Origin of the sequence: Streptomyces sp. NPDC002055 (assembly GCF_040296705.1) — a bacterium.
Classification (GTDB): domain Bacteria; phylum Actinomycetota; class Actinomycetes; order Streptomycetales; family Streptomycetaceae; genus Streptomyces.
In genome coordinates this window covers 1-53,966 of sequence record NZ_JBEOXS010000049.1, presented here as the reverse complement: position 1 = coordinate 53,966, position 53,966 = coordinate 1, and the positions used below count along the sequence as shown (strand labels likewise).

Sequence of the window (53,966 nt, the reverse complement as noted above, 5' to 3'; positions counted from 1 at the left end):
GTGAACCGGTGCACCTGGAAGCCGCGGTGGTGCTCCAGGTCGACGAGCCCCTGCACGGAGAGGTCGACGAGCGCCCCGCGCCCCGGGCCCGCGCGCGGGGCGGCGGGGCGCTCCCGGCCGCTGAGCGCCGGGCGTTGCTCGGCGGCGGGCGTCTCCGGCGGTGGACACCGGTGCTGAGCCCGCGCAGCGCAGCGGCCCGTACGGGGAGGGCGCAGGCGGATGCCCGAGGGTGAGTTCCGTCCGGTGTACCACCCGGCCGGCCACGACACCGCGCTCCGGGTCGCCATGGACGACCTCCGCGCCGGGCGCTGGCTGTCGATGCGGAATCTGCTGGCCGACACGCCCACCTGGGCCCTGTGGACGCAGCGGACCCAGATCCTGGCCGCCGGAGCCGCCGGGTCCGATGTGGTGCAGGCGTGGCGCTCGGAGGAACCGCGCAGCGTCGCCGCGGCGGTGATGGCCACCCGGGTGGCGGTGGAACGGACGCTCCGCGCCCACCGGGAGGGCCATCCGCGCACCGGCGAGCTGTGGCGGGAGGCCTGGGAGAGCTGCCGGGTGACGGCGCACACCGCGCCGGAGGACCCGGTGCCCTGGGTGTGCCTGCTGGCCCTGGCGCGGCTCGATCCGGAGCAGCAGTCGCCGGAGCACCGGGTTCCGCCGCCGGGTCCGATGCTCTTCCCGGGCCCCTGGGGGCTGTTGGCGGAGGCCGGCCGGCGCGACCCGGGCAACCGCGAGGCCCACCACCGGATGCTGCAGTTCTACTGCGTGCGGCAGGCGCACCGTTCGCTGTCGGAGGCGGTCGCGTTCGGCCAGTGGGCGGCCTCCTCCGCTCCCGGGGGATCGCCGTTGCTGGCGCTGCCGCTGTACGTCCGGGTCGAGCGCTACCGGATGGAACAGGGCCACGAGAAGGCGCTCGATCTCCACTGGGTCGCGGAGGACGCCACCCGGGACGCCCGCCGGGCCCTGCACGGCTGGTTCGACCGGACCACGCCGGAAGCCTGCTCACTGCTGGATCTCAACCACCTCGCCCACGCCCTGTGGGGCGCCCTGCAATTCGGTGACGCGGCACGGGTGTTCCACGCGCTGGGGCCCTACTGCACCGCTCTGCCCTGGGCGTACCGCACCCCGGAGCCGGGCGGCAGCGAGGCCGCTCAGGAGCTGTTCCTCCGGGCCCGCGCCCGCTGCCTCGCCGCCGGGGGCGCCCCGGATCCGCACCGATGAACCGCCGTCCCGCCCCCGGCGGCCGACCCCCGGGCGGCGGACTCCCCGACGGCCCCGCGCTCCCGCCGAGTTCGCCGGCCCGGCCCCCTTCCCACCGATTCCCACCGACCCACGGAGGTGCACCGATGCCGCGCACGGCATGGTCAGACACGGACCAGGCCCCGCAGCGGGACGAGGAACAACGGCTGCGGGAGCTCGGCTACCAGCCGGTTCTCGCCCGCCGCATGGGAAGCTTCGGCAATTTCGCCATCAGCTTCTCCGTCATCTCGATCCTGTCCGGCTGCATGACGCTCTACGGCTTCGGGCTGAACACCGGCGGCCCGGCGGTGATGCTGTGGGGCTGGGCGGGCGTCGGGGTGTTCGTCCTGTTCGTGGGCCTGGCGCTGGCCGAGGTGACCAGCGCGTACCCGACGTCCGGCGCCCTCTACTACATGGCGGACCGGCTCGGCGGCCGCACCTGGGGCTGGTACACCGGCTGGCTCAACCTGCTCGGGCTGCTGGGCGCGATCGCCGCGATCGACTACGGCGCGGCGCTGTTCACCGGCGCGTTGCTGAACCTCCAATGGGGCTTCGATCCCACCCCGGGGTCGACCATGGTCGTCTTCATCTGCATCCTGCTGCTGCACGCCGTGCTGAACCTCTTCGGGGTGCGGCTGGTCAGCGTGCTGAACTCGATCAGCGTGTGGTGGCACCTGGCCGGTGTCGCCGTGATCGTCGGCGCGCTGGTGATCGTGCCGTCGCACCACCGGTCGCCGGAGTTCGTGTTCACGGAGTTCGTCAACGACACGGGCTGGTCCAACCCGGTCTACGTCGCGGCGATCGGGCTGCTCCTGGCGCAGTACACCTTCTCCGGCTACGACGCGTCGGCGCACCTGTCGGAGGAGACGTCCAACGCGTCGGTCTCCGCCGCCCGCGGCATCGTGCGTGCCATCTGGGTGTCATGGATCGCCGGGTTCGTGCTGCTGGCCGGGCTGACGTTCGCCATCCAGGACTACGCCGGGACGCAGAACAGCGAGACCGGCGTGCCGCCCGCGCAGATCCTGCTCGACGCCCTCGGCACCGGCGGCGCCACCGCCCTGCTGCTGCTCGTCATCGTGGCGCAGTTGTTCTGCGGCAACGCGGAGGTGGCGGCGGCCAGCCGGATGGTGTTCGCCTTCAGCCGGGACAACGCGCTGCCGGGCTCGGCCCTCTGGCGGCGGGTCAGCGGACGTACCCAGACCCCGGTCCTCGCGGTGTGGCTGTCGGTCTCGGTGGCCTGCCTGCTCGCCCTGCCGTCGCTGTACTCGGCCACCGCCTACGGCGCCGTGACGGCGATCAACGTCATCGGCATCACCCCGGCCTATGCGATCCCCATCTTCCTGAGGCTGCGCGCCGGGGACCGGTTCGTGCCGGGGCCCTGGCACCTGGGCCGGTGGAGCAGGCCGGTCGGCTGGGTGGCCGTGGTGTGGGTGGCGTTCGTGACGGTGCTGTTCTGTCTGCCGCAGTCCGCGCCGGTGACGGTCGCGTCCATGAACTACGCCTCGATCGCGCTGGCCGTGGTGCTGGTGCTCGCCACCGTGTGGTGGTTCCTGGCACGCCGCTCGTACGGCACCCCGGCCGCCTACGGAACCAGCCGCGAGCAGGCGGAGATCGCGGAGGGCATCGTCTGAGCCGTTCGGCAGCGGAGACGGGGCCGGGGTGTCACCGGCGCCCCTCTCCCCCGTCTCCGCTGCCGGAGCCCGGACGTGCTCCGTCACGGCGTCGGCATATGGCCGCCGGCTGGGTCGCTCGGGGCGCACTCATTCACGGCTCCGTAGTCGTTCATGGCTCCGTAGTCGGGCAGGTCGAGGGAGCTGACCCGCTTCCCCTGCCGCAGCATCCAGTTCAGGACGGAGCGCCGGCTCAGCAGGGTGTTGCGCAGCCGGATGCCGGTCGCGGTCCGGGGCGCTAGGGCGTGTTTCGAAAGTCCCGCCTGGCCGGAGGTGTCCGGCACGCACGCTCGCTGCGTTGTCGGTCGTCGGCGCAGCCCGCTGCGCTCTCCTCCCTCCGCCTTGCGATCGCACGCACCGGACACCTCCGGCCCCGCCCTCCGGGCGGACAACGCTACTTTCGAAACACGCCCTAGCGAAGGAGTTCCTGTGGCGATCCGCGTCCTACTGGTCGACGACCAGCCGCTGCTGCGCACCGGTTTCCGGATGATCCTCGAGGCCGAGCAGGATCTCGCCGTGGTGGGCGAAGCGGGCGACGGGCTGCAGGCGCTCGACCAGGTGCGCGCGCTCCAGCCCGATGTGGTGCTCATGGACATCCGGATGCCCAGGATGGACGGCGTCGAGGCGACCCGGCAGATCACCGGTCCGGGCCGGGACGGGCCCGCCAAGGTGCTGGTGCTGACCACCTTCGACCTGGACGAGTACGTGGTGGAGGCCCTCCGGGCGGGGGCCAGCGGCTTCCTGCTGAAGGACGCGCCCGCGCACGAGCTCGTCCAGGCGATCCGGGTGGTCGCGGCGGGTGAGGCGATGCTGGCTCCGAGCATCACCCGGCGGCTGCTCGACAAGTACGCGGAGAAGCTGCCGTCCGGGGAGGACCCGGTTCCCGACACCCTGCACACGCTGACCGACCGCGAGGTCGAGGTGCTCAAGCTGGTCGCCCGCGGGCTGTCGAACGCCGAGATCGCCGCGGACCTGTTCGTGAGCGAGACGACGGTCAAGACGCACGTCGGGCATGTGCTGACCAAGCTGGGCCTGCGGGACCGGGTGCAGGCCGCGGTCTACGCCTACGAGAGCGGACTGGTGCGGCCCGGCGCGCAGTGAGGGCGCGCCGGGCCGGTGCCGCTGGGGTTCCGGGCGGTGCCGGTGTCCCGTGCGGGTCCCCGGCGCGGCCGGGGACCCGGGGGCGGACTACTCGTCGGTGCCCTTGCTGATCTCCCAGAAGCGGAACACCGTCGAGGGGTCGAGAGTCCACTCCAGGCCGGAGACGTTGTTCCGGGCGACCGCGTACTGCTTGCCCTGCCACAGCGGCAGCACCGGCAGCTCGTCGGCCACGATGTCCTGCATCTCCTTGAAGCTGCTCTCCGTCGCCGCCCGGTTGGCCTCGGCCGCGGTCGTCGGTATCAGCTGATCGGCGATGCGCTCGGAGTTGTAGTTGTTCGCCAGCACGTTGCCCTCGCCGAAGAACGGGGCGGTGAAGTTGTCCGGGTCCGGGTAGTCCGGCACCCAGCCCTTGACGTAGGCGCCGTACTTCCCGCTCTCCACGCCCTTCTCGAACGTGTCGATCGGGACGCTCTTGACCCGGGCCTCGAAGAGCCCGCTGGCGTTCAGCTGCCGGGCGAGCTGCTGGAACCCGGGCACCGTGCCGGGGCCGTACCGGGACGGAGTGGCCCAGAGCGTCAGCTTCACCTTGCCGTCGAGGCTGGCGGAGCGGAGCGCGGCGGCGGCCTTGGCGGTCTGCGGCCGGTCCCCGTAGTTGTCGAAGAACGCGGTGTTGTGGCCGGTGATCCCGGCCGGGACGATCGAGTACAGCGGCTTGGCGGTCCGCATGTAGACGTCCCGCACGAGCGCGCCGCGGTCCACCAGGTACGCGATGGCCTTGCGCACCTGGGGCTTGCCGAGCACCGGGTCGTCGACGTTGAAGACCAGGTGCTGGACCTCGGCGCTGGTGCCCTCGACGACCTCGACGCCCCCGGAGCCGCCGTCCGTGGAGGTGGCCAGTCCGGCGATGTCCTTCATGGCGAGGCCGCGGTAGGCGAGGTCGACGTCGCCCTTCTGGACGGCGTTCTTCAGGGCCGTCTGGTCGTCCTGGAAGAACTTCATCGTCATACCGGAGTTCTTGACCTCGGCCGGCCCCTTGTAGCCGGGGTTGACCGAGAACTTCGCCTCCTTCTTCCGGTCGAAGGAGTCCATCCGGTAGACGCCGGAGCCCACGGCCCGGCCGTCGGTGCGCAGCGCGTCCGGCTTGTACTCGCGGTGGTCCACGATCGAGCCCGCGCCCGAGGCGATCTTCATGGGGAAGGTCGCGTCGGAGCGCCTGAGGTCGAACACCACCGTCTTGTCGTCCGGCGTCTTGATGTTCTTGATCGAGGACAGCATGACGGCGGGGCCGTCCTTGTCCTTGATCCGCAGGGTGCGGCGGAAGGAGAAGGCCACGTCCTCGGAGGTGAGGCTGTTGCCGTTGCTGAACTTCAGGCCGTCCTTGAGGACGCACCGGTAGACCTTGCTGTGGCTGTCGTCGAAGCCGCAGCGCTCGGCCGCCTCGGGCTCCGGCTCGGTGCCGCCCCGGGGGAAGCTCATCAACGACTGGAAGACGTTGTTGAACATGACCCAGGACGCCGGGTCGTAGCCGGAGGCCGGGTCGGTGGACACGACCTCGTCCGTCATTCCCATAACGATCGGCTCCCCCGTACCGGCCGTCTCCGCGTCATCCGATCCGCATCCGGAGAGCAGGCCGGCGGCGAGCCCAGCCCCGAGCGGGGCGGCGAGCCACTGATGACGTTTCCTCACGCGCACGTTCCTCACACTTTTCTCTGATGTCGTTGTGCGGATTCCGCCGGGGCCGACGGAGGTCAGCCGGAGGTTTCCCGGCCCAGCTCCCAGAGCTGCAGTACGGAGGAGGAGCTGAGCGCCCACTCCGCACCGGTCACGTCGTCGCGGGTCGCGACGTACTGCTTGCCCTGCCACAGCGGCAGGACCGGCACCTCGTCCGCGACGATGTCCTGGGCCTGCTCGAACCCCGCAGCGGCGGCGCTGCGCTCGGTCTGCCGCCGGGTCTGCGGGATGAGCCGGTCGCGGATGGTGTCGTTGCGGTACGGCGTGTTGAGGAAGTTGTTCTTGGCGAAGAACGGGTCCATGAAGTTGTCGGCGTCCGGGAAGTCCGGGAACCAGCCCATGCCGTAGACCTGGTACTCGCCGTCGGACTGGGCCGGGCGGAAGGTCTTCCACGGCACGCCCTTGACCGACACGTCGAACAGGCCGCTCGCCTCGAGCTGCCGGCGGAGCGTGCGGAACTCCTTGGCGGTGGCCGCCCCGTAGTGGTCGGTGGTGTACGTGAGCCGGAGCTTCACCGGGGTGTCGATGCCGGCCGCGCGCAGTGTCCTGCGGGCCTTCTCCGGGCTCGGGTCGCCGTACTTGTTGAAGAACGAGTTGACGTGGGAGCCGACGCTGGACGGGACGATCGAGTACAGCGGCTGGGCGGTGCGGTCGTAGACGTCGCGCACCAGCGCCTGCCGGTCCACGACCTCGGCCATGGCCTGCCGCACCGCCTTGCGGCCCGCCGTGCCGTCGTCGGTGTCGAAGCCGAGGTAGCGGATCTCCTGGCCCGGGGCCTCGACGACGTCGACGCCCTCGGTGTCGCCACGCTCCAGCCGGCCGATCTGCTCGGGCGACATGGAGCGGGTCATCAGGTCGATGTCGCCCTTCTTCAGGGCGTCTTCCATGGCGTCCGCGTTCTTCAGGAAGCGCATCTCGACCTGGTCGTTCTTCAGCTTGAGCCCGCCCTTGTAGTGCGGGTTCCGGCTGAAGACGGCGGAGACGACCTGGCCGCCCCGCTCCTCGGTCCGCAGGGTGTACGGGCCGGAGCCGTCGACCGCGAAGCCGTTCCGGAGCTTCGCGCCGTGGTACACCTGCGCGTCGACGATGGCCGCGGCCGGGGTCGCGAGCTTGTACGGGAAGGTCGCGTCGGGGGACTTGAGGTGGAAGACGATCTGCCGGTCGTTCGGCGCCTCGACCGCGTCGACGCCCGAGAGCAACGACACGGGGCCGTTGGGGTCCTTGATCTTCAGCGTCCGGTCGACGGAGAACTTCACGTCGTCGGCGGTGAGTGGGTGACCGTTGGCGAACTTCATCCCGCTGCGCAGCGTGCAGCGGTACTGCTCGTTGTTCTGGTCCGAGAAGCCGCACCGGGAGGCCGCCTCCGGCACCGGCTCGCCACCGGAGCGGGGCAGCGCCATCAGTGTCTGGAAGGTGTTCCGCAGGATGTTCCAGGACGCGGCCTCGTACGCCAGCGCGGGGTCGAACGGGGCCGGGAAGGCCTTGGTGGTGACGAAGGTGTCGGTGGTGCCGACGACGATCGGCTCCCCTCCGTCACCCGCCTCGTCCGAGGCGCCGCAGCCGGCGAGAACAGGAGCCAGCAGACCCACTACGGCCGGTAGCACCAAGGTCTTGCGATTCATCGTCGGCGGTCTCCTGCTGGGCGGGTCGAACCCGGGGACCATACCGAGGACGGGTGAACTGGTCGCGGGGTTGCGGCAAAAACGTCTCGCGTCGAGATTAGTAGCCGCGGCCAGGCGGGCCGGAACGGGCCGAAGTTGAGGCAATATCACGCCCCGGCAGCACCTGACTACTGTCCAGCATCCGGACGTTGGAACGATAGCCACGACGAAGCATCAATACGGACAGAAAGGTGCCGCTCCACCCCCGCCAACCCCCCTTCCAGCAGACCCTCGTGAACCTGTCGAGACCCCGGTGGGTGACAAACGTCACTGCTTCAACTGTCCCCGGAGGGCAAGTGAATTCGGCCGGTACACGAACCGGGGGCCGGAGCCGGGTGTACAGGAGACGGATATACAGGAGCCGGACGTACGCGAGCCGGACGTACGGGACGCGGACGTACGGGACGCCCCCCGGCAGTCGCTCCGGAACCCCTCCGGAGAGGGCAGGAGCACCCGCCGGATCCGCCTCACGGCGTCCCGGTGACGATGCTCCGCAGGAACGGAAGGTCCACGTCCTCCAACGAGCGGACGACCGTGCGGCCCGCGGCGGGCTCGATGGGCACCACCGAGGGAACGGCCACCACCCGGCAGCCCGCGGCCTCGGCCGCGGCCACTCCGGTCGCGGTGTCCTCCACGACCGCGCAGCGGGCCGGGTCGGCGCCCAGTCCGGCGGCTGCCAGCAGGTACGGGTCGGGGTGCGGCTTGGTGCGCTCCACCTCGTCCCCGGCAATCGTCAGGGCGAAGTGCTCCTGGCCGATCGACGTCAGCACCCGGTCGATGATGCGCCGGTGCGAGGCGGAGACCAGGGCGGTGGGGACCCGGTGGGCGGCGAGCTCCAGGAGGAGCCGGGAGGCGCCGGGCATCAGCGGGACATGGCCGTCCACCAGCTCCTCGAACCGGTTGTTCAGCCGCAGGGACAGCTCGGGGAGGGTGATGTCGGCCCCGGTGGCCTGGATCAGATAGGAGGCGCTGCGGGTCATGGGCCCGCCGATCACCACTTCGCGGTGCTCCTCGCCGAGCACATGCCCCAGCTCGGCGAAGACCCCGACCTCCGCCTGCCACCAGAAGCCCTCGGTGTCCACGAGCGTGCCGTCCATGTCGAGGAGCACGGCTTGCAGGGCGGAGCCCTCGGCCGTACGGGTGTCGAGTGCGGGGACGATGCTGGTCATCCGTGCTCCTCTCGTCTGGCTGTCCCAGAGGGACAAAGGGGCCGGCCGCTGCCCCGGGCGGGGCGGCGACCGGCCTTCACCGGACCGACCATTGTACGACGATCCCGGTTACCGAGCGTTGTTCCGCACGCTCCGGGCCGGCCGGAGCGGCCGGCCCGGAGGGGCGGTGCGGAGCGTCAGCCCTGATCAGCGGGCGTTGAAGTACTTCGCCTCCGGGTGGTGGATCACGATGGCGTCGGTGGACTGCTCCGGGTGGAGCTGGAACTCCTCGGAGAGCTGGACGCCGATCCGCTCCGGCTGGAGCAGGTCGGCGATCTTCGCCCGGTCCTCCAGGTCGGGGCAGGCCCCGTACCCCAGCGAGAAGCGCGCGCCCCGGTACTTCAGGGCGAACATGTCCTCCACGTCCGCCGGGTCCTCGCCCGCGAAGCCCAGCTCGGCGCGGACCCGCGCGTGCCAGTACTCGGCGAGGGCCTCGGCGAGCTGCACGGACAGCCCGTGCAGCTCCAGGTAGTCGCGGTAGGCGTTGTCGGCGAACAGCTCGGCGGTGGCCTCGCCGATCCGGGAGCCCACCGTCACCACCTGCAGGCCCACGACGTCGGTCTCGCCGGACTCCTCCGGGCGGAAGAAGTCCGCCAGGCAGAGCCGGCGGCCGCGGCGCTGGCGCGGGAAGGAGAAGCGGGTGCGCTCGCTGCCGTCGTCGTTGAGCAGGATCAGGTCGTCGCCCTTGGACACACACGGGAAGTAGCCGTAGACCACCGCGGCCTCCAGCAGGTTCTCGGTGTGCAGCTTGTCCAGCCAGCCGCGCAGCCGCGGGCGCCCCTCGCTCTCCACGAGCTCCTGGTAGCTGGGGCCGTCGCCCTTCCGGGCCTCCTTGAGGCCCCACTGGCCCTTGAACAGCGCGCCCTCGTCCAGCCACGAGGCGTAGTCGCCGAGCTGGATGCCCTTGACCACCCGGGTGCCCCGGAAGGGCGGGGTGGGGACCGGGTTGTCGGTGGCGACGTCGGAGCGCACCGTGCCCTCGTCCTCGGGCAGCTCCGCGGCCGCCGCGGGACGGGCCGGGACGCGGCGCTGCTTGAGCTCGGGCAGGGTCGCGCCGGGCACGCCCCGCTTGACCGCGATGAGGGCGTCCATCAGACGCAGCCCCTCGAAGGCGTCCCGGGCGTACCGGACCTCGCCCTCGTAGATCTCATGGAGGTCCTGCTCGACGTACGCCCTGGTCAGGGCCGCGCCGCCCAGAATGACCGGGAAGTCCGCGGCCAGCTTGCGCTGGTTGAGCTCCTCCAGGTTCTCCTTCATGATCACGGTGGACTTGACCAGCAGGCCGGACATGCCGATCACATCGGCCTTGTGCTCCTCGGCCGCCTCCAGGATCGCGGAGACCGGCTGCTTGATGCCGAGGTTCACGACGTTGTAGCCGTTGTTGGACAGGATGATGTCCACGAGGTTCTTGCCGATGTCGTGGACGTCGCCGCGGACGGTGGCGAGCACGATGGTGCCCTTGCCCTCCGAGTCCGACTTCTCCATGTGCGGCTCGAGGTGGGCCACCGCGGTCTTCATCACCTCGGCGGACTGGAGGACGAACGGCAGCTGCATCTGGCCGGAGCCGAAGAGCTCGCCGACGACCTTCATACCCTCCAGCAGGGTGTCGTTGACGATCTCCAGGGCGGGCCGCTCGCCGAGCGCCTCGTCGAGGTCGGCCTCCAGGCCGTTGCGCTCGCCGTCGATGATGCGGCGGCGCAGCCGCTCCTCCAGCGGCAGGGCGAGCAGTTCCTCGGCCTTGCCCGCCTTCATCGACTTGGTGTCCACGCCCTCGAAGAGTTCGAGGAAGCGCTGCAGCGGGTCGTAGCCCTCACGGCGCCGGTCGTACACCAGGTCGAGCGCGACCTGTCGCTGCTCCTCCTCGATCCGGGCGATGGGCAGGATCTTCGAGGCGTGGACGATGGCCGAGTCCAGCCCGGCCTCGACGCACTCGTTGAGGAAGACGGAGTTCAGCACCATCCGGGCGGCCGGGTTGAGGCCGAAGGAGATGTTGGACAGGCCGAGCGTCGTCTGCACGTCCGGGTGTCGCCGCTTGAGTTCGCGGATCGCCTCGATGGTGGCGATGCCGTCCTTGCGGGACTCCTCCTGGCCGGTGGCGATGGTGAAGGTCAGACAGTCGACGATGATGTCCGACTCGAGGACGCCCCAGTTGGTGGTGAGGTCCTCGATGAGGCGCTCGGCGACGGCCACCTTGTGCTCGGGGCTGCGGGCCTGTCCGTCCTCGTCGATGGTCAGCGCGATCAGCGCGGCGCCGTGCTCCACGGCCAGCCGGGTGATCCTGGCGAACCGGGAGTCCGGGCCGTCCCCGTCCTCGTAGTTGACGGAGTTGATCACGGCGCGGCCGCCGAGCTTCTCCAGTCCGGCCTGGATGACGGCGGGCTCGGTGGAGTCCAGCACGATCGGCAGGGTGGAGGCGGTGGCGAACCGTCCGGCGATCTCGGCCATGTCGGCGACGCCGTCCCGGCCCACGTAGTCGACGCACAGGTCGAGCAGGTGGGCGCCCTCGCGGATCTGGTCGCGGGCCATCTCCACGCAGTCGTCCCAGCGGGCCTCCAGCATGGCCTCGCGGAACTTCTTCGAGCCGTTGGCGTTGGTCCGCTCACCGATGGCGAGGTAGGAGGTGTCCTGCCGGAACGGCACGGTCTGGTAGAGCGAGGCGGCGCCGGGCTCGGGCCGCGGCCGGCGCTCGGTGGGCGTCATGTCGCGCACCCGCTCCACGACCTGGCGCAGGTGCTCCGGGGTGGTGCCGCAGCAGCCGCCGACGAGGGAGAGGCCGTACTCGCGGACGAAGACCTCGTGCGCGTCGGCCAGCTCCTCCGGGGTGAGCGGGTAGTGGGCACCGTTCTTGCCCAGGACCGGCAGACCGGCGTTGGGCATGGCGGAGACCCGGGTCCGGGAGTGCCGGGCGAGGTAGCGCAGGTGCTCGCTCATCTCGGCCGGGCCGGTGGCGCAGTTCAGGCCGATCATGTCGATGCCGAGCGGCTCCAGCGCGGTGAGCGCGGCGCCGATCTCGGAGCCCAGCAGCATGGTGCCGGTGGTCTCGACGGTCACCTGGACCAGCAGCGGCAGGTCGGCCCCGGTCGCCTCCAGGGCCCGCCGGGCGCCGATCACCGAGGACTTGGTCTGCAGCAGGTCCTGGGTGGTCTCCACCAGCAGCGCGTCCGCGCCGCCCGCGATCAGACCCTCGGCGTTCTGCTGGTAGGCGTCGCGCAGTGCGGGGTACGGGGCGTGGCCCAGCGTGGGGAGCTTGGTCCCCGGGCCGATCGAGCCGAGCACCCAGCGGTGCCGGCCGTCGACGGAGAACTCGTCGGCGACCTCGCGGGCGATCCGGGCACCGGCCTCGGACAGCTCGAAGATCCGGTCGGCGATGTCGTACTCCCCCAGCGCGGCGAAGTTCGCACCGAAGGTGTTGGTCTCCACGCAGTCCACGCCGACCGCGAAGTACTCCTGGTGAACGGAGCGGACAATGTCCGGCCGGGTGACGTTGAGGATCTCGTTGCAGCCCTCGAGCTGCTCGAAGTCCTCCATCGTCGGTTCCTGAGCCTGGAGCATCGTGCCCATGGCCCCGTCGGCCACCACCACTCGGGTGGCGAGTGCCTCGCGCAGTGCGGAGGCTCGGTCGGCTGCGGCGGACGATGGCGCTTTCGAGGCCATGGATCAGCTCCCTGGGATGCGACGGCTGTCGGCTTTGCGCCCGTCCGGGGACGGCGCACGCGGCAAGCCTAACCTTCGGGGCCGTCGGCGACTCGGGCGTCCCAGCGGGCGGACAGCCGGGACGTACCGGGGGGTGGGCGCGGGACCGGTTTCGGAGGCAGACTCTGTGTCGCTACCACGGGGTCGACATCAGCCGATAGTGTTCGGCATTGTCGAATCCGTAGTTGGAGGAGGTTGCCCGATGGCGCGGACGATCCAGTCGCTCGAGCGAGCGGCTGCGATGCTGCGGCTGCTGGCCGGTGGCGAACGGCGGCTCGGCCTGTCGGAGGTGTCCGATGCGCTGGGGCTCGCCAAGGGCACGGCACACGGAATTCTGCGCACCCTCCAGCAGGAGGGCTTCGTCGAGCAGGACCCCGCGTCCGGGCGCTACCAGCTGGGCGCGGAGCTGCTCCGGCTGGGCAACAGCTATCTGGACGTGCACGAGCTGCGGGCCCGGGCCCTGGTGTGGACGGACGACCTGGCGCGGTCCAGCGGCGAGAGCGTCTACCTCGGCGTCCTGCACCAGCAGGGCGTCCTCATCGTCCACCACGTCTTCCGGCCGGACGACAGCCGGCAGGTCCTCGAGGTGGGGGCGATGCATCCGCTGCACAGTACGGCCCTGGGCAAGGTGCTGGCGGCGTACGACCCGGTGGCGCACAGCGAGGCGGCGGAGGGCGACCGGAAGGCGTTCACCGGCCGGACCGTGACCGACCTGACCGCCTTCGAGGGAGTGCTCGATCTGACCCGGGCGCGCGGCTGGGCCGCCGATGTGGAGGAGACCTGGGACGGCGTCGCCTCGGTGGCCGCCCCCATCCACAATCGCCGCCGGATGCCGGTGGGCGCGGTGGGGATCACCGGCGCCGTGGAGCGGGTCTGCCAGGACGGCGAGCTCCGCCCGCAGGTGGTGGCCGCGGTGCGGGACTGCGCCCGCGCGGTCTCCCGGGACCTGGGGGCGGGGCGCTTTTGACAGCGCCGCGGCGCCCGCCCCACGGGTCGGCCGCACTCTCCGCGTCACGCTTGGACAACGGAACGAGTTCGAGGTCCCGGCCCTATTGACGCGGTCCGACCCGTGGAGAAAACTGCCGTTCGCCGGTCGGCATTGTCGAACACCTGACGACAATATTCGCTATGGTGGGGCTCGCTGCGGACCGGCCACCGCCCTCACCGAGGGCGCGGGCCAACGGGAGGGACCCCGTGGCCCGCCTTCCCCTGGACGAAGGACAAGGAGTCGCGGGTGTCCAGCTCCGACATCTTCATCGGCGAGACCATAGGTACCGCCGTACTCATCCTGCTCGGCGGCGGTGTCTGCGCCGCCGTCACGCTGAAGCGCTCGAAGGCCCAGAACGCCGGCTGGCTGGCCATCACCTTCGGGTGGGGTTTCGCCGTGCTCGCCGGCGCCTATATCTCCACCAGCCTGTCGAAGGCCCAGCTCAACCCGGCGGTCACCGTCGGTCTGGCCGTCAACAGCGGCGAGTGGGGCGATGTGCCGTTCTACCTCGCCGGTCAGATGCTCGGCGCGATGATCGGTGCCACATTGGTCTGGTTGGCGTACTACGGCCAGTTCCAGGCCCACCTCACCGACCCGGAGATCGTCTCGAAGACCTCCGGCGAGGAGGGCATGGTCGACCAGGGCGCAGCTCCCGCGGCCGGCCCGGTGCTCGGTATCTTCTCCACCGGCCCGGAAGTCCGGAACCCGGTGCAGAACCTCATGACGGAGATCATCGGCACCGCGGTGCTGGTCCTGGCGATCCTCGCCCTGGGCCTCCAGAAGGGCCTCGGCGAGAGCGGTCTGGGGACCCTGATGGTCGCGCTGGTCGTCGTCGGCATCGGCCTCTCGCTCGGTGGCCCGACGGGCTACGCCATCAACCCGGCCCGTGACCTCGGACCGCGTATCGTGCACGCTCTGCTGCCCCTGCCGAACAAGGGCGGCTCGGACTGGGGCTACGCATGGGTCCCGGTCGTCGGCCCGCTGATCGGTGGCGCGCTCGGCGCCGTCATCTTCCAGCTCGCCTTCTGAGCCCCTCCCCGACTCTTCAGACCACAGGAGCAACCGTGACCGACGCACACACCGCCGGCCCCTTCATCGCGGCGATCGACCAGGGGACGACCTCCAGCCGCTGCATCGTGTTCGACAAGGACGGCCGGATCGTCTCGGTCGACCAGAAGGAGCACGAGCAGATCTTCCCGAAGCCGGGCTGGGTCGAGCACAACGGCGCCGAGATCTGGGCCAACGTCCAGGAGGTCGTCGCCGGCGCCCTCGACAAGGCGGGCATCACCCGCGAGGACATCAAGGCGATCGGCATCACCAACCAGCGTGAGACCACGCTGCTCTGGGACAAGAACACCGGCGAGCCGGTGTACAACGCCATCGTCTGGCAGGACACCCGCACCGACGGCCTGTGCAAGGAGCTCGGCCGCAACGTCGGCCAGGACCGCTTCCGCCGTGAGACCGGCCTCCCGCTGGCCTCGTACTTCGCCGGTCCGAAGATCCGCTGGCTGCTCGACAACGTCGAGGGACTGCGCGAGCGCGCGGAGGCCGGCGACATCCTCTTCGGCACCATGGACTCCTGGGTCATCTGGAACCTCACCGGTGGCACCGAGGGCGGCGTGCACGTGACGGACGTCACCAACGCCTCCCGCACCATGCTGATGAACCTGCACACCATGCAGTGGGACGAGAAGATCCTGACCTCGATGGAGGTCCCGGCCGCGGTGCTGCCGGAGATCCGCTCCTCCGCCGAGGTGTACGGCACCGCCAAGGGCGTCCTGGAGGGCGTGCCGGTCGCCTCCGCGCTCGGTGACCAGCAGGCCGCGCTGTTCGGCCAGACCTGTTTCGCCGAGGGCGAGGCGAAGTCGACCTACGGCACCGGCACCTTCCTGCTGATGAACACCGGCGACAAGGCCATCAACTCCTACAGCGGTCTGCTGACCACCGTCGGGTACCAGATCGGCGACGAGCCCGTGGTGTACGCGCTCGAGGGCTCCATCGCCGTCACCGGCTCCCTGGTGCAGTGGATGCGCGACCAGATGGGCCTGATCAACAGCGCCGCGGAGATCGAGACCCTGGCGAGCTCGGTCGAGGACAACGGCGGCGCGTACTTCGTGCCGGCCTTCTCCGGCCTGTTCGCCCCGTACTGGCGCTCCGACGCCCGCGGTGTCATCGCGGGCCTCACCCGGTACGTCACCAAGGCGCACATCGCGCGCGCCGTGCTCGAGGCCACCGCCTGGCAGACCCGCGAGATCGTCGACGCGATGAGCAAGGACTCCGAGGTCGAGCTCAGCGCGCTCAAGGTCGACGGCGGCATGACCTCCAACAACCTGCTGATGCAGACGCTCTCGGACTTCCTGGACGCGCCCGTGGTGCGCCCGATGGTCGCCGAGACCACCTGCCTCGGCGCGGCCTACGCCGCCGGTCTGGCCGTCGGCTTCTGGCCCGACACCGACGCCCTGCGCGCCAACTGGCGGCGGGCGGCGGAATGGACCCCCCGGATGGACGCGGCCGTTCGCGACCGCGAGTACAAGAGCTGGCTCAAGGCCGTCGAGCGGACCATGGGCTGGATCGAAGACGAGGAGTAATCATGAGCACCCTGCAGAGCGTCCCGACTCTCGGGACGCACCCGGCTGCCGGTTCGACCCCGAGCCGCGCCGAGACCCGGGAACGGCTCTCGAAGGCCACGTACGACCTCCTGGTGATCGGCGGCGGCATTCTGGGCACCTCGGTGGCCTGGCACGCCGCGCAGTCCGGGCTGCGGGTGGCAATGGTGGACGCCGGCGACTTCGCCGGCGCCACCTCCTCCGCCTCCTCCAAGCTCGTCCACGGCGGCCTGCGCTACCTGCAGACCGGCGCGGTCAAGCTGGTGGCGGAGAACCACCACGAGCGGCGCGTGCTGGCCAAGGACGTGGCCCCGCACCTGGTCAACCCGCTCACCTTCTACCTGCCGGTCTACAAGGGCGGCCCGGTCGGCGCCGCCAAGCTGGGCGCCGGTGTGTTCGCCTACTCCGCGCTGTCCGCCTTCGGCGACGGCGTCGGCAAGGTCATATCCCCGGCCAAGGCCGTCGCCGGGAACCCGGGCCTGCGCACGGACAACCTGAAGGCCGTCGCGGTCTACTACGACCACCAGATGAACGACTCGCGGGTGGCCGTCATGACCGTCCGCGCGGCCGCCGAGTCCGGTGCCGTGGTGCTCAACCACGCCGAGGTCACCGGGCTCCGCTTCACCCACGGCCGCGTCAGCGGCGCCGAGCTCAAGGACCGCCGCGACGGCACCGAGTTCGGTGTGAACGCCCGCGTGGTACTCAACGCCACCGGCCCCTGGGTGGACCACCTGCGCACGATGGAGGACAAGGGCGCCGCGCCCAGCATCCGGCTGTCGAAGGGCGCGCACATCGTGCTCAAGCGCAAGGCGCCGTGGAAGGCCGCGATGGCCACCCCGATCGACAAGTACCGCATCACCTTCGCCCTGCCGTGGGAGGACCAGCTGCTGCTGGGCACCACCGACGAGGCGTACGAGGGCGACCCGGCGGACGTCCGCGCCACCGAGTCCGACATCCAGCAGATCCTGGACGAGGCGGCGTTCTCGGTCAAGGACGAGCACCTCGACCGGGACCTGATGACCTACGCGTTCGCCGGTCTGCGGGTGCTGCCCGGCGGCCCCGGCGGCGTGGAGTCCGCGAAGCGGGAGACCGTGGTCTCCGAGGGCCGCGGCGGGATGCTGTCGGTCGCGGGCGGCAAGTGGACCACCTACCGGCACATCGGCCGCACGGTGATGAACAAGCTGGCGCAGCTGCCCGGCAGCCCGCTGAACGAGGACATGGAGCCGGTCTCCAGCCTCGTCCGCCGGGTTCCGCTGCCCGGCATCGCCAACCCGAACGCGGTGGCGCACCGGCTGCTGGTCGACCGTGAGCCCGGCGTCCGGATGGACCCGCTGACCGCCCGTCAGCTCGCCACCCATTACGGCTCGCTCTCCTTCGACATCGCCCGCCTGGTCAACGAGGACCCGTCGCTGGGCGAGCGCATCCACCCGGACGGTCCGGAGATCTGGGCGCAGGTCGCCTACGCCCGGGACCACGAGTGGGCGGAGACCGTCGACGACGTGCTGCGCCGCCGGACGACGCTGACCATCCGCGGCCTGGACACCGACGACGTCCGCGCCCGGGTCGAGGAGATGCTGGCCGACAAGGCCTGAGCACGCCCGCGCCGCACGGCGGAAAGGGGGAGAGGCCACGGGGCCTCTCCCCCTTCGGCGTACGCTCACCGCACCGGCCCCCGTACCGCACGGGGCCCGGTTCCCGCCGTATGACGTCACGCTTCGGACGGGGCGTCCCTCGCAGGGCATAGGGTGCCCGGCAGACATCGGAGGTCTGCCGTCCTCGGTACCGGCCCCGGACGAGGAGCGCTGATGGCCGTCACGGACGAGGCGATCGAGAAGATCAAGGCGATGATCGTCTCGGGCGCGCTGCGCCCCGGTGACCGGCTGCCCCGGGAGAGCGAACTCGCCGCGGAACTGGGGCTGTCCCGGAACTCCCTGCGCGAGGCGGTGCGCGCCCTCGCCCTGATGCGGGTCCTCGACGTACGGCAGGGCGACGGCACCTATGTGACCGGCCTCGATCCGCAACTGCTGCTGGAGGCCCTGGCGTTCGTGGTGGACTTCCACCGCGACGACACCGTGGCGGACTTCCTGGCCGTCCGCCGGCTGCTGGAGCCCGCGGCGACGGCCCTGGCCGCCGCACGGATCGACACCGCGACGATCGAGGCGCTCGGCGACCGGCTGGACGCGCTCGGGCCGCACCCGTCGGTGGAGGAACTGATCGCCGCGGACGAGGAGTTCCACCGGGCCGTCGTGCGGGCCGGCGGCAACGCGGTGCTGTGCTCCCTGCTGGACGGACTGGCCGGCCCGGCCTCCCGGGCGCTGGCCGGGTACGCCCTGACGGAGGACGCCGTGAGCCGCATGCTGCACGAGCACCGGGCGATCCTGACCGCCCTGCGCGACCGCGACGCGGAAGCGGCCCGGTCCTGGGCGACGGTGCACATCGCGGGTGTGGAGCAGTGGCTGCGCTCGGCCGACTGACCGCCTGGTGCCCCGTCATCCACCTGCGTCACCTGCCATCCACCCGCATCAATGGCCGGATCTGCACGCTCTCGGCGTAAGTGCATCCGATCTTGTTCGGAGATCCGATGTATCGGCCCCGGGGAGGCGGCTCCCGGGACGTTCCCTGGGCGTTCTCCCGGGACAGCTCGGATGAATCTTCAGCCGACTCCGGCCGGGGGCTGCGGACCCACCGGCCCGACGCCGTAGGCTGGGGGCGCACGTATTCGGTACGCAGAGGAATGGCAGCCGGGGCGGTCCCACACCACGCTCCCGGTCGGAAGGAGGCGCTGGGTGATCGAGCTCGAGGGGGTTCCCGAGCTGATCGACCCGGTCATGGTGGCCGCGTTCGAAGGCTGGAACGACGCCGGCGACGCCGCCTCCACCGCGGTCGCGCATCTGGACCGGGAATGGAAGGGCGAGGTCTTCGCGGCGCTGGACGCCGAGGACTACTACGACTTCCAGGTCAACCGGCCGAACGTCTTCGTGGAGGGCGGGGTCAGGAAGATCACCTGGCCCACCACCCGGCTCTCGGTGGTCCGGATCACCGGCCCCAAGCCCCGCGACCTGGTCCTGGTGCGCGGCATGGAACCGAGCATGCGCTGGCGCTCGTTCTGCAATGAAATCCTGGGCTTCGCCCATGAGTTGGGCGTGGAGATGGTGGTGATCCTGGGCGCGCTGCTCGGCGACACCCCGCACACCCGGCCGGTCCCGGTCAGCGGGGTCACCTCCGACCCCGACCTGGCCCGCACGATGGACCTGGAGGAGACCCGGTACGAGGGGCCCACCGGCATCGTCGGCATTCTGCAGGAGGCCTGCACCCACGCGGGCGTACCGGCCGTCAGCCTCTGGGCCGCGGTGCCGCACTACGTCTCCCAGCCGCCGAACCCCAAGGCGACCCTGGCCCTGCTCAACCGGCTGGAGGACCTGCTCGGACTGCGCATCCCGCTGGGTGAGCTGCCCGAGGACGCACGGGCGTGGCAGGTGGGGGTGGACCAGCTGGCCGCGGAGGACAGCGAGGTCGCCGAGTACGTCCAGTCGCTGGAGGAGGCGCGGGACACCGCCGAGCTCCCGGAGGCGTCCGGGGAGGCCATCGCGCGGGAGTTCGAGCGCTATCTGCGGCGGCGGGACGGCCAGCCGGGGCCGGGACAGCCCGGCGGGCACGCGACCGAGGGCGGGTCCACGGCGGACGGCCGGGAGAGCGGTCCGTTCCTGCGGGACGGCTCGGGCGGACGGAGCCGTCCGTCGAAGCCGGCCCGGTCCGACGCGGACGACACCGGGTCCGGCACCGGCACGGAGCCCGACGCCGGTACGGACGCGGGGGCCGGGACGGACTCCGGTCCGGAATCCGCCTCCGACCCGGGCGGTCCGGAGTCGGGTACGGGGACCGGCACCGGAGACGAGTAGCGCGGGGGCGGCACGCCGCTCACCGCCGCCCCGCTGCCCCTTCCTGCTGCGCCCTTGCGCTTCTGCCGGCCGGTTGCCCGCTCGGCCCCGGTCTCACCCTGCCGGGGCGAGCACGGCGGGCCGGCGCACCTCAGGCCCTTCGAAGCCGAAGGCCGAGCCCACGCCCGGCTCCCGCGCACCGAGTCCGGTCACCTGACCGGCGCTCCCCCGCTGCGGATCCTCCCCGACAACGCGACGGGGGCGCCTCCCGCAACGGGAAGCGCCCCCAACAGCCCGGCCACCGTGGGACGGTGGGTCAGAGTGCGACGCCGAGCAGGGCGTCGACGGCGCGCGACACCAGGCCGGGCGCCCCCTCGTCGGTACCGCCCTCGGCGCGCTGAACGGCTGCCCAGCGGTCCACGGCGGCGAGCGCCGCGGGTGCGTCGAGGTCGTCCGCGAGCGCCGCGCGGATCTCTTCGACCAGGGCGTCGGCCGACGGCCCGTCGGGCCGGGAGACCGCGGCCCGCCAGCGGCCGAGGCGCTCGACCGCCTCGTCGAGCACGGCGTCCGTCCACTCCCAGTCCGACCGGTAGTGGTGTGCCAGCAGTGCCAGCCGTATCGCCGCCGGGTCCACCCCGTCCCGCCGGAGCGCGGACACGAAGACCAGGTTGCCCTTGGACTTGGACATCTTCTTGCCGTGCAGCGCGACCATCCCGGCGTGCACATAGGCCTTCGCGAAGGGGTGCTCGCCGGTGAGCGCCTGGGCGTGCGAGGCGCCCATCTCGTGGTGCGGGAAGGCGAGGTCGGAGCCACCGCCCTGGACGTCGAAGCCCATCCCGAGGTGGTCCAGCGCGATGGCGACGCACTCGATGTGCCAGCCGGGGCGGCCCCGGCCGAGGCTGCCGCCGTCCCAGCTGGGCTCGCCCTCCCGGGCGGCCATCCACAGCATCGGGTCCAGCGGGCTCTTCTTGCCCGGCCGCTCCGGGTCGCCACCGCGCTCGGCGGACAGCAGCCGCATCGCCTCGGCGTCCAGACCGGAGACCGAGCCGAAGGCGGGGTCGGACTCCACGGAGAAGTAGACGTCCCCGTCGAGCTCGTAGGCCGCCCCCATGTCGCGGAGCCGCTCCACGAGCGGCACGATGCCGGGTATGGCCTCGACGGCGCCGATGTACTCGCGCGGCGGCAGCATCCGCAGCGCCGTCATGTCCTCGCGGAACAGCGCGGTTTCGCGCTCGGCCAGCTCGGCCCAGTCCGTTCCGGTGGCCACGGCCCGCTCCAGGAGGGGGTCGTCCACATCGGTGACGTTCTGGACGTAGTGAACCTGTCGCTTCGTGTCCAGCCAGACGCGCTGGACGAGGTCGAACGTGTTGTAGGTCGCCGCGTGCCCCAGGTGAGTGGCGTCGTACGGAGTGATGCCGCAAACGTAGATGCGGGCGACGGGACCGGGGTCGAGGGTGATCGGGCCCCCGGTCGCTGTGTCGTGAATCCGGAGGTCGCGGCCACTGCCGGGCAGGGCGGGAACCTCAGAAGCGGGCCAGGCATACATGCCTTGAGCCTAACCGGATGTACGTTCCCCCAACGAACCGGACCGCGGGGTTGGCCGGATCAGCCCTCTTGCGCAAACGCCTCTCACCTGCTCCGATCCCGCCGCGCCGCCCGGCGGCCCGCCCCGGGGCCGTCCGGGGCGGGAACCGGGCCCGGGGCGGGCCGCCCGGGACCGCTCCGTCCCGAGGAAGCGCGAGGTCAGACCGGCGGCCAGGGGATGGCCGGCCACTGCCCGCCCGGCTCGGGATGCCGTCCGGACCGCAGCAGCGCCTCGACCCGGTCCCGTACGGCAGCGGTCTCGGCCGCGGTCACCAGCTCCGCGAGGCGGCCCGCCAGGCCGCCGCCGTGGGCCAGATCCGCTCCGAGCCGGCGCAGCACCGTCAGCGCCTCACCGGTGAGCGGCTCACCGGCCCAGCCCCAGAGCAGCGTCCGCAGCTTGTCCTCGGCGTTGAAGGTCACGCCGTGATCGATCGCGTAGAGCTCGCCGCCGGGTGTGCTCAGCAGGTGGCCGCCCTTGCGGTCGCCGTTGTTGATGACCGCGTCGAGGACGGCCAGCCGGCGCAGCCGCGGGTCGTCGGCGTGCACCAGGAGCGCCGTGCGGCCCTCCCCGACCTCGGCGAAGCAGATGCCCTTCCAGCCGGGTCCGGGCTCCTCGTCCTCGACGAGGGCCAGCAGCTCGGCCTCGGGGTCGGACTCGACCCAGAGCTGGCACATCCCCTCGCCGTAGGGGCCGTCCCGCAGCACGGTGGGCGGTACCAGGTCCCATCCGGTGGCCCGGGAGAGCTCGTAGGCCGCCGCCTCGCGCCGGGCGAGGTTGCCGTCGGGGAAGTCCCACAGCGGGCGCTCCCCGGCGACCGGCTTGTAGACGCAGTCGGCCCGCCGGCCGTCGTGTTCCACGGTGCACAGGAGCACCGCGTTCGACGCCTCCCGGACCCGGCCGCGGACCGTGAGCTCACCGTGCGCCAGCAGGTCGAGCGCCGCCGCGGCGTCCGCCCCGGCCCGCTCCGCACCGCTGCCGTCGGCCTCGGCGCAGGAGCCGGTCACTCCTCCCCGCGGCGGTATCCGTTCTGGCGCGGACATACGTGTCCTTCCGGGTCGAGTGGCAGGCTGCACAGCGGGCACGGCGGGCGGCCGGCGTTGACCACCTCGAGCGCCCGCTTGGCGAACGCCCGGGCCATCTCCCCGGTGATCCGCACCCGCAGCATCGGCGGGCCGTTCTCCTCGTCCTGGAGGAGCCGCTCCTCGGCCTCGGCCAGGTCCTCGTCGGTCTCGGCCTCGAGCTCGACCAGCGCCTGGGCCTCGACGATCATGCGCTGTTCCTCGCCGTCCCAGGCCAGCGCCATGGTGCCGACCCGGAACTCCTCCTCGATGGGGGCGTCCAGCGGCGCGGTGTCGGAGAGGTCGGTCGGTGCCATGGCCGGCACCGGGGCGTTGCCGCCGGTGCGGCGCACCACCTCGTCCAGCAGCTCGTCGATCCGCTCGGCGAGCGCCGCCACCTGTGTCTTCTCGAGAGCGACGCTGGTCGTCCGCCCGGCCGCGGTCGCCTGGAGGAAGAAGGTCCGGCGGCCAGGCAGCCCGACCGTACCGGCGACAAAGCGGTCCGGAGGGTCGTAGAGGAACACCTGACGGGACACGTCCTGCTCCTTGGAATCGGGGGTCGGAAGGGGAAAGCCCGCCTGGTCGGGTGCCCGGGCCGCGGCCCGTCCACCCTACTGCGCACAGCGATCACGCTGCTCCCGCGGCACCGCCCACGGCTGCGTCGCCGTCGTCGCCCGCGGAGCCGGCCTCCTCGGGGACCAGTCCGCGGAAGTTGCCGGTGTCCCCGAGCCGCAGCACGAACGGGCGCAGCGGGGTGTAGCGGATCGCGGTGACCGAGCAGGGCTCGACGGAGATGCGCTGGAAGTGGTCCAAGTGCAGGCCCAGGGCGTCGGCCACGAGGGACTTGATGATGTCGCCGTGCGAGCACATCGCGTACACCGCGTCGGCGCCGTGGGCCGCCTCGATCCGGGCGTTCCAGTCCCGGACGGCGTCGACCGCGCGGGCCTGCATGGCCCGGACGGACTCGCCCTCCGGCCCCGGGAACTCGGCGGCGGAGGGGTGCCGCTGGACGGTGGTCCACAGCGGCTCGTCCGCCAGCTCCGCGAGCTTGCGGCCGGTCCAGTCGCCGTAGTGGCACTCGCCGATCCGGTCGTCGGTGTGCAGCGGCAGGCCGGGCCGGGCGGCGAGCAGCGGGGCCAGCGTCTCGCGGCAGCGCTGGAGCGGGCTGGTGACGGCGGCGGCGAGCGGCAGCCCGGCCAGCCGCCCGGGCAGCGCGGCGGCCTGCGCGGCACCGAGCTCGTCGAGGGCGACACCGGGGGTCCACCCCGCGAGCACCTTGGCGGTGTTGGCGGTCGAGCGGCCGTGCCGGACAAGGATCAGCGTGGGCATGTACGCCACCCTACGGGTCCGAGCAAGCCGCGGCCCGGCTTCCCCGGGTGCGTACGGTGGCCACCGGTGAATGCCCGCAGCAGCAGAGGGGAGAATGGCCGACGTGATCGTGGACTGTGCCATCTACCGCGACGGGCGCCGCACCGAGGGCCCCGCCGACTTCTCCGACGCGCTCGACGAGGCCCGCGCCACCGGGAACGCCTTCCTGTGGATCGGGCTGCACGAGCCGACGGAGAAGGAGTTCGACCTCGTGACCAGCGAGTTCGGGCTGCACCCGCTGGCCGTGGAGGACGCCCTCTCCGCCCACCAGCGGCCGAAGCTGGAGGTCTACGACGACTCCCTCTTCCTGGTCCTCAAGCCGGTGCTGTACGACGACTCGGTCGACACGGTCACCACGGGCGAGCTGATGGTCTTCGTCGGCGACTCGTTCGTGGTGACGGTCCGGCACGGGGAGGGCGCCCCGCTCGCCGAGGTGCGGCGGCGTCTGGAGGAGACTCCGGAGCTACTCAAGCACGGCCCGACGGCGGTGATGTACGCGGTGAGCGACGCCGTGGTGGACCACTATCTGGATGTGGCGACGGAGCTCCAGGTGGACCTGGAGGAGCTGGAGTCGGAGGTGTTCGCCCCGGTCGGCCGGGACACCCGGCCCACCGCGGCGCGGATCTACTCGTTCAAGCGGCAGGTCGTCGAGTTCCGCCGGGCCACCGGGCCGCTCGCCGAGCCCATGAGCCGGCTGGCGGGGGCGGGCGTGCCGTTCGTGCACGAGCACTCCCAGCCGTTCTTCCGCGATGTGAGCGACCACCTGACCCGGGCGAACGAGTACGTCGAGGGGTTCGACCGGCTGCTCTCCGACATCCTGGGCGCGCATCTGGCGCAGATGGGCGTCCGGCAGAACAACGACATGCGGAAGATCTCGGCGTGGGCGGCGATGGCCGCGGTGCCGACGATGATCGCCGGGGTGTACGGCATGAACTTCAAGTACATGCCGGAGCTGGAGTCGGTCTGGGGCTACCCGGCGGTGCTGGCCGTGATGGCGGGCGCGGTGATGTGGCTGTACCGCACGTTCAAGCGGCGGGGCTGGCTGTGACCGCCGGCCGGTGACCGCGCCCGGACCGGAAGCGCGGCGGACCCGGGCGGCGCGGCGGGGCGTTCTCCACCGCGGGCCGTTTCTCCGGTGGGGCCGAACAGCCTGCGGGGGCCGGTCAGGCGAATTCGGGGGCGGCCGAAGCCGGTCCGCTGAGGGCGTCCCGGCGCTCGGGCATCCGGAGGCTGACCATCCGGTGCCAGCCGCCCAGCCGCTCGTAGAGGTAGACGGCGTGGATGCCGGCCGCGAGCGCCGCGGACCTGGCCCGGGACCAGCCCAGGATCCGTCCCATGTGGTCCATCACGGCGAGGCTGACGTCGCGGTACACCTTGATCTCGGCGAGCGCGCTCTCCCGGAGGATCCGCTGGATCGTCCGGCCGTGCCCCGCGGCCGCGAGGCGCAGCAGCTCCTCGTGGCAGTAGGCGAGGTGGTTGTCCTCGTCCTGGGAGATCATCCGGACCGCCTTGCCGATGTCCGGGTGGTCGGCGAAGTGCTTGCGCAGCAGCTGCATCTGCTCGGAGGCGCGCTGTTCGGTGACCCTGCTGTGGGCGAGGTAGGCGACGATGTCCCGCTCGGAGAGCGGCTGGTCGGCGCGGAGCTTCTCGTGGGCGAGCCCGATCCCCCGCACCTCCAGGAGCATGGTGTAGTCGGTGTCGCCGGGGACGTCGACCGGGTCCAGGCCCCGCTTGCGGAGCAGGGCGTTGAAGATCCGGCCGTGCTTGTCCTCGTCGGCGCCGTGCCGGACGATCTTGGGGCTCAGTCCGCGCTGGGACTCCGGGACGAGGGCGGCGATCCGGGCGTTCTCCCAGCCTCCCTGCGCCTCGCCGCTGGCCGCGATGGAGCAGAACAACCGGAACGACGCGTCGTTGTCGAAGATCTCCTGGAACAGACCTCTGGCCGAGAGCACCACTGCCACCTCCGTACGCGCGTCCGCCCAGAAAGAGTCAAATGCGGTCGAAGGGGGTCGGCAACAGGGGCACGGGGAAACACCGCCGAACGGAGGAGCCGGCCGGCGGCGTCCGTCCCACTCCCGGGTCCGTCCGTCCGGGCCCCCGGGCTCCGACGTCGGAATTCCGGGGGCATTGGGGGCCGTGACGGGCGTAACCCGCGGGAGGCGGACGCGTTGTGCTGGGGGACGGCCGTGGCGGGGTCGACCCCCGAGCCCCCACCACGGCCGCGGAACCTCTCGGCCGATCCCGTCGGTGCCCCTGGGTAGGGTTATTTCCGAGCCTGTGCCTGGAGGGGGTTGTGAGACGGGTGGGCAAGTTCAGCAGGGCAGCACGGAGCCGTCCGACGCCCCGTCGGCTGGGGCCGGCGGGATCCGACTGGTCTCCCCACGAGCGTCTGGACGACGCCGCGCGCGCCTATTTCCTGCACGCGGAGGTCGCGCTGGAGGCCATCACCGGGGTGCTCGGGCGGCACCGGGTGCGGGGATTCACCCTGGAGCGGGTGGTGGACCTGACCGAGGCGGGCGCGTCGGTGTGGCAGGAGGCCGCGGTCTGCGACGGACGGCGGCTCGTGCTGTGGCACAGCGAGGAGCTGGCGGACGGCACCGACCCGGGCGGCACCGTGCTGGACTCGTCCGTGCAGGTGCTGCCGCTCGCCTCGATCCGCCATGTGGGGATGCGCACGCTGGTGGGACGGGACGCGGCGGGCCGCCGGATCGACCGGGGCGTGCATCTCGTCCTGGCGACGGGCATGCCGCACGAGCTGAACCAGCTGCCGGGGAGCGACCCGGAGGCACCGGTGACGGCCGCCCGGATCCGTCCGGAGGCGTTCCGGTTCAGCAAGTCCCTGGACGACGGCGGGCCGGGGCAGATCGCCCGGCTGATCGCCTTCGGGCGGCTGCTGGGGCGGCTGGTTCCGGGCTGACGTCCCGTCCCCCGCCGCCCCGTGCCGTGCACCGGTGCCGGCTGTCCGGCGGTGCGGCGCGTGGGGTCAGGCGAGACCCGCGCGCTCCAGGGCCTCGACGCCGGCGCGCAGCGAGGTGAGGCGCTCGTCGAGGGTGAAGCCCGCCGGGGCGAGGGAGAGCGTGGTGACCCCCGCGGCGGCGTACGCCTGCATGCGCTCGGCGATGCGGTCCACCGAGCCGAGCAGCGTGGTGGAGTCGATCAGCTGGTGCGGAACGGCCGCCGCCGCGCCCTGCTTGTCGCCGGAGAGGTACTTCTCCTGGATCTCGGCGGCTTCCTTCTCGTAACCCATGCGCCCGGCGAGCTTGTTGTAGAAGTTCTGCTTGGCGCTGCCCATGCCGCCGACGTACAGCGCGGTGTACGGGCGGAACTGGTCGGCGAGGGCCTGGACGTCGTCCCCGAGGGCCAGCGGGACGGTGGGCACCACGTCGAAGCCGTCCATGGTCTTCCCGGCCTTCTCCCGGCCGGCCCGCAGCGAGCCGAGCGTGGTCTCCTCGGCGTGCTCGGGGGCGAAGAAGATGACCAGCGCGCCGTCGGCGATCTCGCCGGTCTGCTCCAGGTTCTTCGGGCCGATGGCGGCGATGTAGAGCGGGATCTCGTCGCGGACCGGGTGCACCGTCAGCTTGATGGGCTTGCCGGGGCCGCCGGGCAGCGGCAGGGTCCAGTGCTCGCCCTCGTGGGTCAGCCGCTCGCGGGACATCGCCTTGCGGACGATCTCGACGTACTCGCGGGTGCGCGCGAGGGGCTTGTCGAACTTGACGCCGTACCAGCCCTCGGACACCTGGGGGCCGGACACGCCCAGGCCGAGGCGGAAGCGGCCACCGGACAGGGAGTCGAGCGTGGCGGCCGTCATCGCCGTCATGGCGGGGGTCCGGGCCGGGATCTGGAAGATGGCCGAGCCGACGTCGATGCGCTCGGTCTGGGCCGCGACCCAGGAGAGCACGGTGGGGGCGTCGGAGCCGTATGCCTCCGCCGCCCAGCAGACGGAATAGCCCAGCTTGTCGGCCTCACGGGCGACCGCGAGGTTGTCCGCGTCCATTCCGGCACCCCAGTAACCGAGGTTGATCCCGAGCCGCATGCCGCTCTCCTTACCCATCAGTAACGTCGCTGTTCGGGGGACTCTAGCGTGCGGTGGCCGGATCCGTCAGGGCCGGGTTGTCCACAGGCCGCCGCATGCGGCCGCGCGCGGACAGTAATCTCGACGCCCATGGAGCTAAGGCACCTCGGCAGGACGGGCCTCCGGGTCTCGCGGCTCGGGCTCGGCACCCTCACCTGGGCGCGGGACACCGACGAGCACGACGCGGCCGACCAGCTCAAGGCCTTCTGGGAGGCGGGCGGCACCCTGGTCGACACGGCGGACGTCTACGCGGACGGCGGTGCGGAGTACCTCCTGGGCCGGCTCATGGAGGATCTGGTGCCGCGGTCCGATCTGGTCGTCGCGACCAAGGCGGGCAGCGTGCCGGACCGCGACCGCCGGTTCGACGGCTCGCGCGGCCATCTGCTCGCGGCGCTCGACGCCTCGCTGGAGCGGCTCGGCACGGACCATGTCGACCTGTGGCAGGTGCACGCCTTCGACGCGGGGACGCCGCTGGAGGAGACGCTGCAGGCCCTCGACATCGCGGTGAGCAGCGGCCGGGCACGCTATGTGGGGGTCTCCAACTTCTGCGGCTGGCAGCTCGCCAAGGCCGCCACCTGGCAGCTCGGCGCGCCGGGGACGCGCACCCGGCTGGCGAGTACCCAGATGGAGTACTCGCTGCTGCAGCGCGGTGTGGAGCGGGAGGTGCTGCCGGCCGCTCTGGACCTCGGGGTGGGGCTGCTGCCGTCGTCCCCGCTCGGCCGGGGCGTGCTGACCGGCAAGTACCGGAACAACGCGACACCGAGCGACTCCCGGGGAGCGTCACCGCAGCTGTCGGCCTTCGTGGCCCCGTATCTGGACGAGACCGCGGGCCGGATCGTGGACGCCGTCTCCACGGCCGCGGACGGGCTGGCCGCCACACCGCTTCAGGTGGCTCTCGCCTGGGTACGCGACAGGCCCGGAGTGGCGGCGCCGATCGTCGGCGCCCGCACCGCACAGCAGCTCACGGCGGTGCTGTCAGTGGAGGAGCTTAGTCTTCCGGACGAGATCTGCCGGGCGCTGGACGACGTCTCCGCTCCCGTGCATCACTACCCCGACCAGGACTGGAGCACCCTGTGACCACGGACCGCCCCGCCGGCGAGACCGCTGCCGCGCGGACACCCGACGACGCACCGGACCCCGGCGGCCCGGCCACTTCGGGAGCGCCGGACGGGACCGCGCGGGCGCCCCGTCCGGACAGCGGTGCGCCGGAGGAGGGTCCGGGCGGGGCACCGGACGGCGATTCCGCGGCCGGCGGTTCCGCAGTGGGCGATTCCGCGGCCGGGGAGTCCTCTGCCGGCGACTTCCCGGCAGACGGCTCTCCGGTCGGCGACTCCCCGGCCGACGGCTCTCCGGTCGGCGACTCCCCGGCCGCGGACTCTCCGGCCGGCGGCGCGTCCGGGGAGCCCGCCGCGGGAGGCGAACGGGCCGCGGCCGACGGGCCGTCGAAGCCAGCGGGCACCGCGGCCTCCCCGCCGTCGGGCACCGCCGGGGACCGGCACTCCTCCGGCCCGGGCGCTCCCCCGGCCGACGGGGGCGGCACCGGACGTACCCCGGCCGCCGAGGCGCTCGCCGCGGCGGTGCGGGCGGTGGAGAGCGGCGAGCGGTCCGCCGCCTCGTTCTTCACCGAGCAGAACCGCCCGGCTCCGCCGCGCCCCGCTCGGAGCGAGCCCCACGCGGCACCCTCCCCCGCCCCTGCCCCTGCCCCTGCCCCTGCCCCGACTGCGGCTCCGGCTCCGGCTCCGCAGAGCGGACGGGCCGCTGCTCCGCCCCGTCCGGTGCGCACCGGACCGCCTCCCGCCGAGCGCATGGCCCGAGCGGCGACCCTGCGGGAGGTACTGGTGGCCGGCGGAGCGCCCGAGGAGCTCTCCGAGGCGGTGTTCGGCGCGCTCGGCGAGCGGGCCGCCGAGACCCTGCGGGCCGACCCCTGGCAACTGCTCGCCGTACCGGGTGTGCGCCCGGAGCAGGCCGACGCCTTCGCCCGGGCCCTCATCGGCGGGGAGTGCGGGCCGGACGACGAGCGCCGGGCCCAGGCCCTCATCGGCTGGCTGTTGGAGCGCGCCGCGCTCGAGGGCCACACGGCACTGGAGCCCTCGGCGGTGAGCTCCGCGCTCGCCCGGCGTTCCGTTCCGGACCCGGAGGAAGCCCTGCACACCGCAATCGCGGACGGCGGTGTGCTGGTCTTCCAGGACGCCCTCGACTCCCCCGGCGCCCAGCGGTCGGGCTCCGCCGGCCCGCGCGCGGCGGCCGGGGGCGACGGCGGGGACGCCGAGGGCGAGGGCGAGGAGCGGCCGGTGCGGGTCCTGCTCGGCCTCGACCGGTACGCGCTCGCCGAGGAGAGCCTGGCCGACGGCCTCGCCCGGCTGGTCAACACCTTCGCCCCGCGCGGCGGCCCGGCTTCCGCCGACGATCCGGCCGCGGCACCGGAGGCACCCGCACCCGACGCCGACACGCCTCCCGGCGGATCGCCGGAGGCCGAACCCTCCGCGGGCCACGCGGACTCCGCAGGCGCCTGGCAGGCCGCCGCGGACGCCGCCGCGTCCCCGTCCGCCGCCGAGCTCATCCGGGCCGCGGCCGACAGCGGCCTGGTGGTCCACACCGGCGGTGAGGCCGCCCGTGCCGAGCCCGCGGCCGTGGTGACCGCGGCCCGCGCGCTCGGTCTGCGGGCCTTCGCCGCGGCGCACAGCGAGGACGGCCGCCGCCGGCTGGCCGGACTCCTCGGCACCGGTGCCACTGCCCCGGAGCGGAGTGGGACGGGGCAGGAGGCCCACCGGCCGGAGCACGCCCACGAGGGCGCGGAGGCGGCCGTCACGGTGGCGGGCCTCCTGTCGGGTGCCGAGGGGCCCGGCCGGGACGGGGACGGCGCCTTCGCCCTCGATGTGCTCGTGGTGCTGGACGCCCCCCAGTTGGACGTGGAGTCGGCCGCGATGCTGGTGGAGTCGCTGCCCGACGGCGCCAGACTGGTGCTGAGCGGCGACCCGGTTGTGCTGTGGTCGGCCGGCCCCGGACGGGTCTTCGCCGATCTCCTCGCCGCCCGCACCTGCCCCCAGGTGGCCTCCCGTACGCCCGACCCGGGGCCCATCGGCGAGCTCGTGTCGGGCATCGGCGTGGGCGAGCTGGGCGAGGTGGCGGCGCCCGGCAAGGAGGTCGTGATCGTCCCGGTGCGGGATGCCGGTGAGGCGGTGCACCGCACCGTCCAGCTGGTCGCGGACTCGGTGCCCCGGGCGATCGGTATCCCCTCCGACCACGTCCAGGTCATCACCCCCGGGCACGGCGGCGCGGCCGGTACGCGTGCGCTCAACGCGGCCCTGAAGGAGCGGCTCAACCCGGGACCCGGCCGCTTCGGCGGCTTCGACCCCGGGGACCGGGTCGCCCACGTCCCGGCGCCGGGCCGGACCCTGCCGGGAACGGTGGTGTCGGCGGACGCCGAGGGGCTGCATCTGGACTGCGCGGGCGAGCCCGTCGTGGTGCCGCGGGAGCTGGTCGGCGACACCGTCCGCCACGGCTGGGCCCTCACCGCCCACCAGGCGGCCGGGACGCGCTGGCCCGCAGCGGTCGTGGTGCTGCCCGGCGACGCCACCGCGGCACTGACCCGGTCCTGGGTCTACACCGCCTTCAGCCGGGCGGAGCAGCAGCTGTCGGTGGTGCACGGCGTGGAACAGGCGCTGCCGCGCGCGGTGTCGGAGGTGCCGGTGAAGGAGCGCACGACCCGGCTGCGGGCCCTACTGAACGCCCAGGAACCGCCCGCCGGGTAGGAGGCGCCGGTGTCCGGCCGCCTGCGGGGGCGGGAGGGCGGGCACCCGCCCCCGAACCACGGGCCCGGCCCGCCCTGCGCGGGCGGGCCCCCTCAGTGGTCACGGACGCGGCACAGCCGCCGCCGAGAGCGCACTATCGGCGGCGGCGAGCGGACATCGGCTCCACTGCGTCGGTGCGGGCCGCGCGGAGCCGAACGGGCGGGGTCCCGGTTCAGCGCTCCGAGTCGAGCGTCTCCCGGCTCTCCTCGTCGTCCAGCTCCTCGTCGAACACCGCGCTGACGTCGAACCGGCACACCACCCGCTCCGGGTCCGCCTCGTCGAACGGGCTGTTCAGCCACTCCCCCGGTTCGGCCGCCTCGTCCGCGGCGGCGACCCAGAGGGTGGAGTCACCCTCCTCCAGCCCGAACTCCTTGTGGCGGGAGGCGATCTCGTCCGGTTCGAACTCGCCGAAGAGCACGCCCAGGGCCGCGTGCACGCTGCTGCCGGCGTGCCCCGCGGCGCCGTTCTGCCCGTCGGCCGCCGGATCGGCGTCCGGGTCGAGATCGGCGACCCGCTGTGCCTGGGAGAGCAGCCGGTGCGGTTCGTCGACCGTGTAGTCCCGGCGGATCAGCACACTGATGGCGCTGGGCTCGTCGGGCCCGGTGTAGACGGGCAGCGAGCCGTCCCCGGGGATCTCGAACGGGGTGACCTCGTCGTACGCGTCGTACAGCAGCTCGTCGTAGTCCTCAGCCGCCGCTGCCAGCGCGTTGAACGCGGCGTAGACGGCCGGATCGTCCTCCCCGGACCGCCGCTCGACCGCGTCGAGGTGGCGGTCCAGCGCGGCTTTGACCGCCTCGGCGGCGGCGCGTACCTCGGCAGCGGTGGGCTGAGCAGCATCAGACATAGTGCAGACGCTATCCGTACCAGGGCACTGCCCGCACAATAGATGCGATGCCGGAATATGAATTTCGCGATGTGTATGTGCCGCGGGGTGTCTCCCGTAAAGCCACCACACGTCTCCTCACCGAACACGCCGAGTACGGACACTGGGAGTTGGACCGCCTGCGGCTGAATCCCGACGGCAGCCGCAGGGTGCGGCTGCGCCGCCGGATCATTCGCCAGCTCCACGCAACCTGGTGACACCGGGCGCCGGGCCCCGCCGACCGGGCCCGGCGCCGGCGAGTGCTGCCGTCGGCCGCCCCATGGATCCTGCCTGCCCCGCGCACCTCATCGGCCCCACGCCTCACCGGCCCCGCCGCCCGCTCTCGCCCCACTCGCCCGGAGCACGCCGCCGCCCCGTAGGCCACACGACGGCCCTTTCCGTGGAAGGGGAACCCCGGAGGCGCTGCTCGGACCGCGCCCCGGTGTGAAGGCGCGCCAGGTTCCCCACCGGAGTCTTAGCGCGTCGGAGAGGGGATGCCCCCGCCCGAGGAAGACCGGCCCGCGCTCGGGCGGACCGCGTCCACCCATTCGCGAGCCGACGGTCCGTCCCGGTCGGGCGGCGTGACGCCGGCGCCGCGGCGACGCCGGGAACAACGCGAGGAGCGGGCCCCACAACCGCGGAACCCGCTCCCTGACGCACGGTCTGCACCGTGCGGCGTCTGCTTACCTCTGCGCCGCCTTGGCGCGCCGGTAGAGCACCGCTCCACCGAGCAGCATCGCGGCACTCGCCGGCAGCATGATGCCCAGGGTCTCGGCGGCACCGGTCTGGGCGAGCTGAGCCTGCCCCTCGTGCTGCGCGGCGGGCTTGTTGCGGTGGCCCGACGTGCCCTGGACCTCGTTCGGCTCCTCCGACTCCCCGTCGTTACCGGGAGTGTCCGGGGTGTCCGGGGTGTCGGGGGTGTCCGGCGTGTCCGGGGTATCGGGCGTATCCGGGGTGTCGGGGGTGTTCTGGTTCCCGCCGGACTGGTTGACGCAGCCGTTGCCGAGGGCCGGGTTCAGCGCGCCGCCCACCGAAGCGGTGTTGCCGCAGGCGTTCACCGGCAGGTTGATCGGCGCCTGGATGTTGTTGCCCGAGCCGATGCCGGGCGAGTTGGCGGCACCGCCGCGGGCCTCGGAACCGGAGCCCGAGCCGTTCGTGCCGCTCGCGCTGCTGCCCGAGCCGTTGCCGCACTTGTTGCCCGTAGCCGAGTTGAGCAGCCCGATCGCGGTGACGGTGTTGCCGCAGATGTTGACCGGAGCATGCACCGGCGCCTGAATCGAGTTGCCGGACAAGACGCCCGGAGAGTTACGCGCCACGGCCTCCGCGTTGGCGTCCGCGTGGGCGTAGCCACCGGTCACGGCGAGGACACCGCTCGCAGCCGCAACCGTGATCAGGCTCTTTCTCGCGACCTGTCGCATGAGTTCGCTCCCCTACTGCCTTTACCTGTTGCCTTCGGAAGGCTTGCGGGCGAATTCCCGCTCGCCAGGCCCCTGCGCCCCGGAGTGCATGGCGTGCGCTCCGGACCCACGGGGGTCACACCCTCATGGGTTGCGAACAACCTCAGTGTCGGATGCAGGTGTTGCCGAAGACGGGTCCAGACCGCCAGTGGCAGCCGCAACAGCGGCAACCTTCTGGATCATTCGTCCTCCTGTTGGCAATGCGGCCTCAGCGAGACCGCACAGCCTGTAACGAGAAGGGGGGAACCGAGCTACGGGACCGTCCGTGCGTTCACTCTTTCTGACCAAGGGCACCCGAATACGGAGCCTGTGGAGGCACCGCCCCGCACGCCCCGGGGAGCGTGCGGGCGGGCCGGTGGCCGGGCCGGCCCCGCGGCGGGAGTCAGCTCCGGTCCGGGACCGGAGTCAGCTCTGCTCCAGGAAGCGGTCGAGCACCCGGACGCCGAACTTCAGCCCGTCCACCGGGACTCGCTCGTCGATGCCGTGGAACATGCCCGCGAAGTCCAGCTCGGGCGGCAGCTTCAGCGGCGCGAACCCGAAGCAGCGGATGCCGAGGTCGTCGAAGGACTTGGCGTCGGTCCCGCCGGACAGCATGTACGGCACGGCGCGGGCGATCGGGTCCTCGGCCTTGAGCGCCGACTGCATGGCGTCGACCAGCGCTCCGTCGAAGGTCGTCTCCAGCGCCCGGTCGGCGTGCACGTCCTCGCGCCGCACCCGCGGGCCGAGGATCCGGTCCAGGTCCGCGAGGAACTCGTCCTCATGGCCCGGCAGGAAGCGGCCGTCGACGTGGGCGGTCGCCTGGCCCGGGATCACATTGACCTTGTAGCCGGCGCCGAGCATGGTCGGCGCGGCGGTGTTGTTCAGCGTGGCGCCGATGAGCTTGGCGATCCCGCCGAGCTTGGCCAGGGTGGCCTCCATGTCCTCCGGGTCCAGCGGGGTGCCGAGCGCGTCGGACAGTTCGTCGAGGAAGGACCGCACGGTCTTGGTGACGCGGACCGGGAACTTGTGACGGCCCAGCCGTCCGACGGCCTCGCACAGCTCCGTGATGGCGTTGTCCCGGTTGACCATCGAACCGTGGCCGGCGGTGCCGTCCACGGTGAGGCGCATCCAGTGCATGCCCTTCTGCGCGGTCTCCACCAGGTAGAGGCGGAGGTTCTCGTTGACCGTGAAGGAGAAGCCGCCGACCTCGCCGATCGCCTCGCTCACCCCCTCGAAGAGCTCCGGGTGCCGGTCGACCAGGTGCCGGGCGCCGTAGATGCCGCCGGCCTCCTCGTCGGCCAGGAAGGCGAGCACGACGTCGCGCGGGGGCTTGCGGCCACTGCGCATCCGCTCCCGCACCACGGCGAGGGTCATGGCGTCCATGTCCTTCATGTCGACCGCGCCGCGGCCCCAGACACAGCCGTCGGCGATCTCGCCGGAGAAGGGGTGGTGGGTCCAGTCGTCGGCGTTGGCCGGGACGACGTCGGTGTGGCCGTGGATCAGCAGAGCGGGCCGGGACGGATCCTCCCCCTCGATCCGCACGACCGTCGAGGCCCGGCCCGGGTGCGACTCGAAGATCTTGGGCTCGAGCCCCACCTCGGCGAGCTTCTCGGCGACGTACTCGGCGGCGGCGCGCTCACCGGGACCCGAGTGGTCGCCGTAGTTGCTCGTGTCGATCCGGATCAGATCCCGGCAGAGGTCGACGACCTCGTCCTCGCCGGTGACGGTGCTGCTCGCCGCGGCCGAATTCGACTCGCTCACGCTGCCTCCTCGTGTTCGCGCCGCGGACGCGCCCCCGGCGGAGCGCCGCACACGGCTTCGGTCCAGGCCATCCTCCCGCGCCGGGCGCCCCAGCCCAAGGCCACCGGGCCGCCGTCATCCGCCCGTCACAGTCCGCCGCCCGGGGTGCGGAGGCGATCGGGCGGGTGATCGAGCAGCTCCGGATGTTTGCTATGGTTTTCCACGTCGGAACGGCCGCGGGCCTCCGGCAGACACCTTGTCCGGGTGGCGGAATGGCAGACGCGCTAGCTTGAGGTGCTAGTGCCCTTTATCGGGCGTGGGGGTTCAAGTCCCCCCTCGGACACCAGCTGAGACCCCACTTCGTGTGGGGTTTTCTGCTTTTCCGGGCTGTGGCGCGCAGCGGCGTGACCAAGAGCCCAACGAATCCCCAGGTCGGACCAGGGATGACAGGCCAGTCGGCCCGCACCGGAGGCGGTGAGCTTCCGCGCCCCGCCTTCGCGCCGATCCGTGGGCAGGGCGGCCGGGGCCCGGCAGGCTCCGGGGCGCAGGCCGAACACGGCCACCGAACGGGGCGGGGTTTCCTTGACTGCCCCCCTTGTGGAAATCCCCCTACGCTCGCCGGCCATGGATCAGCAGGGTGCCGATCCGGCGCTTCCCATCGGCGGGGGCCGGGAGCACGGTGGCAGCCACGTCCGCGAAGCCGTATTCCTTGAGCAGCATGGCCCAGGTTTCCGGTTCGTAGTCCCACCGCCTCACCACGGCAGGGTCCTCCTCAGGACCTCGGGGGATGTAGGACGCCTGGCATCCGTAGCAACCCTCCACGGCCGGATGCTGGGACATGGCGAACACCCCGCCGGGGGCGAGTGCGCCATGTGCGGCGGGCAGCATGAGCCCGGGATCGGTGAAGTAGGCGGCGCCGAACACGGAGTAGATCGCGTCGAAGGGAGTCTGCGCGGTCTCCATGAAGGCAAGCGCCTCGCCCTGGTGCAACTCCAGGCCGTCCACCTCCGGCCAGCGCTCACAGGCCTTGGAGAGCTGTGCGCGCGACAGGTCCACGCCTACGGCCTTCATGCCGAGGGTGGCCAGGTGGGCAAGGTTCCCTCCCGCCCCGCACCCGAGGTCCAGCACGGTCCCACCTGGCCGCAACGCGAGTACCTCTACCCCGGGGCCGTGGTCCGGGTGCTGGGTCCAGTTGAACCATGTGGTCTCGCCCTTGGCGTTCGTAGTCCGCCGCTGGGGCTTGGTCTTCGAGTAGGCGTCCCAAGCAGCACTACGGGTGTCTGACACTTTCCGTCCCTTTACTGAAGGCGTGCAGCCGCCCGGCGGGTGACCGGGCGGCTGATGGTTCACGGGGTACTTGCTTGCCCTAGCTGACCGGGCTGTCGGTGCACCCAGCGTGGCACTGCGAGCAGTCCGCCGCGCCCTCGTTGGGCCAGAACTCGGGGTCGATGGTGAACCCGGCCGCGCGGATCGTGGCCTTCGTCACGTCCATGGCGGCCCGACCCGCCTCGGGGTCCGAACCGGTCTCGGTGTCGTCCGGGACGTGGTGGATGTACTCGGCACCGAGCGCCATGGAGAACGCGACGTAGGGCACGCTCCGCTGAAGGAACGCGTGCCAGAAGAGGTCCACCCGAAGCGACGGGGTGAGCGGCTCGTCAGAGCGCGTCGAGGCGACCAGGAAGGCCACCATCTGGTTCACGCCGCGCTCGCCCATCTCGTCGGACAGCTCTGGCCAGGTCTTGCGTACGTCCTGGATGAGGCTGCCCCGAAGGTCGCGGCTGATGAGGTCCGAGACCTCGGTCGACTGCTGTGTGATCGTCACGTCTGTGCCTTCCTCGTCATAGGACGACCTGGGGTCGGTCCCTGCGGATGGTGCGTGATCGTGGGTGGCATGGTGGGCACTCACACGGGCCATCTGGCCGACGCTGCCGGAGTCAGCGGCTTCTCGCTTCGGTCAGTCGGATACACGGGCTTGTCCGCCGTACCGGGATACCCACTGGGTCATGGTCATGAGGCGTGGTGCCGGTGGTTGCGGAGCTTCACGTTCGCGTCAGACGCAGCGGACTTGTCTCCGCGCGCCCATGCCGCCTCCCGTTCCTGCGCAACCGCCGCGCAGATCCCGCAGCCTTCGACGGGCGTCGGCTGCAAGGGCGGGAGTGAGAGGGTGATCGGTCCTCCGGGGCTGCCTCCGGGAAGCCCCTGGTTCCTGAACTCCTTGGCCATTCGCTCACCCTCCCGATGCGGCTGCGTCCACGACGCCTCGATGTTGCTCCCGCACGTCAGGGCAGAGCGACGACGGAGCGGGTGTCGGGTGGGCGTCCCTCGAACGGGCGTCAATGACGCCTTGAGGGCGTCAAACCGGTGTCATTGAGCGGCACTTCGGCCTAGTTTTGACGCCATGACGACGACCGTCGCAGTGCCGAATGATGTGTTGCGGGCCGTACGTATCGGCCTGCGTATGAGCCAAGACGACTTCGCCAAGGCCATCCGTCGGGCAGGCCTAGAACTCGGAGAGCCCAACGAGGCATCGAAGCGTCTGGTGCAGCGCTGGGAGTCAGGGACGAGTAAGACGCCCCCGGGGCGTGTACGCAAGGGCGTTAGAGCGGGTCACGGGCCGTCCAGTGGAAGCCCTGGGTTTCACCCTGCCAGTACCGATGGCGAGGGTCCACGCAGACGGCAAAGGAGGGCATGACATGGACGCAGGAGCAGACGGAGTCACCTCCGCTGCTGCAACCCCTCAGACAATCCAGGCGACCGCCGAGACCTACTCGGGGGTATGGCTCAGCCGCTACGAGTTCTTCTCGTCGAGTCGGGATGAGACCTACGAGGGCAAGCACTACGTAGTGATCGTCCAGCATGGAAACCGGCTGACGGCTCAGAGCCTGCCGGATGCGTCCTCGAACCCGGACAGCCCTCTCACCCTGGACCTGACCGTGGATCGCAACGTGGTCACTGGCTCGTGGGTGGAGCAGACCGCTTCGGACGGTTACTACAACGGCGCTCGCTACCACGGTGCGGTCCAATTGCTTGTGGAGCCGACCGGCCGACGCATGGCGGGAAAGTGGGTCGGGTTCGGCAAGGACTTCGATGTGAACACGGGGCCGTGGGAGCTGCGGCTGGTGGACCGGTCCACATCGAAGGCTGCGCTGGAGCAGTACAGTCGACCGCCGGAGTAGAAAGCCGCTGCTAGTACTCCAGTGCGGTTTCGTGATCTATCCAGCAGGTTCATCGGCGGATCGTCGTCGGTAGTGGCTGTGTCGGGCTATTGCCTGGTGGCGTCTGCGCCAGATTGACCAGTTGCAGCAGCCTGGCAGCAGTCAGGGCCGGCTGGCCGAAGACTGCGGTAAGCAGGTGGCGGATCTCCGGGACGGTCAAGGAGATCGGTTCGCTGCTGCGAGCTGGGCGGTGCGGATCGTTGGGTCGCTTCGGTGCCGCGTCGGCGGCAACGGCGGCCAGGAGGACCAGAGCAAGCATGGCGAGCGTTATGTGCCGGTGCCATGAAGTCCAGTGCCTGACCTGGTAGTGGTCGAGTCCAACTTCGCTCTTCGCAGCCTGGAAGCACTCCTCGACGCTCCACCGGACACCGGCCACGCGCACCAGCTTCGGAAGGGCCACCGTGATGGGTGACCAGCACAGGTAGAAGGCCAGTTCACCACTGGTGCGGTTGCGGCGGGTGAGCAGGTGGCGGTGTTCGGCGGCGCCGATGTGGATCCAGGCCCAGTCGTAGTAGCGCGGGCCCTTCGCCCCAGGGCCTGCACTCTGCCGCTGCCAGGCGGTGGCGGGCAGGCGGTCGGCGACGGGGTCCGCGCGGACGGGGGTGCGGCGCTGGTTGATCCACACCCGCGTTGAGCAGGCGACGGCCATCACGTAGCCGGTCCCGCGTGCCTCCAGACTGGCACGGAGCTGTGGGTCCTGCCCGTAGGCTTCGTCGCCGGCCACCCACAGTGCCTCCACTCCGGCGTCCAGCGCGGCGGTGATCATCTCCCAGGCCAGACGGGGCTTGGTCGCGAACCGCACCGTCCCAGGTATCCCGGCCGCCTGGCGGCGTTCGGGATCGGTGCACCAGGATGCTCGGGCAGGTAGAGCCGGCGGTCGATCAGTGCCCGTCCCCGGCTGGTGGCATAGGCGAGGAAGACGCCGACCTGGGAGTTCTCGATGCGCCCGGCGGCGCCGGTGTACTGCCGCTGGACGCCTGCCGAGGCCCGGCCCTTCTTCACGAAGCCGGTCTCGTCCACGATCAGCACGCCGCCATCGGCGCCGAGGTGTTCGACGGCGTACATGCGGATGTCGTCCCGGACGGCATCGGCGTCCCAGCGGGCGTAGCGCAGCAGCCGCTGCATCGGCCCCGGTCGGACGTGACCAGCCTGCTCGGCCAGCCGCCAGCAGTTCTTCCGCTCCACTTGCGACAGCAGCTCGAGCAGATAGGCACGGGCACACGCCCTCGGCTCAACTCAACCGAAGCGGCCCGCGATCCGGGCCACGACCTGGTCGAACATCATCCGCCAGCGGGCAGGTCTACGCTGTGGCTCACGGCCACCGAACAATCTTCGTTTGTCCACACACCAACCGATGATCACGCGGTGGCCGTACCCGTTCCCAGCTGGGTCCGTTACGAGGTTGGAAGATCATGACGGATTACCAGGAGTCCCGTCGCCCTCGACATTGGCCACCATCTTGCGTAGCACCTTGAGTGCGGCCATGTACTCTTCGTCGCTGATGCCCTGGTGGACCACGGCGCGTACCTCGGTCACCAGATCACGGAGCCGCGCTCTGGCAGTCTCCCCGGCATCCGTGAGGTGCAGGCGCTGCCCGTCGTCGATTCGCAGCCATTCGCGGTGGAGTAACTGGTCGATGACCCTGGCGATTTCGTGCGGCCCGTCGGCAAGGTGCGTCAGCTGCGCGATGGTCTCCTCGCGACTCGGCGCCGTGGGACCGCCGTTCACGCGGTTGAGTACCCAGTACTGCGGCTGCGTGACGTCGACCTTGGCCATCGCGTCACGCAGATGCCGGGTGACGGTCGTATGGGTCAGGCCGCACCAATAACCGACCGGCTGAGTTGCCAGCATGTCATCGGTGGCGGCAGGGTTTGCCGGCGCCTGATCGGTGGTGGTTCCGGTGAGTGCTTCCATGATCGCGACGCTACGTACCCCCGGCGCACGGAACAATCGGAATGCGGTATTCGCTGCAACTCGACCTGGGGGCACGTCGGAAGCGCGACCACCGTCATCCTTCGAGCCGTCGCAGCCCGCGCCGTCACGCCGAAGCCCACCGCGGCCTGTGCCGACGATGGCTCACCCATGCAGCCAGCGGGTACATCACGAAACCGCACTGGAGTACCAGGCGGGTTGGTCACGCGACCAACTCATAACCAACAGCGGTCCGAAACAACGAGAAACAGCAGGTGAGGGTGACCATCCGTGGCAGGCTCCGGATGGTCACCACCGGGGTGTTCGCGCAGGTCAGCGAAGTAACAAGCTGGTGCCCGAGTGGGAGTTCAAGCCCCCCTCGGACACCACAGGAATCGCACCGATGGTGCCGGTCACTGCGACCGGCACCATCGGTCTTTTGTCGCCGCCGGCCAGGTGTCATGGCGTTGGCGCCGGGTCGGCCGGTCGGCCGGGGACGGAACCGGCCGGTCCGGGGCCGGGAGCGCCACCGAGGCGGGGCCGGCTCACCTTCTCCGCGGGGGGCCTCCCACGCGCCGTCGCACGCCGCCGACCAGGTGTGGTGCGGTGAAGCCGGCGCCGTAGACGAAGCGCATGGCGGGGCCGAAGGACGGGGCGGCCAGCAGTCCGGCGAAGAAGAGGCCGCGGTGCGAGGACTCGAAGCGGCCGTTCAGCTGTGGACCCCGGCCGCCGGCGACCCGGCGCAGCCCGGCGCGCAGCCCCGGGTCCAGCATCTGCAGCCGGGCGAGATCGGTCGTGAAGCCGGTGGCGGCGATCACGTGCTCGGTCTCGACGGTGCGCCGTGAGCCGTCCGCGGTGGTGAATTCGAGCCGGACGCCGTCGCCCCGCGCGGCCGCGGTCCGCAGCCGGTGTCCGAGGACGACCGGGACGCCGCTCTCGACGCGTTCCCGCAGCCACCACGCCCCGGCGGGGCCCAGCGCGGTGGACGCGATGCGCACCCGGGCGGCCGCCGGCAGCCGCCGTACCGCCCACGGGGTCTCGGCGAAGACCCAGCTGGGCCATCCCGTGCCCAGGCCGCAGTGCGGGTCGCGCAGGGAGCGGGCGAGGCTGCGGTGGAGGGGCTGCGGCGTGCTGTTCCAGGCGATCCGGCCGGCGCGGGCGACGACCTGCGCGGTGGCCCCTTCCTCCGACAGCAGCGCCGCGGTCTCCAGGGCCGCCTGCCCGGCGCCGATCACGGTGACGTGCCTGCCCTTGAACCGGGACAGGTCGTTGTGGTGGCTGCTGTGCGAGGCCAGGTCCGGCGGGAGTCCCATGAGCGTCCGCGGGACGTGGACCAGCGGCATCACCCCGACCGCCAGGGCCACCGTGCGGGCCGGGATCGACTCTCCTTCCCGGGTGCCGACGAGGAAGCCCGCCCCGCGCGGCCGTACGGCGGTGACGGTCCGCTCCTCGACCTCCGGCACGGCCTGCTCGGCGAACCACATCCCGTAGTCGGTGAAGGTGCCGATGGACATCGGGCTGCCGTGCTCGGCGGGCAGGCCGCGGGAGGCGCAGTACGCGGACAGGGTGCGGTCGCCGGTGGGGTCGGACAGGTTCGAGGACCAGGGCTCCGACTTCAGGAACATGCCGGTCGGCATGTGGTCCCGCCACGAGGCCATCGGACGGCCGAGCACGCGCAGCCGCAGTCCGGCCGCGGCCGCGTGGGCGGCGATGGACAGTCCGTAGGGGCCCGCGCCGACGACTACCAGGTCGTACATGGGTGCTTTCCACTCTCTCGTCGTGGGGAACGTGCGGTGGTTCGGAGGGAGTCAGGGGCGGTGGGCACGGTGGCCGGGCCGTCGGCCGGACGGTGCGTCAGGGGGCCAGGGCCGCCCGGGGGCGGGGGCGCAGCCGCCGCAGGCCCTTCCGGCCGCCGCGGCCCAGCCAGCCGGCGGCCATCGCGGCGAACGGCGCGGGGTCGTCGGCGGCGAACCAGGCGGTCTCCCCGGTCCGGCGCCGGGTGCCCCGGCCGGGGCCGCGTCCGGTGTCGCGCCGCAGCCGTGCCGTGGCGGCGGTCGCGAGGCCGGACAGCAGGGCGTAGTTCTCGGCCACGAAGACCCGGCCGGGGACGGGGTCCGCGGCGATGACGGGCCGGCCGGTGAGATCGAGGTGCAGGGCGCGGACGACGTCCTGTCCGGCCCGGTCGGTGAAGAGCCGGAACTGCGCGCCGGGGCGGGGGTTGAAGTCGAGCAGGTGGTACCGGCCGGTGGTGGTGTCGCGCCGGAAGTCGAGGTCGAGGATCCCGCGGTAGCCCAGCCGCTGGGCGAGTCCGAGCGCGGCGCGTTCCACGTCGAGGTTGGGGAACCAGGTGCCGACGGCGGTCAGTCCGGTGCGCACCGGCCAGGCGAGTTCCTTGCGGCCGGTGCCGCCGACGAGGCAGACGGACTCCGCGCCGAAGCAGCCGTGGAAGAACCAGTCGGTGCCGCGGCCGCCGGGGATGTGCTGCTGGAGCAGCAGCGGGCTGCCGGCGTGTGCGCTGTGCTCGTAGAGCGTGCGGGCCTGGTCGGGGGTGTGGACGAGCGTGGTGCTGCGCAGCCCCGTCGTCCGGGACAGCAGCCAGGGCCGGCTCCACTTCGCCACCACGGGCAGGCCGAGGTCCCGGGCGAAGCCGGCCGCCTCCCGGCCGCTCCCGGGGACGACGGTGAGCGGGTGGCAGATTCCGGCGGTCCGGCACAGTTCGGCGAGTTGCGCCTTGTCGGCCACCCGCTCGGAGAGTCCGGTGGGTTGATGGACCATCAGGTAGCTGTCGTCGAGGTGGGGGGCGATCCGGTCGGCGGCGATCGCGCTGATGTCGTCCATGGGGATCAGCACCGCGGGGCGGCCGATGTGCCGGGCGATGCGGCGGAGCGCGGGGTAGAGCCGCTCGAGGGAGGGGCCGCCGCCGGGCCAGTGGTGGGCCCGGTGCAGAAAGCGGGACCGGTTGACCGGGCTGCCGGGCGATTCGACGAGGGTGTGCACCTCGATTCCCGCCCGGCCGAGCGATCTGACGGCACCCAGCGTTCCGTGGTGAAAGGGGTTGTCGTCGAGGCGGAGCAGCAGTGCCGGCACACCGGTGTCGAACGTCGGGCGCGGAGCCGGGTGAGCCGCGGAGTCGTGGTGCACTGCTCCCCTTCGGGTCGATGGGCCGTGCGGGCGATGAATTCTCGAACGGGCTATCAGAATCCATTCAATGAGACTGTGCGAAATACGTCCCATTTACTGTCAGGGGGTATGCAGCCCGTCCGAGTTGCACGCCGGAAGGAGTAGCCATGTCCCACCCGTCCCGGCGGCTTTTGTCCATGTGCCTCGGCGTGCTCGCCGTGGTCGTGATCCTCACGGGTGCGGCCATGGCGACGGCCGGGCCGCTGCGGGGCGGGTCGCGCTCCTGGCGCCCGGAGCCGGCGGGGGTTCCGTGGGGAGCGTTCCTCGGCTCCGGTGCCGAGGGCGTGCGGGACATGACGAGAATGCAGCAGTGGCTCGGTGGCACGGAGTTGCGCGTCGGGCACACCTATCTGCCGGGGAACCACTGGACCGACATCGAGGGTGACCGGGGGCTGCTGGGGGCGTGGGCGCGGTGGCGGAACGCGGACCCGGACCGGCTGTTCGTGCTGAACGTGCCGATGCTGGACCGCAACGAGGCCCGGGTGCCGGACCGCGAGGTGGCGGGTCTCCTGGAGCGCGGGGCCCAGGGCGAGTTCGACGAGCACTACCGGACGCTGGCCGCGCGGCTGGTCGAACTGGGCCTGCCGGACACGGTGATCGTGCCGGGCTGGGAGATGAACGGCACCACCTACACCGGGCGTTGCGCCCCGAACCCGGAGGCCTGGAAGGCGTACTGGATGGGGATCGTGATGGTGATGCGCTCGGTGCCGGGGCAGCGGTTCCGGTTCGATTTCGCGCCGAGCCGGGGGAAGGACGCCATCGGCTGGACGCACTGCTATCCGGGCGACGACGTGGTCGACATCATCGGCATGGATTCCTACGACCAGCCGCCCGGGAACGATTTCGACGAGCACGTCGACCAGCCTTTCGGACTGCGTGCCCATGTGGAATTCGCGGAGGCGCACGGCAAGCCGGTCTCGTATCCGGAGTGGGGACTCTTCCGGAACGGCGACAACCCGGAATACATGCGCAGAATGCTGAAGTGGATCGCGGATCACCCGCCGGAGTACCACACGATCACCGATTACTGTCCGCACGGGGTGTGGCGGTGCGGGAAGAATCCGCAAGCCTCCCGGGTCTTCCGCTCGGTGCAGTTCACCGGGGTTCCCGGCCCGGAGCAGGGGGCGCGGGCGGACTGTCTGCAGCTGGACCTGGGGCCGTGGCTGTCGCCGTTCGTCGGCCGGCGGCGGCTGTGCGTCCGGTTCTGGCAGGACTCCTGAGCCGGGACTCCTGAGCCGGGACTCCTGAGCCGGCCGCCGGGCCGCTGTCACCGCGGTCCGGCGCCGCCCGCCCGCCAGTTGTTGAGCCGGGTGCGCCAGGCGCGCAGGGCCGGGGCCCTGGTCCGTACCTCCTCGGCGAGCCGGGTCCGGCCCGCGACCTGTGCCGCGTAGAGCCGCAGCATCGGCTCCAGCTCCCGGCGGGCCAGCAGATAGCGCTGGTTGACCACGCGCTCCGGCCGCCAGTGGTGCTTGTAGGCCTCGTCGCCCCGCAGCAGGCTGAGGGCCCGGCCGGTCCGGGCGGCGCAGTCCGCGTCGTGGCGCAGCAGCATGGTGTTGATGTCGGCCTTGGCTGCCCGGAGATCGGGGTGGGCTCCGTACAGGTAGCCGCCGGCGAGGCCGGACGACGTCAGGGTCACGTCGACCGCGGCCACGTGGCCGTCGAGCCGGTACTCGGTGACGAGGGCGTGCCCCGCCCCGACCATCGGGGGTACCGCCCGCAGCAGATGGGCGGCGAAGCGGGGGCGGAGGTGCTCGGGGGTCACCCCGCGGCCCTGCCACTGCAGGCTGTGCAGCCGGAGCATGGTCTCGACCGCGCGGGGCACCTCGGGTTCGGGCACGGTGCGGTCCTCGAGGTCCAGGCCGGCGAGCTTGCGCAGCTTGCCGCGGGAGCGGCGGGCGCTGGACGCGGGCATCCGCCGGAGCAGTTCCTCGACGGGCACGCCCGGGAGCTCCAGGCACAGCGAGTCCTCCCGGCGGCGCCGGGGGCCGGGCCAGAGCTCGAAGATCCGCTCGGCGGCGGCGCCCGGGCGGGCCTCCCGCAGGTCGACGACGGCGGCCCGGGCCGCCTGGCTCAGCCCTTTGACCAGTGCGTGCGCCGCGGCGTCCGCGCAGGAGTCGTCGATCAGCACGTCGAGGAAGTCCGAGAGGGTGCCGCCGAGGGGGGTGAGGGCGGGCATCGGACGGTAGGTCAGTATCAGCGGGGCGGCGCCGACCAGCCGGCCGTCCCGGTGCACCAGCAGCAGCCGCAGTCGTCCCGGCGTCCCGTAGGACTGCCACCACGAGTGCAGCCAGGCGTGGGTCTGGAAGGGGGTGGCGCTGCGGCAGCGCCGGTGCAGGCCGTCCCAGGCGGGGGCGAGCCGCGCGAAGCGGTCCGGGTCTCCGCAGAGGGTCACGGACAGGCCGGTGGGGACCTGCGGGCCGGGCCGGGCGCGCGCGGTCGTCGGCGCCGTCACCTGGCACCGTCCGCGGCGGGCCGGTCCGCGGCCCGTCGGCGGGTGCCGGGCTGGACCAGCATCACCAGGCAGCCCAGCAGACCGCCGGCGCAGACGCCGACACCGACGGCGATCTTCGCCGACGGGGAGGTCGGGGCGGCGGGGGTGAGCGCCTTGGAGAGCACCGCGAGCCGCACTCCGGTGTTGGTCGCGGAGGCGTTGGCGTAGCTGGTGAGGGCGCGGGCGACCTCGTTGGCGTTGACGGCCGCCTGCTCGGCGCGGGAGTCGCTGCCCTGGATCTCGATCATCGGAGCCTCGGGCGAGGTGAGGGCCCGGACGCGCTTGCGCAGCGTCTCCGCGGGGACGCCGGCGGCCGTCTGGGCGTTGTCGAGGACGGCCCCGCCGGTGACGACCCGGCCGTAGGCGTGGGCGAAGCCGAGGGCGGTCGCCGGGTCCGCGGCCTTGCCGGGTGCCACCACCACATAGCTGGAGGCGGTGAACCGGGGCGCCTTCACCAGGCCGTAGACCCCGCCGAGGAGCCCGCCGAGCAGGGCCAGCAGCAGCACGGGCGCCCAGATGGGCAGCGGCCTGGGCAGGAAGGACGGGGAGGGCAGGCGGCGGGCGGTCCGGGGCTCGGACGGCTTCGTCAGGACGGTTTCGGTCATGGCGGCGGTCACCTCTTCGGATGGGACAGGGTGGGAACGGAGCGGTGCGGTACGGCGGGCGGGCGGCGGGCGGCTCCGGCGGTGGCCAGGGCGCGGTCGTAGACGGCCACCAGCTGTTCGGCGCTGTGCGCGATGTCGTAGCGCCGGACGGCGGGAGCGGGCAGGCGGAGCGGGGTGGCGGCCGGATACCGGCGGGCCGCGTCGGCCAGGGCGTCGGCCAGCGGCCCGGTGCCGGGGGCGATCCGGAGGGCGCCGGGGGCCTCGTCGGCCGGGAGTTCGTCGATGGCGGGGCTGGTGACGTGGACGACGGGCAGTCCGGCGGCCAGGGCCTCCAGCACGGCGAGGCCGAAGGTCTCCTCGGTGGAGGGGGAGACGAACAGGTCCATGGCGGCGAGGAGTCCGGGGACGCCCGCGCCGCGGCCCGCGTCGGAGGCCACCGCGCCGCCGCACTCGCCGGTCAGCCGGACGCGGGCGGAGATGCCGAGCCGGAGGGCCTGTTCCCGCAGGGCGGTGCGCTCGGGTCCGTCGCCCGCCAGCAGCAGCCGGACGCCGGGCACGCGCGCGGCGGCGGCCAGCAGGACGTCGTACCGCTTGCCGGGGACGAGCCGGCCCACTCCCCCGGCCACGAAGGCGTCGTCGGGGATGCCGAGCCGGGCTCGGGCGGCGGCGCGGGCCGCGGGGTCGAAGCGGAAGTGGCCGGCGTCGATGCCGTTGGGCACCACCCGGATGCGGTGGCCGGGCACGCCCCAGGCGCGCAGCCGGGCCGCGACGGTGGCGGAGACGGCGACGGTGGCCGATCCCAGGCGCTCGGTGGCGAGGTAGAGGGCGCGGTTCCCGGCGGTGAGCGGCCGGCCCTCGATGCCGGCCGCGCCGAGGGAGTGCTCGGTGGCGACCACGGCCCGTACCCCGGCGGTCCGGGCGGCGGTGCGGCCGAAGACGCAGGCCCGGTAGAGGTGGGTGTGGACCAGGTCGTAGCGGCCGGCCCGGACCGCGCGGACGAGCCGGGGCAGCGCGGACAGGTCGCGGTTGCCGCGCATGCCCAGATGGGTGACGCGGGTGCCGTCGGCCCGGATGCCGCGGGCCACGGCGCCGGGGTTGGTGAGGGTGAGGACATCGCACCGGACCGGCAGGTGGCGCAGGAGCAGCCGGAGTTGCTGTTCCGCGCCGCCCGCGCCGAGACCGGTGATGATGTGCAGCACTCTCATCGCGCGACTCCGGCGCGCGGCGCGTCGGGCATCCCCCGGCGGCGGAAGGGGTGCAGCAGCCGCTTGACGGTGAGCCGCAGCGCGGTGTCCTCGTTGCCGATGTGAATGCGCGGCAGGGCGTACGGGCCGGTGAGCGGGCCGGGGTCGATGGCGCAGGCGTAGCTGTAGCCCGCGCCGCGCACGGCGTCGAGGGCCCGGGCGTCGACGTCGCCGTAGGCGTAGCAGTAGCCCTCGACGGGGCGGTCGGTGATCTCGCGGAGCAGTTTGCGGCTGTGGGCGGTCTCCGCGAGGAGGGTGGCCTCGTCGGCGTCGGGGAGGCTGACATGGCGCATGCCGTGGGAGCCGATCTCCATGCCGGCGACCGCGGCGTTCCGGACGCCCTCCTCGGTGAGCAGCGGCTTGCGGGGGCCGAGCGGGTCCCAGGCGTTGTCGCCGCCGAGGCGGCCGGGGAGCACGAAGACCGTGGCGGTGAAGCCGTGTTCGCGGAGCAGCGGGACGGCGTTCTCGGTGAAGTCGGCGTAGCCGTCGTCGAAGGTGAGGCCGACCAGGCGGGATCCGCGGCCCGCGGCGCGCTCCCGGAGCAGTTCGGCGATGCCCACGCCGCGCAGCCCGCGGCTCTTCAGCCAGCGCAGCTGGCGGCGCAGCCGGTCGGGGGCGACGGTGACCCGGTAGGGGTCCTCCGTGCAGTGGGTGACGGAGTGGTACATCAGCAGCCAGGGTTCAGCGGGCATGGCGGCGCCTTCGGTCGACGGAGGAGAGCAGCAGCCGGATTTCCGGCGCGCGGAGGCAGAGGGCCGTGACGGCGAACGCGGTGAGGACGACGAGGCAGCCGGCCGCCGCGGCGACCGGGGCGGTGCCGCACGCGGACGCCGCCGCCCAGCCGGCGGCCGTGGCGACGGCGGCGGCGAGCGCGAGCCGGCCCAGTCCCGCCGTCACCCGGCGGACGTCGACGGCGATGCCCTGCCGGCCGAGGCCGCGGAGCAGCAGCAGCGCGGTGACGAGGATGCCCAGCGCGTTGGCGGCGGCGATGCCCAGCACTCCGCAGTACGGGACGGCGGCCCGGGCGCCGACGATGGTGATCAGCAGTCCCGCGGCCATCGAGGCGGCCGGGTGCCAGGTGGGCCGGGCGGCGGAGAAGTAGGGGCGGATCAGCGCACCGGTGAGGCTGTGGCCGAGCAGCCCGAGGGCGTAGACGCGCATCACGGAGGCCGTCGCCGCGGTGTCGTGGCTGTCGAAGGCGCCCCGCTGGAAGAGGAGCTGGATCAGCTGGGGGGCGCAGGCGGCGACGTACGCGGCGCCGAGCAGCACCACCAGACCGGCGAGGGTCAGGTCCCGCTCCACGCGGCGGCGGGCGCGGTCGGCCTGGCCGTCGGCCATGGCCCGGGCGACGAGCGGGAACGTCACCGTGCAGACCATCAGCGAGAGGACCATGGGGACCTGCGCCACCTTCTGCGCGTAGTTCAGGTGCGAGATGGCTCCGGCCGGCAGCGAGGAGGCCAGATGGCGTTCCACCAGGACCTGCGCCTGCCGGGTGAGGGCGAACAGGGCGACCGGCGCGAGGACGGGGCCGCACAGGGGCACCGTCCGGGCCCGTGGCGTCCGGACCCGCGGTGTCCCCTGCGGGCCACCGGACGGCGGAGGGGCGCCCCCGGACGGTCCGGCCGGCGCGGCGAGCGGGCCGGCCGGACGCCGTAGGCCGGGCAGGACGACGGTGCGGACGCGGGCCAGGGCGCCGGGCACGGCCGCCGGTACCGGAGAGCGGTCTCCCCGGCGTTCCGGGGCGCGGCGCAGACGCCGGCCGGTCCGGGCGGGGAACTGCCGTAGGATGGACGGCAGTTGCACCAGGACCATCAGAACGCCGCCGAGGGCGACCCCCGCGGCGGCGGCCCGGACCCCGCCCGTGCGGTGCAGGGCCAGCACGGTGGCGATGATCCCGGCGTTGTAGGCCACGTAGATGGCGGCCGGGGGCACGAACCGCCGGTGGGCGCGGAGCGCGGCGCTGAAGTATCCGGCGATGCCGAAGCAGAGGACCGTGACGGCGGTGAACCGGGTGCAGTCCACGGCGGTGCCGGGGTCGGCGAGTCCGGGGGCGAGCAGCCGGACCAGCCAGGGCGCCGCGGCGGCGAGCGCCGCGGCGGCCCCGGCGAGCGTCAGGAAGAGCCGGGGGGCGGTCGCGGCGACGAGCCCGCCGACGGGGTCCGGGACCGCGTCCGCGGAGCCCGCGGCACGCCGGGAGAGCGCCAGGCTGAAGGCCGGGATCATCACCAGCGCCATGGCGTCCTCGATGAGCAGGGTCGCGGCGATCTCGGGCACGGTCCAGGCGACGAGGAACGCGTCGGTCTCGCCGCTCGCCCCGAAGAGATGGGCGATCAACTGGTCCCGGACCAGCCCGAACAGCGCCCCGGCGGCGGTGAGGACGGCGGTGACGGCCGCGGCCCGGGCGACGAACCGCTCGCCCGGCCGGGGCGCCGGATCACCGGCGGGCGCGCCGGTCCCGGCCGGTGTGCCGGCCGTGTGCTGCGGCACCGTCACCGCGTCGCTCATGGGTGGCCCGTCCCGCCCGGGACCACGGCGACCGCCGCCGAGGCCGGTGCCGGCACGCTGCCGACCGGCGGGCCCTCCACCCGGGCCTCGCTGCCCAGGGCCCACCAGGCGGCCAGTCCGTACATCAGGGCGGTGATGACGGTCTCCGGGCCGCCGATGTCCGCGTACAGGAAGTCGGCGAGCTGGTAGACGAGCAGTCCGGCGGCGGCCAGACCGCAGTCGGCGGGCTTCCCGGTGCGCAGGGCGCCCCGGCCGCGGCGCAGCCGCCGTACGCCGAGGACGAGGACGGCGGTCCAGCTGCCGACGACGGCCGTCAGCCCGACGAGGCCCTGCTCGCTGAGGACGAGCAGGTACATGTTGTGCGGGGTGAGCAGCGGCTCCCGTTGGAACTTCGCGCCGGCGGACGCGGTGTCGCTGCTGGAGGAGAGGCCGATGGACGCGTGGGCGTCGCGGTGCGCCGGGTACCCCTTGAGCCCCACACCGGTCACGGGCGCGTCGCGCCACATGGAGACGGCGGCGGACCACATCGCGTACCGGTCGGTGACCGACCGGTCGGGGGTCTCGGCGACCTCGGTGATGCTGGTGAGGCGTTCGCCGATGAGCGCGGAGCCGGCCCCGGCCCCGCCGACCAGGACGACGGCGGCGGCGACCAGGACGGCCAGGGAGCCCAGGGCGAGGCGCAGCCCGGCGAGGAGGAGGACGGCGGTGCAGGCGAGCGCGGTGGCGATCCAGGCCCCGCGGCTGAACGAGAAGGCGAGCGGAACGAGCAGGAGTGCCGAGGTACCGAGCGCGGCGGGCCGCACCCAGCGGGGGCTCCCGGCGGGCGGGGCCAGCCCCAGGGCGAGGGCGAGCACCACGCCGTGGGCCACGACGGTGGCCATGCCCATCACGTCGAGCGCGCCGAAGGTGCCGACGGCCCGGATGTACCGTCCGGCGTACGAGGCGCCCGTCTCGGTGACGTACTGGTGGACTCCGACCGCGCCCTGGAAGACGGCGACCGCGATCAGAGCCGTGGCCACCCAGCGGAAGTCGCGGCGGGAGCGGAGCAGCAGCAGGACCGCGGCCGGGACGAGGACGAAGATCTGCACGTAGCGCACGAAGCCCGGCAGGCTCGTCTCCGGATCCCGGGACACGACGGTGGCCAGGGCGAACGCGACGGCGGGCGTCCCCAGGACCACTACGGCGGTCCGGGTCAGCGGCCGTTCCCGGTCCCGCAGCAGGGCGACGGCACAGATCACCACGAGCACGGCCGAGGCCACGTCGGCGGTGGTGATGTGCACGGCCGCGGTGATGTCCGCCTCGTCCCGCCGCCCGGGCGCGCAGAGCAGCAGCACGGTGACGACGGCGGGCAGCACACGCCACAGCCCGGCGCAGCGGGCCCGCAGCGACGCCGGGAGGATCGGCAGGGTGGTCATCCTCAGCTGCCTCCGTGTCGGAAGAGGGAGCCCGCGGTGCGCAGCAGGATGCGGACGTCCTGCCAGAGCGACCACGTCTCGATGTAGTGGTTGTCGAACCGGGCCCGGTCCTCGATGGAGGTGTCGCCGCGCAGCCCGTGGACCTGCGCGAGGCCGGTGATACCGACGGGCATCCGGTGGCGGGCGGCGTAGCCCGGGTGTGCCTTGCTGAACTGCCGCACGAAGAAGGGCCGTTCGGGCCGCGGGCCGACCAGGCTCATGTCGCCGCGCAGCACGTTCCACAGCTGCGGGAGCTCGTCCAGCGAGGTGCGCCGGAGCAGCCGGCCGACGGCGCTCATCCGCCGGTCGTCGGCGACGTTCCAGAGCGTGGCGGACTCGTGTTCGTCGGCCGGGCGCAGGGTGCGGAACTTGAGGACGGTGAACGGCCGCCCGGCCATCCCGACCCGCTCCTGACGGAAGATCACCCCCGGCCCGTCGGACCATCGCACGGCCACGGCGCAGGCCAGCAGGACGGGGGCGGCGCAGATCAGGGCGACCGCGGCGACCAGGACGTCCAGGGCCCGCTTGCCGAGGATGCCCAGGTGGTGGCGGGGCGGTGGGTCGAGCCGCCGGCAGGCGAAGCCCCAGAGATGGTCGGGCCCGTCGGGCCTGCGGGGTCCGGCGCCGGCGGCGGGCTCGGCGTGCACCAGCCACACCGTGCAGCCCTGCTCCACCAGCAGCCGGGCGAGCGCGGCGTCCCGGGGGTCCTCCCAGGGGCCGCGGGTGAAGACGGCGTCCCGTACGGCGTTCTGGATGACGGCGCGGGTGATGTCCTCGGGCGACACGAGCACCGGGACGGGCAGCTCGGCGGGGGGTGACGGGTCGTCGGCCGGGTCCGGCGCGGGCGCGGGGAGGACCAGGCCGACCGGGTGAATGCCGTACTCGGGGTGGTCGTGGAGGGCCGCGGTCACCCGCCGGCCGGCCGCGCCGCCGCCGACCACCAGGGCGGAGTGCGGGTGGCGCCGCCGGTTGCGGCGGCGCAGCAGGTGGACGGTGCCGCGGAGCAGGCCCGCGCAGGTCAGATGCACCGTCACGACGGCCGCCAGCAGGGCCCACCCGGGGGCGGCGGAGGGGCGCACGCACACCAGGACGGCCGTCGCCACGCACCAGGCGATCACGCAGTGGGGCAGCAGCCGGGGCAGTTCGTCCAGGGCGGTGGTGACCGGTCCGGGCCGGTGCAGGCCGCGCCGGGCGTTGAACAGCAGGACCACCGCCAGGGCCGGGCCGAGGGCGACGGCCGCCCGGACGGGCTCGCCGAGCGGCACCGCGCCGGCCGTCGCGGCGAGGACGTCGGCGCCGGTCAGCAGGACGACGGCGCGCCCGGCGTACGGGGGCCTGCGCTGTTCGGCCGGGGCGGGACGGCGCGGCGGCCGGCGCGGTGTGAAGACGGGTACCGCACGGCTCGTGTCCACCGGCAGCGACATGACCCGCCCGGGCTTCGGCACCCCTGCGTTCTCCGTGCTCATCGCCTGATGCGCTCCCTGGAGTCGGTGGACGGGCCCGGCCGGTCGACGGGCCCCTGGCGCGCACCGGGTGCCGCTCCCTGCGGCAGGCCCTGCCCGGACGGGCCGCCCTCGGCGCGTGCGGGCGCGCTGGGGCCGGGCTCGGCGCGTGGCGGCGCGGACGGGCCGGGCTCGTCGCGTGCGGGCGCGGACGGGCCGGGCTCCGGGCGAC

At 72.6% G+C, this 53,966-nt stretch carries 42 protein-coding genes, 1 tRNA gene and 3 pseudogenes; 18 read left to right on the top strand and 28 right to left on the bottom strand.

Going from position 1 to position 53,966, the window contains the following annotated elements; translation table 11 throughout:
- The 3 genes from ABT112_RS35425 to ABT112_RS26020 form a co-directional block, all read left to right on the top strand.
- Positions 1-233: hypothetical protein (locus tag ABT112_RS35425; protein ID WP_502975445.1), on the top strand; the 233-nt coding region annotated here is incomplete at its 5' end.
- Positions 220-1,221, top strand: a complete 1,002-nt coding sequence (locus ABT112_RS26025; protein WP_351513505.1) for a hypothetical protein — start codon at positions 220-222, stop codon at positions 1,219-1,221. The genes ABT112_RS35425 and ABT112_RS26025, both read left to right, overlap by 14 nt.
- Before the next feature lie 125 nt (positions 1,222-1,346).
- The gene (locus ABT112_RS26020) at positions 1,347-2,870 is read left to right on the top strand and encodes an amino acid permease (RefSeq protein ID WP_351513503.1); all 1,524 of its coding nucleotides are present in this window, start codon (positions 1,347-1,349) and stop codon (positions 2,868-2,870) included.
- A gap of 83 nt (positions 2,871-2,953) precedes the next feature.
- Here the strand turns inward: ABT112_RS26020 and ABT112_RS26015 are convergent, their stop codons facing one another.
- The gene (locus ABT112_RS26015; RefSeq protein WP_351513502.1) at positions 2,954-3,193 is read right to left on the bottom strand and encodes a hypothetical protein; all 240 of its coding nucleotides are present in this window, start codon (positions 3,191-3,193) and stop codon (positions 2,954-2,956) included.
- Between the two features lie 145 nt (positions 3,194-3,338).
- Between ABT112_RS26015 and ABT112_RS26010 the strand changes: the two genes are divergently transcribed.
- Positions 3,339-4,010 carry a response regulator gene (locus ABT112_RS26010; RefSeq protein ID WP_351513500.1) on the top strand — a complete coding sequence of 224 codons (672 nt, stop codon included), beginning with the start codon at positions 3,339-3,341 and terminating at the stop codon, positions 4,008-4,010.
- Between the two features lie 87 nt (positions 4,011-4,097).
- On the opposite strand, the gene ABT112_RS26005 is transcribed toward ABT112_RS26010, so the two are convergent.
- The 4 genes from ABT112_RS26005 to metH form a co-directional block, all read right to left on the bottom strand.
- A complete protein-coding gene (locus ABT112_RS26005; protein ID WP_351513498.1) occupies positions 4,098-5,696 on the bottom strand; it encodes an ABC transporter substrate-binding protein in 1,599 nt (532 codons plus the stop codon).
- A 62-nt stretch (positions 5,697-5,758) separates the two neighbouring features.
- Positions 5,759-7,363, bottom strand: a complete 1,605-nt coding sequence (locus tag ABT112_RS26000) for an ABC transporter substrate-binding protein (protein ID WP_351513496.1) — start codon at positions 7,361-7,363, stop codon at positions 5,759-5,761.
- A 506-nt stretch (positions 7,364-7,869) separates the two neighbouring features.
- Positions 7,870-8,571: an HAD family hydrolase gene (locus ABT112_RS25995; RefSeq protein ID WP_351513494.1), complete on the bottom strand. Its 702-nt coding sequence runs from the start codon at positions 8,569-8,571 to the stop codon at positions 7,870-7,872.
- A 186-nt stretch (positions 8,572-8,757) separates the two neighbouring features.
- The gene (gene metH, locus ABT112_RS25990; protein WP_351513492.1) at positions 8,758-12,264 is read right to left on the bottom strand and encodes a methionine synthase; all 3,507 of its coding nucleotides are present in this window, start codon (positions 12,262-12,264) and stop codon (positions 8,758-8,760) included.
- A 241-nt stretch (positions 12,265-12,505) separates the two neighbouring features.
- On the opposite strand from metH, the gene ABT112_RS25985 reads away from it, so the two are divergent.
- The 6 genes from ABT112_RS25985 (at position 12,506) to ABT112_RS25960 (ending at position 19,796) form a co-directional block, all read left to right on the top strand.
- Complete coding sequence (locus ABT112_RS25985) at positions 12,506-13,270, top strand: IclR family transcriptional regulator (RefSeq protein WP_351513491.1); 765 nt, start codon at positions 12,506-12,508, stop codon at positions 13,268-13,270.
- Between the two features lie 267 nt (positions 13,271-13,537).
- Positions 13,538-14,320, top strand: coding sequence for an MIP/aquaporin family protein (locus tag ABT112_RS25980; RefSeq protein WP_351513489.1), 783 nt, complete (start codon positions 13,538-13,540; stop codon positions 14,318-14,320).
- A 35-nt stretch (positions 14,321-14,355) separates the two neighbouring features.
- Complete coding sequence (gene glpK / locus ABT112_RS25975; RefSeq protein WP_351513487.1) at positions 14,356-15,879, top strand: glycerol kinase GlpK; 1,524 nt, start codon at positions 14,356-14,358, stop codon at positions 15,877-15,879.
- A gap of 2 nt (positions 15,880-15,881) precedes the next feature.
- Positions 15,882-17,489, top strand: a complete 1,608-nt coding sequence (locus ABT112_RS25970; RefSeq protein ID WP_351513485.1) for a glycerol-3-phosphate dehydrogenase/oxidase — start codon at positions 15,882-15,884, stop codon at positions 17,487-17,489.
- A gap of 213 nt (positions 17,490-17,702) precedes the next feature.
- On the top strand, positions 17,703-18,371 hold the full coding sequence (locus tag ABT112_RS25965; protein ID WP_351513483.1) for a FadR/GntR family transcriptional regulator: 669 nt from the start codon (positions 17,703-17,705) through the stop codon (positions 18,369-18,371).
- 312 nt (positions 18,372-18,683) lie between these two features.
- The gene (locus ABT112_RS25960) at positions 18,684-19,796 is read left to right on the top strand and encodes a PAC2 family protein (RefSeq protein WP_351513481.1); all 1,113 of its coding nucleotides are present in this window, start codon (positions 18,684-18,686) and stop codon (positions 19,794-19,796) included.
- Positions 19,797-20,091: 295 nt separating this feature from the next.
- On the opposite strand, the gene mshC is transcribed toward ABT112_RS25960, so the two are convergent.
- From mshC to ABT112_RS25940, 4 genes are all read right to left on the bottom strand, one after another.
- On the bottom strand, positions 20,092-21,321 hold the full coding sequence (gene mshC / locus ABT112_RS25955; protein WP_351513479.1) for a cysteine--1-D-myo-inosityl 2-amino-2-deoxy-alpha-D-glucopyranoside ligase: 1,230 nt from the start codon (positions 21,319-21,321) through the stop codon (positions 20,092-20,094).
- 197 nt (positions 21,322-21,518) lie between these two features.
- Complete coding sequence (locus ABT112_RS25950; RefSeq protein ID WP_351513477.1) at positions 21,519-22,400, bottom strand: SCO1664 family protein; 882 nt, start codon at positions 22,398-22,400, stop codon at positions 21,519-21,521.
- Complete coding sequence (locus tag ABT112_RS25945; RefSeq protein WP_351513475.1) at positions 22,361-22,954, bottom strand: DUF3090 domain-containing protein; 594 nt, start codon at positions 22,952-22,954, stop codon at positions 22,361-22,363. Before ABT112_RS25945 ends, ABT112_RS25950 begins: the two co-directional genes overlap by 40 nt.
- 91 nt (positions 22,955-23,045) lie before the next feature.
- Entirely contained in the window at positions 23,046-23,747 is a 702-nt protein-coding gene (locus ABT112_RS25940; protein ID WP_351513473.1) for a histidine phosphatase family protein, read from the bottom strand.
- Positions 23,748-23,841: 94 nt separating this feature from the next.
- On the opposite strand from ABT112_RS25940, the gene corA reads away from it, so the two are divergent.
- Positions 23,842-24,834 (top strand): magnesium/cobalt transporter CorA, encoded by a 993-nt coding sequence (corA, locus tag ABT112_RS25935; RefSeq protein ID WP_351513507.1) that lies wholly within the window; start codon positions 23,842-23,844, stop codon positions 24,832-24,834.
- Between the two features lie 115 nt (positions 24,835-24,949).
- On the opposite strand, the gene ABT112_RS25930 is transcribed toward corA, so the two are convergent.
- A complete protein-coding gene (locus tag ABT112_RS25930; protein ID WP_351513471.1) occupies positions 24,950-25,738 on the bottom strand; it encodes a ferritin-like domain-containing protein in 789 nt (262 codons plus the stop codon).
- Between the two features lie 341 nt (positions 25,739-26,079).
- Between ABT112_RS25930 and ABT112_RS25925 the strand changes: the two genes are divergently transcribed.
- Positions 26,080-26,703 (top strand): hypothetical protein, encoded by a 624-nt coding sequence (locus tag ABT112_RS25925; RefSeq protein WP_351513469.1) that lies wholly within the window; start codon positions 26,080-26,082, stop codon positions 26,701-26,703.
- A 66-nt stretch (positions 26,704-26,769) separates the two neighbouring features.
- Here ABT112_RS25925 and ABT112_RS25920 read toward each other — a convergent pair whose 3' ends face one another.
- On the bottom strand, positions 26,770-27,819 hold the full coding sequence (locus ABT112_RS25920; RefSeq protein ID WP_351513467.1) for an LLM class F420-dependent oxidoreductase: 1,050 nt from the start codon (positions 27,817-27,819) through the stop codon (positions 26,770-26,772).
- Positions 27,820-27,948: 129 nt separating this feature from the next.
- On the opposite strand from ABT112_RS25920, the gene ABT112_RS25915 reads away from it, so the two are divergent.
- Both ABT112_RS25915 and ABT112_RS25910 read left to right on the top strand, forming a co-directional pair.
- On the top strand, positions 27,949-28,935 hold the full coding sequence (locus ABT112_RS25915) for an aldo/keto reductase (RefSeq protein ID WP_351513465.1): 987 nt from the start codon (positions 27,949-27,951) through the stop codon (positions 28,933-28,935).
- Positions 28,932-31,610 (top strand): helix-hairpin-helix domain-containing protein, encoded by a 2,679-nt coding sequence (locus tag ABT112_RS25910; RefSeq protein WP_351513463.1) that lies wholly within the window; start codon positions 28,932-28,934, stop codon positions 31,608-31,610. The genes ABT112_RS25915 and ABT112_RS25910 overlap by 4 nt, the downstream gene beginning before the upstream one ends.
- A 211-nt stretch (positions 31,611-31,821) precedes the next feature.
- Here ABT112_RS25910 and ABT112_RS25905 read toward each other — a convergent pair whose 3' ends face one another.
- Positions 31,822-32,493 carry a hypothetical protein gene (locus ABT112_RS25905; RefSeq protein ID WP_351513461.1) on the bottom strand — a complete coding sequence of 224 codons (672 nt, stop codon included), beginning with the start codon at positions 32,491-32,493 and terminating at the stop codon, positions 31,822-31,824.
- A gap of 47 nt (positions 32,494-32,540) precedes the next feature.
- Between ABT112_RS25905 and ABT112_RS25900 the strand changes: the two genes are divergently transcribed.
- Positions 32,541-32,729: a DUF5703 family protein gene (locus ABT112_RS25900; RefSeq protein WP_351513459.1), complete on the top strand. Its 189-nt coding sequence runs from the start codon at positions 32,541-32,543 to the stop codon at positions 32,727-32,729.
- Positions 32,730-33,194: 465 nt separating this feature from the next.
- On the opposite strand, the gene ABT112_RS25895 is transcribed toward ABT112_RS25900, so the two are convergent.
- Together ABT112_RS25895 and ABT112_RS25890 are read right to left on the bottom strand one after the other, a co-directional pair.
- Positions 33,195-33,929 carry a chaplin gene (locus ABT112_RS25895; RefSeq protein WP_351513457.1) on the bottom strand — a complete coding sequence of 245 codons (735 nt, stop codon included), beginning with the start codon at positions 33,927-33,929 and terminating at the stop codon, positions 33,195-33,197.
- A 444-nt stretch (positions 33,930-34,373) separates the two neighbouring features.
- Entirely contained in the window at positions 34,374-35,708 is a 1,335-nt protein-coding gene (locus ABT112_RS25890) for a M20/M25/M40 family metallo-hydrolase (RefSeq protein WP_351513455.1), read from the bottom strand.
- 237 nt (positions 35,709-35,945) lie between these two features.
- Between ABT112_RS25890 and ABT112_RS25885 the strand changes: the two genes are divergently transcribed.
- Positions 35,946-36,033: transfer RNA gene (locus ABT112_RS25885), tRNA-Leu, on the top strand.
- Positions 36,034-36,296: 263 nt separating this feature from the next.
- On the opposite strand, the gene ABT112_RS25880 is transcribed toward ABT112_RS25885, so the two are convergent.
- Positions 36,297-36,974, bottom strand: coding sequence for a class I SAM-dependent methyltransferase (locus ABT112_RS25880; RefSeq protein WP_351513453.1), 678 nt, complete (start codon positions 36,972-36,974; stop codon positions 36,297-36,299).
- 79 nt (positions 36,975-37,053) lie between these two features.
- Positions 37,054-37,509: a glycine-rich domain-containing protein gene (locus ABT112_RS25875; RefSeq protein WP_351513451.1), complete on the bottom strand. Its 456-nt coding sequence runs from the start codon at positions 37,507-37,509 to the stop codon at positions 37,054-37,056.
- A 576-nt stretch (positions 37,510-38,085) separates the two neighbouring features.
- On the opposite strand from ABT112_RS25875, the pseudogene ABT112_RS25870 reads away from it, so the two are divergent.
- A pseudogene (locus ABT112_RS25870) lies at positions 38,086-38,863 on the top strand (helix-turn-helix domain-containing protein).
- A 256-nt stretch (positions 38,864-39,119) separates the two neighbouring features.
- On the opposite strand, the pseudogene ABT112_RS25865 reads toward ABT112_RS25870, so the two are convergent.
- The 4 genes and pseudogenes from ABT112_RS25865 to ABT112_RS25850 form a co-directional block, all read right to left on the bottom strand.
- Positions 39,120-40,186: pseudogene (locus tag ABT112_RS25865) on the bottom strand (IS701 family transposase); the annotation flags it as partial.
- Between the two features lie 126 nt (positions 40,187-40,312).
- Complete coding sequence (locus ABT112_RS25860) at positions 40,313-40,816, bottom strand: MarR family winged helix-turn-helix transcriptional regulator (RefSeq protein ID WP_351513449.1); 504 nt, start codon at positions 40,814-40,816, stop codon at positions 40,313-40,315.
- Between the two features lie 542 nt (positions 40,817-41,358).
- On the bottom strand, positions 41,359-42,570 hold the full coding sequence (locus ABT112_RS25855) for an NAD(P)-binding domain-containing protein (RefSeq protein ID WP_351513447.1): 1,212 nt from the start codon (positions 42,568-42,570) through the stop codon (positions 41,359-41,361).
- Positions 42,571-42,667: 97 nt separating this feature from the next.
- On the bottom strand, positions 42,668-43,954 hold the full coding sequence (locus tag ABT112_RS25850) for a carboxylate--amine ligase (protein WP_351513446.1): 1,287 nt from the start codon (positions 43,952-43,954) through the stop codon (positions 42,668-42,670).
- A gap of 146 nt (positions 43,955-44,100) precedes the next feature.
- On the opposite strand from ABT112_RS25850, the gene ABT112_RS25845 reads away from it, so the two are divergent.
- Positions 44,101-45,213 (top strand): glycoside hydrolase family 26 protein, encoded by a 1,113-nt coding sequence (locus ABT112_RS25845; RefSeq protein ID WP_351513444.1) that lies wholly within the window; start codon positions 44,101-44,103, stop codon positions 45,211-45,213.
- 47 nt (positions 45,214-45,260) lie between these two features.
- On the opposite strand, the gene ABT112_RS25840 is transcribed toward ABT112_RS25845, so the two are convergent.
- The 8 genes and pseudogenes from ABT112_RS25840 to ABT112_RS25805 all read right to left on the bottom strand — a co-directional run.
- Complete coding sequence (locus tag ABT112_RS25840; protein ID WP_351513442.1) at positions 45,261-46,445, bottom strand: GNAT family N-acetyltransferase; 1,185 nt, start codon at positions 46,443-46,445, stop codon at positions 45,261-45,263.
- The gene (locus ABT112_RS25835) at positions 46,442-47,089 is read right to left on the bottom strand and encodes a YveK family protein (protein ID WP_351513440.1); all 648 of its coding nucleotides are present in this window, start codon (positions 47,087-47,089) and stop codon (positions 46,442-46,444) included. Before ABT112_RS25835 ends, ABT112_RS25840 begins: the two co-directional genes overlap by 4 nt.
- 8 nt (positions 47,090-47,097) lie before the next feature.
- Positions 47,098-48,294 carry a glycosyltransferase gene (locus ABT112_RS25830; RefSeq protein ID WP_351513438.1) on the bottom strand — a complete coding sequence of 399 codons (1,197 nt, stop codon included), beginning with the start codon at positions 48,292-48,294 and terminating at the stop codon, positions 47,098-47,100.
- On the bottom strand, positions 48,291-49,025 hold the full coding sequence (locus ABT112_RS25825) for a polysaccharide deacetylase family protein (protein WP_351513436.1): 735 nt from the start codon (positions 49,023-49,025) through the stop codon (positions 48,291-48,293). The genes ABT112_RS25830 and ABT112_RS25825 overlap by 4 nt, the downstream gene beginning before the upstream one ends.
- The gene (locus tag ABT112_RS25820) at positions 49,015-50,838 is read right to left on the bottom strand and encodes a lipid II flippase MurJ (protein WP_351513434.1); all 1,824 of its coding nucleotides are present in this window, start codon (positions 50,836-50,838) and stop codon (positions 49,015-49,017) included. Before ABT112_RS25820 ends, ABT112_RS25825 begins: the two co-directional genes overlap by 11 nt.
- Positions 50,835-52,253, bottom strand: a complete 1,419-nt coding sequence (locus tag ABT112_RS25815; RefSeq protein ID WP_351513432.1) for an O-antigen ligase family protein — start codon at positions 52,251-52,253, stop codon at positions 50,835-50,837. Before ABT112_RS25815 ends, ABT112_RS25820 begins: the two co-directional genes overlap by 4 nt.
- A gap of 2 nt (positions 52,254-52,255) precedes the next feature.
- Entirely contained in the window at positions 52,256-53,758 is a 1,503-nt protein-coding gene (locus ABT112_RS25810) for a sugar transferase (protein ID WP_351513430.1), read from the bottom strand.
- A pseudogene (locus tag ABT112_RS25805) lies at positions 53,755-53,966 on the bottom strand (DUF6777 domain-containing protein); the annotation flags it as partial. The gene ABT112_RS25810 and the pseudogene ABT112_RS25805, both read right to left, overlap by 4 nt.

Excerpts from the sequence above, each read along its gene's own strand:
- ABT112_RS26020 (WP_351513503.1), top strand. The coding sequence starts at position 1,347 with ATGCCGCGCACGGCATGGTCAGACACGGACCAGGCCCCGCAGCGGGAC.
- mshC (WP_351513479.1), bottom strand. The coding sequence starts at position 21,321 with ATGTATGCCTGGCCCGCTTCTGAGGTTCCCGCCCTGCCCGGCAGTGGC.
- ABT112_RS25845 (WP_351513444.1), top strand. The coding sequence starts at position 44,101 with ATGTCCCACCCGTCCCGGCGGCTTTTGTCCATGTGCCTCGGCGTGCTC.
- ABT112_RS25820 (WP_351513434.1), bottom strand. The coding sequence starts at position 50,838 with ATGAGCGACGCGGTGACGGTGCCGCAGCACACGGCCGGCACACCGGCC.
- metH (WP_351513492.1), bottom strand. The coding sequence starts at position 12,264 with ATGGCCTCGAAAGCGCCATCGTCCGCCGCAGCCGACCGAGCCTCCGCA.
- ABT112_RS25855 (WP_351513447.1), bottom strand. The coding sequence starts at position 42,570 with ATGTACGACCTGGTAGTCGTCGGCGCGGGCCCCTACGGACTGTCCATC.
- ABT112_RS25920 (WP_351513467.1), bottom strand. The coding sequence starts at position 27,819 with ATGCGGCTCGGGATCAACCTCGGTTACTGGGGTGCCGGAATGGACGCG.
- ABT112_RS26025 (WP_351513505.1), top strand. The coding sequence starts at position 220 with ATGCCCGAGGGTGAGTTCCGTCCGGTGTACCACCCGGCCGGCCACGAC.
- ABT112_RS25895 (WP_351513457.1), bottom strand. The coding sequence starts at position 33,929 with ATGCGACAGGTCGCGAGAAAGAGCCTGATCACGGTTGCGGCTGCGAGC.
- ABT112_RS25825 (WP_351513436.1), bottom strand. The coding sequence starts at position 49,025 with ATGCCCGCTGAACCCTGGCTGCTGATGTACCACTCCGTCACCCACTGC.
- ABT112_RS25950 (WP_351513477.1), bottom strand. The coding sequence starts at position 22,400 with ATGTCCGCGCCAGAACGGATACCGCCGCGGGGAGGAGTGACCGGCTCC.
- ABT112_RS25915 (WP_351513465.1), top strand. The coding sequence starts at position 27,949 with ATGGAGCTAAGGCACCTCGGCAGGACGGGCCTCCGGGTCTCGCGGCTC.
- ABT112_RS26000 (WP_351513496.1), bottom strand. The coding sequence starts at position 7,363 with ATGAATCGCAAGACCTTGGTGCTACCGGCCGTAGTGGGTCTGCTGGCT.
- corA (WP_351513507.1), top strand. The coding sequence starts at position 23,842 with ATGGCCGACGTGATCGTGGACTGTGCCATCTACCGCGACGGGCGCCGC.
- ABT112_RS25815 (WP_351513432.1), bottom strand. The coding sequence starts at position 52,253 with ATGACCACCCTGCCGATCCTCCCGGCGTCGCTGCGGGCCCGCTGCGCC.
- ABT112_RS25965 (WP_351513483.1), top strand. The coding sequence starts at position 17,703 with ATGGCCGTCACGGACGAGGCGATCGAGAAGATCAAGGCGATGATCGTC.
- ABT112_RS25905 (WP_351513461.1), bottom strand. The coding sequence starts at position 32,493 with ATGTCTGATGCTGCTCAGCCCACCGCTGCCGAGGTACGCGCCGCCGCC.
- ABT112_RS25900 (WP_351513459.1), top strand. The coding sequence starts at position 32,541 with ATGCCGGAATATGAATTTCGCGATGTGTATGTGCCGCGGGGTGTCTCC.
- ABT112_RS25985 (WP_351513491.1), top strand. The coding sequence starts at position 12,506 with ATGGCGCGGACGATCCAGTCGCTCGAGCGAGCGGCTGCGATGCTGCGG.
- ABT112_RS25940 (WP_351513473.1), bottom strand. The coding sequence starts at position 23,747 with ATGCCCACGCTGATCCTTGTCCGGCACGGCCGCTCGACCGCCAACACC.
- ABT112_RS25970 (WP_351513485.1), top strand. The coding sequence starts at position 15,882 with ATGAGCACCCTGCAGAGCGTCCCGACTCTCGGGACGCACCCGGCTGCC.
- ABT112_RS25810 (WP_351513430.1), bottom strand. The coding sequence starts at position 53,758 with ATGAGCACGGAGAACGCAGGGGTGCCGAAGCCCGGGCGGGTCATGTCG.
- ABT112_RS25830 (WP_351513438.1), bottom strand. The coding sequence starts at position 48,294 with ATGAGAGTGCTGCACATCATCACCGGTCTCGGCGCGGGCGGCGCGGAA.
- ABT112_RS25860 (WP_351513449.1), bottom strand. The coding sequence starts at position 40,816 with ATGGAAGCACTCACCGGAACCACCACCGATCAGGCGCCGGCAAACCCT.
- ABT112_RS25835 (WP_351513440.1), bottom strand. The coding sequence starts at position 47,089 with ATGACCGAAACCGTCCTGACGAAGCCGTCCGAGCCCCGGACCGCCCGC.
- ABT112_RS25995 (WP_351513494.1), bottom strand. The coding sequence starts at position 8,571 with ATGACCAGCATCGTCCCCGCACTCGACACCCGTACGGCCGAGGGCTCC.